This window comes from Marinobacter daqiaonensis, assembly GCF_900115285.1.
Classification (GTDB): domain Bacteria; phylum Pseudomonadota; class Gammaproteobacteria; order Pseudomonadales; family Oleiphilaceae; genus Marinobacter; species Marinobacter daqiaonensis.
Genome location: NZ_FOYW01000002.1, coordinates 229,140 through 284,937, shown reverse-complemented (window position 1 = coordinate 284,937; position 55,798 = coordinate 229,140). Strand labels below are relative to the sequence as shown.

General features: G+C 60.5%; 59 protein-coding genes and 1 pseudogene (2 of these 60 only partly in view). 28 read left to right on the top strand and 32 right to left on the bottom strand.

What is annotated here, in order from left to right:
- Positions 1-398, top strand: the end of a protein-coding gene (locus tag BM346_RS14100; protein WP_092014433.1) for an aminotransferase class V-fold PLP-dependent enzyme. It extends 736 nt beyond the left edge of the window; only the last 398 of its 1,134 coding nucleotides appear in the window; its start codon lies off the left edge, out of view; it ends in the stop codon at positions 396-398.
- A gap of 11 nt (positions 399-409) precedes the next feature.
- Here the strand turns inward: BM346_RS14100 and BM346_RS14095 are convergent, their stop codons facing one another.
- From BM346_RS14095 to BM346_RS14065, 7 genes are read right to left on the bottom strand one after another with little or no spacing between them, the layout of a single operon-like run.
- Entirely contained in the window at positions 410-784 is a 375-nt protein-coding gene (locus tag BM346_RS14095) for a thiol-disulfide oxidoreductase DCC family protein (protein ID WP_092014430.1), read from the bottom strand.
- 56 nt (positions 785-840) lie between these two features.
- Positions 841-1,392, bottom strand: coding sequence for an RNA 2',3'-cyclic phosphodiesterase (gene thpR / locus BM346_RS14090; protein ID WP_092014427.1), 552 nt, complete (start codon positions 1,390-1,392; stop codon positions 841-843).
- A gap of 24 nt (positions 1,393-1,416) precedes the next feature.
- Complete coding sequence (locus BM346_RS14085) at positions 1,417-1,806, bottom strand: DUF2784 domain-containing protein (protein ID WP_092015044.1); 390 nt, start codon at positions 1,804-1,806, stop codon at positions 1,417-1,419.
- Positions 1,806-2,777, bottom strand: coding sequence for a threonine ammonia-lyase (locus tag BM346_RS14080; RefSeq protein ID WP_092014424.1), 972 nt, complete (start codon positions 2,775-2,777; stop codon positions 1,806-1,808). The genes BM346_RS14085 and BM346_RS14080 overlap by 1 nt, the downstream gene beginning before the upstream one ends.
- 42 nt (positions 2,778-2,819) lie before the next feature.
- Complete coding sequence (locus BM346_RS14075; protein WP_092014421.1) at positions 2,820-3,479, bottom strand: hypothetical protein; 660 nt, start codon at positions 3,477-3,479, stop codon at positions 2,820-2,822.
- A 21-nt stretch (positions 3,480-3,500) separates the two neighbouring features.
- Entirely contained in the window at positions 3,501-3,686 is a 186-nt protein-coding gene (locus BM346_RS14070; protein ID WP_092014418.1) for a hypothetical protein, read from the bottom strand.
- Positions 3,686-4,006 carry a putative signal transducing protein gene (locus BM346_RS14065; protein WP_092014416.1) on the bottom strand — a complete coding sequence of 107 codons (321 nt, stop codon included), beginning with the start codon at positions 4,004-4,006 and terminating at the stop codon, positions 3,686-3,688. Before BM346_RS14065 ends, BM346_RS14070 begins: the two co-directional genes overlap by 1 nt.
- 164 nt (positions 4,007-4,170) lie before the next feature.
- On the opposite strand from BM346_RS14065, the gene BM346_RS14060 reads away from it, so the two are divergent.
- From BM346_RS14060 to BM346_RS14045, 4 genes are all read left to right on the top strand, one after another.
- Positions 4,171-4,740: an NnrU family protein gene (locus BM346_RS14060; RefSeq protein WP_092014413.1), complete on the top strand. Its 570-nt coding sequence runs from the start codon at positions 4,171-4,173 to the stop codon at positions 4,738-4,740.
- A gap of 107 nt (positions 4,741-4,847) precedes the next feature.
- Positions 4,848-6,419: a Re/Si-specific NAD(P)(+) transhydrogenase subunit alpha gene (locus BM346_RS14055; RefSeq protein ID WP_092014410.1), complete on the top strand. Its 1,572-nt coding sequence runs from the start codon at positions 4,848-4,850 to the stop codon at positions 6,417-6,419.
- Between the two features lie 13 nt (positions 6,420-6,432).
- On the top strand, positions 6,433-7,827 hold the full coding sequence (gene pntB / locus BM346_RS14050) for a Re/Si-specific NAD(P)(+) transhydrogenase subunit beta (protein WP_092014408.1): 1,395 nt from the start codon (positions 6,433-6,435) through the stop codon (positions 7,825-7,827).
- A gap of 76 nt (positions 7,828-7,903) precedes the next feature.
- Positions 7,904-8,305: a DUF2721 domain-containing protein gene (locus BM346_RS14045; protein WP_092014405.1), complete on the top strand. Its 402-nt coding sequence runs from the start codon at positions 7,904-7,906 to the stop codon at positions 8,303-8,305.
- A 74-nt stretch (positions 8,306-8,379) separates the two neighbouring features.
- Here the strand turns inward: BM346_RS14045 and BM346_RS14040 are convergent, their stop codons facing one another.
- Complete coding sequence (locus BM346_RS14040; protein WP_092014401.1) at positions 8,380-8,802, bottom strand: CBS domain-containing protein; 423 nt, start codon at positions 8,800-8,802, stop codon at positions 8,380-8,382.
- 161 nt (positions 8,803-8,963) lie between these two features.
- Here BM346_RS14040 and BM346_RS14035 point away from each other — a divergent pair, with 161 nt between their 5' ends.
- Positions 8,964-9,614 (top strand): hypothetical protein, encoded by a 651-nt coding sequence (locus BM346_RS14035; protein WP_092014398.1) that lies wholly within the window; start codon positions 8,964-8,966, stop codon positions 9,612-9,614.
- A gap of 4 nt (positions 9,615-9,618) precedes the next feature.
- Positions 9,619-9,791, top strand: a pseudogene (locus BM346_RS14030) (C40 family peptidase); the annotation flags it as partial.
- Here the strand turns inward: BM346_RS14030 and BM346_RS14025 are convergent.
- Positions 9,766-10,365 carry a CPBP family intramembrane glutamic endopeptidase gene (locus BM346_RS14025; RefSeq protein ID WP_092014395.1) on the bottom strand — a complete coding sequence of 200 codons (600 nt, stop codon included), beginning with the start codon at positions 10,363-10,365 and terminating at the stop codon, positions 9,766-9,768. The pseudogene BM346_RS14030 and the gene BM346_RS14025 sit on opposite strands and share 26 nt — an antisense overlap.
- 120 nt (positions 10,366-10,485) lie before the next feature.
- Entirely contained in the window at positions 10,486-11,094 is a 609-nt protein-coding gene (locus BM346_RS14020) for a LysE/ArgO family amino acid transporter (protein ID WP_092014392.1), read from the bottom strand.
- 190 nt (positions 11,095-11,284) lie between these two features.
- Here BM346_RS14020 and arfB point away from each other — a divergent pair, with 190 nt between their 5' ends.
- Entirely contained in the window at positions 11,285-11,695 is a 411-nt protein-coding gene (arfB, locus tag BM346_RS14015; protein ID WP_092015040.1) for an alternative ribosome rescue aminoacyl-tRNA hydrolase ArfB, read from the top strand.
- A 23-nt stretch (positions 11,696-11,718) separates the two neighbouring features.
- Here the strand turns inward: arfB and BM346_RS14010 are convergent, their stop codons facing one another.
- The 4 genes from BM346_RS14010 to BM346_RS13995 form a co-directional block, all read right to left on the bottom strand.
- The gene (locus tag BM346_RS14010; protein WP_092014389.1) at positions 11,719-13,503 is read right to left on the bottom strand and encodes a bifunctional protein-serine/threonine kinase/phosphatase; all 1,785 of its coding nucleotides are present in this window, start codon (positions 13,501-13,503) and stop codon (positions 11,719-11,721) included.
- Positions 13,469-14,281: a formate/nitrite transporter family protein gene (locus tag BM346_RS14005; RefSeq protein ID WP_092014387.1), complete on the bottom strand. Its 813-nt coding sequence runs from the start codon at positions 14,279-14,281 to the stop codon at positions 13,469-13,471. Before BM346_RS14005 ends, BM346_RS14010 begins: the two co-directional genes overlap by 35 nt.
- 344 nt (positions 14,282-14,625) lie before the next feature.
- Positions 14,626-14,946 carry an antibiotic biosynthesis monooxygenase family protein gene (locus tag BM346_RS14000; RefSeq protein ID WP_092014385.1) on the bottom strand — a complete coding sequence of 107 codons (321 nt, stop codon included), beginning with the start codon at positions 14,944-14,946 and terminating at the stop codon, positions 14,626-14,628.
- Between the two features lie 45 nt (positions 14,947-14,991).
- Complete coding sequence (locus tag BM346_RS13995) at positions 14,992-15,756, bottom strand: SDR family oxidoreductase (RefSeq protein WP_092014383.1); 765 nt, start codon at positions 15,754-15,756, stop codon at positions 14,992-14,994.
- Between the two features lie 176 nt (positions 15,757-15,932).
- Here BM346_RS13995 and BM346_RS13990 point away from each other — a divergent pair, with 176 nt between their 5' ends.
- Complete coding sequence (locus BM346_RS13990) at positions 15,933-16,790, top strand: PA4780 family RIO1-like protein kinase (protein WP_092014380.1); 858 nt, start codon at positions 15,933-15,935, stop codon at positions 16,788-16,790.
- 19 nt (positions 16,791-16,809) lie between these two features.
- Here BM346_RS13990 and BM346_RS13985 read toward each other — a convergent pair whose 3' ends face one another.
- The 3 genes from BM346_RS13985 to BM346_RS13975 form a co-directional block, all read right to left on the bottom strand.
- Positions 16,810-17,484, bottom strand: a complete 675-nt coding sequence (locus tag BM346_RS13985; protein WP_092014377.1) for a spermidine synthase — start codon at positions 17,482-17,484, stop codon at positions 16,810-16,812.
- Between the two features lie 136 nt (positions 17,485-17,620).
- Entirely contained in the window at positions 17,621-17,815 is a 195-nt protein-coding gene (locus BM346_RS13980) for a hypothetical protein (protein WP_092014374.1), read from the bottom strand.
- A gap of 101 nt (positions 17,816-17,916) precedes the next feature.
- Positions 17,917-19,497, bottom strand: a complete 1,581-nt coding sequence (locus BM346_RS13975; RefSeq protein ID WP_092014371.1) for a PQQ-dependent sugar dehydrogenase — start codon at positions 19,495-19,497, stop codon at positions 17,917-17,919.
- A 73-nt stretch (positions 19,498-19,570) separates the two neighbouring features.
- Here BM346_RS13975 and BM346_RS13970 point away from each other — a divergent pair, with 73 nt between their 5' ends.
- Positions 19,571-20,539, top strand: a complete 969-nt coding sequence (locus BM346_RS13970) for a ribonuclease Z (protein WP_092014368.1) — start codon at positions 19,571-19,573, stop codon at positions 20,537-20,539.
- A gap of 254 nt (positions 20,540-20,793) precedes the next feature.
- Positions 20,794-21,000, top strand: coding sequence for a cold-shock protein (locus BM346_RS13965; protein ID WP_092014365.1), 207 nt, complete (start codon positions 20,794-20,796; stop codon positions 20,998-21,000).
- A 59-nt stretch (positions 21,001-21,059) separates the two neighbouring features.
- Here BM346_RS13965 and BM346_RS13960 read toward each other — a convergent pair whose 3' ends face one another.
- Positions 21,060-21,239 (bottom strand): hypothetical protein, encoded by a 180-nt coding sequence (locus BM346_RS13960; protein WP_092014362.1) that lies wholly within the window; start codon positions 21,237-21,239, stop codon positions 21,060-21,062.
- A 93-nt stretch (positions 21,240-21,332) separates the two neighbouring features.
- Positions 21,333-22,994, bottom strand: a complete 1,662-nt coding sequence (locus BM346_RS13955) for a multidrug ABC transporter permease/ATP-binding protein (protein ID WP_092014360.1) — start codon at positions 22,992-22,994, stop codon at positions 21,333-21,335.
- A 242-nt stretch (positions 22,995-23,236) separates the two neighbouring features.
- Between BM346_RS13955 and BM346_RS13950 the strand changes: the two genes are divergently transcribed.
- From BM346_RS13950 to BM346_RS13935, 4 genes are all read left to right on the top strand, one after another.
- Positions 23,237-24,121, top strand: coding sequence for an ABC transporter substrate-binding protein (locus BM346_RS13950; protein WP_092014357.1), 885 nt, complete (start codon positions 23,237-23,239; stop codon positions 24,119-24,121).
- Between the two features lie 7 nt (positions 24,122-24,128).
- Complete coding sequence (fhuB, locus tag BM346_RS13945; RefSeq protein WP_092014354.1) at positions 24,129-26,123, top strand: Fe(3+)-hydroxamate ABC transporter permease FhuB; 1,995 nt, start codon at positions 24,129-24,131, stop codon at positions 26,121-26,123.
- Positions 26,124-26,225: 102 nt separating this feature from the next.
- On the top strand, positions 26,226-27,560 hold the full coding sequence (gene gdhA / locus BM346_RS13940) for an NADP-specific glutamate dehydrogenase (RefSeq protein WP_092014351.1): 1,335 nt from the start codon (positions 26,226-26,228) through the stop codon (positions 27,558-27,560).
- A 157-nt stretch (positions 27,561-27,717) separates the two neighbouring features.
- Complete coding sequence (locus tag BM346_RS13935) at positions 27,718-28,530, top strand: hypothetical protein (protein ID WP_139229941.1); 813 nt, start codon at positions 27,718-27,720, stop codon at positions 28,528-28,530.
- Positions 28,531-28,595: 65 nt separating this feature from the next.
- On the opposite strand, the gene BM346_RS13930 is transcribed toward BM346_RS13935, so the two are convergent.
- Positions 28,596-29,171, bottom strand: coding sequence for a histidine phosphatase family protein (locus tag BM346_RS13930; RefSeq protein WP_092014345.1), 576 nt, complete (start codon positions 29,169-29,171; stop codon positions 28,596-28,598).
- A 150-nt stretch (positions 29,172-29,321) separates the two neighbouring features.
- On the opposite strand from BM346_RS13930, the gene BM346_RS13925 reads away from it, so the two are divergent.
- The 3 genes from BM346_RS13925 to BM346_RS13915 all read left to right on the top strand — a co-directional run bounded on the left by BM346_RS13925 (position 29,322) and on the right by BM346_RS13915 (position 32,633).
- Positions 29,322-29,774 (top strand): YaiI/YqxD family protein, encoded by a 453-nt coding sequence (locus BM346_RS13925; RefSeq protein WP_092014342.1) that lies wholly within the window; start codon positions 29,322-29,324, stop codon positions 29,772-29,774.
- A gap of 282 nt (positions 29,775-30,056) precedes the next feature.
- The gene (locus BM346_RS13920) at positions 30,057-30,707 is read left to right on the top strand and encodes a hypothetical protein (RefSeq protein ID WP_092014339.1); all 651 of its coding nucleotides are present in this window, start codon (positions 30,057-30,059) and stop codon (positions 30,705-30,707) included.
- A gap of 120 nt (positions 30,708-30,827) precedes the next feature.
- Complete coding sequence (locus BM346_RS13915) at positions 30,828-32,633, top strand: ABC transporter ATP-binding protein (protein WP_092014337.1); 1,806 nt, start codon at positions 30,828-30,830, stop codon at positions 32,631-32,633.
- Positions 32,634-32,706: 73 nt separating this feature from the next.
- Here the strand turns inward: BM346_RS13915 and BM346_RS13910 are convergent, their stop codons facing one another.
- Complete coding sequence (locus BM346_RS13910) at positions 32,707-32,922, bottom strand: dodecin (RefSeq protein ID WP_092014334.1); 216 nt, start codon at positions 32,920-32,922, stop codon at positions 32,707-32,709.
- A gap of 263 nt (positions 32,923-33,185) precedes the next feature.
- On the opposite strand from BM346_RS13910, the gene BM346_RS13905 reads away from it, so the two are divergent.
- The 3 genes from BM346_RS13905 to BM346_RS13895 all read left to right on the top strand — a co-directional run bounded on the left by BM346_RS13905 (position 33,186) and on the right by BM346_RS13895 (position 36,210).
- Positions 33,186-33,971 (top strand): ABC transporter ATP-binding protein, encoded by a 786-nt coding sequence (locus BM346_RS13905; RefSeq protein ID WP_092014331.1) that lies wholly within the window; start codon positions 33,186-33,188, stop codon positions 33,969-33,971.
- On the top strand, positions 33,961-34,785 hold the full coding sequence (locus tag BM346_RS13900; RefSeq protein ID WP_092014328.1) for a (2Fe-2S)-binding protein: 825 nt from the start codon (positions 33,961-33,963) through the stop codon (positions 34,783-34,785). The genes BM346_RS13905 and BM346_RS13900 overlap by 11 nt, the downstream gene beginning before the upstream one ends.
- A gap of 306 nt (positions 34,786-35,091) precedes the next feature.
- The gene (locus BM346_RS13895) at positions 35,092-36,210 is read left to right on the top strand and encodes a PQQ-dependent sugar dehydrogenase (protein WP_092014325.1); all 1,119 of its coding nucleotides are present in this window, start codon (positions 35,092-35,094) and stop codon (positions 36,208-36,210) included.
- Here BM346_RS13895 and BM346_RS13890 read toward each other — a convergent pair.
- On the bottom strand, positions 36,204-36,617 hold the full coding sequence (locus BM346_RS13890; protein ID WP_092014322.1) for a GFA family protein: 414 nt from the start codon (positions 36,615-36,617) through the stop codon (positions 36,204-36,206). The two genes, BM346_RS13895 and BM346_RS13890, sit on opposite strands and share 7 nt — an antisense overlap.
- A gap of 465 nt (positions 36,618-37,082) precedes the next feature.
- Here BM346_RS13890 and dacB point away from each other — a divergent pair, with 465 nt between their 5' ends.
- The gene (gene dacB, locus BM346_RS13885; RefSeq protein ID WP_092014319.1) at positions 37,083-38,600 is read left to right on the top strand and encodes a D-alanyl-D-alanine carboxypeptidase/D-alanyl-D-alanine endopeptidase; all 1,518 of its coding nucleotides are present in this window, start codon (positions 37,083-37,085) and stop codon (positions 38,598-38,600) included.
- Positions 38,601-38,673: 73 nt separating this feature from the next.
- Here dacB and BM346_RS13880 read toward each other — a convergent pair whose 3' ends face one another.
- Genes BM346_RS13880 through BM346_RS13870 form a run of 3 tightly spaced genes read right to left on the bottom strand, consistent with a single transcriptional unit; the run spans position 38,674 to position 41,011 of the window.
- Positions 38,674-39,447: an SDR family oxidoreductase gene (locus tag BM346_RS13880; protein WP_092014316.1), complete on the bottom strand. Its 774-nt coding sequence runs from the start codon at positions 39,445-39,447 to the stop codon at positions 38,674-38,676.
- A 59-nt stretch (positions 39,448-39,506) separates the two neighbouring features.
- Complete coding sequence (locus BM346_RS13875) at positions 39,507-40,196, bottom strand: histidine phosphatase family protein (protein ID WP_092014313.1); 690 nt, start codon at positions 40,194-40,196, stop codon at positions 39,507-39,509.
- A gap of 2 nt (positions 40,197-40,198) precedes the next feature.
- Complete coding sequence (locus tag BM346_RS13870; protein ID WP_092014310.1) at positions 40,199-41,011, bottom strand: SDR family oxidoreductase; 813 nt, start codon at positions 41,009-41,011, stop codon at positions 40,199-40,201.
- A gap of 206 nt (positions 41,012-41,217) precedes the next feature.
- On the opposite strand from BM346_RS13870, the gene BM346_RS13865 reads away from it, so the two are divergent.
- Positions 41,218-42,168 carry a LysR family transcriptional regulator gene (locus BM346_RS13865; protein WP_092014307.1) on the top strand — a complete coding sequence of 317 codons (951 nt, stop codon included), beginning with the start codon at positions 41,218-41,220 and terminating at the stop codon, positions 42,166-42,168.
- On the opposite strand, the gene BM346_RS13860 is transcribed toward BM346_RS13865, so the two are convergent.
- Together BM346_RS13860 and BM346_RS13855 are read right to left on the bottom strand one after the other, a co-directional pair.
- Positions 42,145-42,501 carry a hypothetical protein gene (locus tag BM346_RS13860; protein ID WP_167812679.1) on the bottom strand — a complete coding sequence of 119 codons (357 nt, stop codon included), beginning with the start codon at positions 42,499-42,501 and terminating at the stop codon, positions 42,145-42,147. The two genes, BM346_RS13865 and BM346_RS13860, sit on opposite strands and share 24 nt — an antisense overlap.
- A 31-nt stretch (positions 42,502-42,532) precedes the next feature.
- Positions 42,533-43,300 carry an EAL domain-containing protein gene (locus BM346_RS13855; protein WP_092014305.1) on the bottom strand — a complete coding sequence of 256 codons (768 nt, stop codon included), beginning with the start codon at positions 43,298-43,300 and terminating at the stop codon, positions 42,533-42,535.
- Between the two features lie 192 nt (positions 43,301-43,492).
- Here BM346_RS13855 and BM346_RS13850 point away from each other — a divergent pair, with 192 nt between their 5' ends.
- Positions 43,493-44,647, top strand: a complete 1,155-nt coding sequence (locus BM346_RS13850) for an isocitrate/isopropylmalate dehydrogenase family protein (RefSeq protein ID WP_092014302.1) — start codon at positions 43,493-43,495, stop codon at positions 44,645-44,647.
- Between the two features lie 563 nt (positions 44,648-45,210).
- On the opposite strand, the gene BM346_RS13840 is transcribed toward BM346_RS13850, so the two are convergent.
- Positions 45,211-46,191: a D-2-hydroxyacid dehydrogenase gene (locus BM346_RS13840; RefSeq protein WP_092014296.1), complete on the bottom strand. Its 981-nt coding sequence runs from the start codon at positions 46,189-46,191 to the stop codon at positions 45,211-45,213.
- A gap of 259 nt (positions 46,192-46,450) precedes the next feature.
- On the opposite strand from BM346_RS13840, the gene BM346_RS13835 reads away from it, so the two are divergent.
- From BM346_RS13835 to BM346_RS13825, 3 genes are all read left to right on the top strand, one after another.
- Positions 46,451-47,674, top strand: coding sequence for a pyridoxal phosphate-dependent aminotransferase (locus BM346_RS13835; protein ID WP_092015034.1), 1,224 nt, complete (start codon positions 46,451-46,453; stop codon positions 47,672-47,674).
- Between the two features lie 13 nt (positions 47,675-47,687).
- A complete protein-coding gene (locus BM346_RS13830; protein WP_092014293.1) occupies positions 47,688-47,879 on the top strand; it encodes a CPXCG motif-containing cysteine-rich protein in 192 nt (63 codons plus the stop codon).
- Positions 47,880-47,961: 82 nt separating this feature from the next.
- A complete protein-coding gene (locus BM346_RS13825) occupies positions 47,962-48,519 on the top strand; it encodes a DUF1439 domain-containing protein (protein ID WP_092014290.1) in 558 nt (185 codons plus the stop codon).
- 216 nt (positions 48,520-48,735) lie between these two features.
- On the opposite strand, the gene BM346_RS13820 is transcribed toward BM346_RS13825, so the two are convergent.
- From BM346_RS13820 to BM346_RS13805, 4 genes are all read right to left on the bottom strand, one after another.
- The gene (locus tag BM346_RS13820; RefSeq protein ID WP_092014286.1) at positions 48,736-49,401 is read right to left on the bottom strand and encodes a response regulator; all 666 of its coding nucleotides are present in this window, start codon (positions 49,399-49,401) and stop codon (positions 48,736-48,738) included.
- Between the two features lie 122 nt (positions 49,402-49,523).
- Positions 49,524-51,470 (bottom strand): acetate--CoA ligase, encoded by a 1,947-nt coding sequence (gene acs / locus BM346_RS13815; protein WP_092014283.1) that lies wholly within the window; start codon positions 51,468-51,470, stop codon positions 49,524-49,526.
- A 280-nt stretch (positions 51,471-51,750) separates the two neighbouring features.
- Positions 51,751-53,295, bottom strand: coding sequence for a fatty acyl-CoA reductase (locus BM346_RS13810; protein ID WP_092014280.1), 1,545 nt, complete (start codon positions 53,293-53,295; stop codon positions 51,751-51,753).
- A 320-nt stretch (positions 53,296-53,615) separates the two neighbouring features.
- Positions 53,616-54,872, bottom strand: a complete 1,257-nt coding sequence (locus BM346_RS13805; protein ID WP_092014278.1) for a MinD/ParA family ATP-binding protein — start codon at positions 54,870-54,872, stop codon at positions 53,616-53,618.
- A gap of 195 nt (positions 54,873-55,067) precedes the next feature.
- On the opposite strand from BM346_RS13805, the gene BM346_RS13800 reads away from it, so the two are divergent.
- On the top strand, positions 55,068-55,798 hold the 5' end (the start) of the coding sequence (locus BM346_RS13800) for an HDOD domain-containing protein (protein WP_092014276.1). The gene runs 814 nt beyond the window's last position; the window shows 731 of its 1,545 coding nt (coding positions 1-731); its start codon is at positions 55,068-55,070; its stop codon lies off the right edge, out of view.

Below are 55,798 nucleotides of genomic sequence, written 5' to 3'. Positions count from 1 at the left end.
CCTATCACGCCACCATGCCCACCGACACCCTTGCAATGCTTCGCGATGCCATGAAAGAAACCGAAGCCGCCGGCCCGGACCAGCTGAAGGCGCGACAGTGGGAGCTTGGCCAGCGGGTGCGGGACCTGTTCGCCGAGGCTGGCTTCAACAGTGTCGCGGCGAAGGGATTCGAGGCTCCCGGTGTGGTGGTTCTATATACCGATGATATCAACCTGCACAATACCAGCCTGTTCCGGGAACAGGGCTTGCAGACCGCCGCCGGGGTGCCTCTCATGTGCGGCGAACCGGAAGATTTCCGCAGCTTCCGCATCGGGTTGTTCGGCCTCGAAAAGCTCAACCACATGGACCGCACCGTGGACAATCTTCGCGAGGCCCTGGCAGCCATCCAGAGCCGTTGAACAGACCATAGTCAGGGCATGCGGCCGGTCCGTTGCAGTCGCCTGGTCACCATGCGGTGATACAGGCGACTCAGCAGCGGACGAATCACCGGCAGGCCGATCAACCAGGCGAGTGGTTTCAGCACCGGCGCCCTGGACATCAGCAGGATGTAAGCGTCCATCTCACTGTGGATACGGCCCCGCTCGTCCTCTACATGAAGCTCCTTCAGCGCAGCCCCCGGGTCAATGCCTTTCTTCTTCAGCTCTTCGTCCCTGCCGGTTATGTCCACCCACTTCACGGTATCCGCGCCACGGCCTGCAAGGTGTTCATACCGGCGCCGGTCCCGCCGGCAACCAGGACAGGAGCCGTCGTAGTATACGCAGATGGTATCCCTTGATTCTGTCATGGCTGTTCCTCCTCCATGATCCGGTTTGTTTCCGCGACACGGCAGTATCCCGGGGTTCAGCTCTCCTGTGACCGGGTCAGGGGAAATCTCGCGAATACCTCGTAGCGGGAGCCCTCCTTGCCCGGCGTGCTCGCAAACAGGCTGACCGAGCTGATGATGAACGAGGGCGTGCTCAGGGCCTGATTCCGATCAAGGAATGCAGCCACGGAGCCTGCCTTGCGTCGGCCAAACCGGGCAAGGGTAACGTGGGGACGAAAATCCCGGGTTTCCGGGGCGAACCCACAGCCCTGCATTCTGCGATCCACTTCCTGGTGGAGCGCCGCCACCGGAGCTTCCGGTGCCACCCCGGCCCAGAGGTTGCGGGGCTTCTCGGGGTCACCAAAACAGCCGGTTCCCCGTAGCCGGAGGGAAAAAGCCTCCAAGGGGAGTCCATCCATTCCCGTGACAACCGATGGCACCCGCTCCGGCTCCACCTGCCCCAGGAAGAGCAGGGTCAGGTGAAGCTGGTCACGGCTCTGCCAGCGGGCGCCTGGAATCCCGCAGGCAAGATCGAGCAGTATTCCTTTGCACTCCTCCGGCAGCTCAAGGCCGAAAAACAGTCTCGGCATAGTCTCTCCTCTGGCACTTCGTAATCAATGGCGCCGGCGGGGTGGAAACCACCACCAGCTTGCAAGCACAAGCAAACCGAATCCGGTGTACAGAACAATGAACACCCAGGGGGGAGCCTCATAGTAAAGCAGCTCCTGCATCCAGTGCTGGATAAAGCCACCCTCATAGCCCGCCTTGCCAGCCCTTCCTCGCAGCCACATCTCCAGGGTCGTCAAGGGGCAGATCACCCCCAGCCAGGCCTGGGCCACCACCACGCCGATGGCAGCCAGATGCAGCAGGCGGAACCAGAGGTGATTCACCCAGCGCCAGTGACGAAGATTTCCGACCAGGATCACCCCCAGCCCAAACACCACGAATATCACGACCCCCAGGTGAACCGTCAGCACCGCATCCGCCAGAAGCTGCCAGGGCATCAGTCCACCTCGCATTGACTGACCTGATCCAGGTCCAGGTTGCCGCCGGTGATGATCAGCGCCGCCGGCCGATTCCGGTCGGCTTCCACCGTTCCTTCCAGCAATGCCGCCAGCCCCACCGCGGCACCAGGTTCCACGAAAAGTCTCGCCTCGCTCAGCAACAGACGGGTGGCCCGGCGTATGGCGGCCTCGGAAACGGTCACCATTCGGTCAACCACCTGACGGGAAGCGGCATAGGTATGCTCTCCCACCACCGCCGGTGCCAGACTGGCGGCCCAGGTGTCCACCGTCTCCAGTGCGGCGGCGGGGTCGTTGTGTTTCCAGGCATTGCCCATGGTGGCGGCGCCCTCCGGTTCCACCCCGATCAGCTCGATATCCGGTGCCACCGCCTTGACGGCCAGACCAAGGCCGGAAATAAGGCCGCCCCCGCCCACCGGGCAGAGTATCCGGGTCACCTCCCGTTGCTGACGAAGCAGTTCCAGCCCCACCGTACCCTGGCCGGCCATGATGCGGACATCGTTGTAGGGATGCACGAGTGTCATTCCCCGGTATTCGACCAGGTGGTGGCAGTGGGCCACCGCGTCCTGGATGCGTCCGCGGATCAATACCTCGGCACCGAGCTCACGGGTGCGCCGGACCTTCAGCCTGCTCGAACCTTCCGGCATGACCACCGTCAGGCTGGCGCCCGCACTCTTCGCGGCCCACGCCAGGGCAATGGCATGATTGCCGGCGGACACTGTCACCAGCCCGGGCGCCAGCTCCCGCTCCGTTGCAGAAAGAATCCAATTGAGGGCGCCCCGGGCCTTGAAGCTGCCGGTGCGCTGGAGGTTTTCACATTTCAGGGTGACCGGAAAGCCCTGAACCGCGTCCAGATCCGGCGATCTCCACAGAGGGGTTTCCGCCAGCCTGGGCCGGATCCGCACTTCCGCCTCCTGAATCACCGCCGGGGTAGGCAGATCGGGTCTGTCCATTAAGAGCCCTCCCTTTCGTGCGCTGTACCATTCATTAATGTGTCAGTCCCTGAAAAACCTGGGGTTGCGCTCGACGAAACCGCTGATCCATCGCTCCAGGACAGATTTCTGCTGGGGATTCCTCAGATACCGCCATCCCAGTACGGCAATGAAAAGGGCCCCGGCTGCATCCACGATCAGGTCCCACATGGTGTCGGTCAGGCCGGAAGGATCCCCCAGCATGGGTTTCTGCATATTCATTCCGAACAGGGAGTCCATGGCAAACTCGAAAATCTCCCACAACGCACCGATGCCCAAGGCAAAGAGGAAGGCGAAGAAGGCCACAAATCCCGGCTTCATGTGAACGTCGATTCGTTCGGTCTCGTTGAGGATGTGCACCAGAAGAAAACCAAGTATGCCCAGCAGGACACCGGAGGAGGTATGCAGGGCAATATCCCACCACCAATAGCGGGTGTAGTAGTCGCGAACCTCGCCAAGAAACAGCGATGCGAAGACAAAGCCAATGGCAAGGAGCTGGAGCTCAGGAGGAATGTGGATTCGGAAGCGGCGTTCAAGCAATACCGGCAAAAACGTCACGACGATAATGGCGGCGGTGAAAAAGGCGGTAAACCAGCGCTGGCCCCACAGCGCAACGAGCACTTCGAGGAACAGAACGAACTGGAGAAAAAAGGTAATACGCTGGTGGGTAATTCTGATACGCATGGCCTGCCTGGAAAAGATCCGCTAGTTGCGCTGCCGGAGATCGATGGTTTCATGAAGCGGCGGCAGTCGTTCGATGCACTCCCGGCGTTCGTAGCGTGGCAGGGATTCACAGGCCTGGGCCTGCTCCTCCAGCGACACCCCGGAGGGTCCCCGGGCGGTGCACCCCAGCCCGGACACTACCGCACTCACGAGCAGTGTGGAAAACACTAGACTACCAGGACAAAGCCGAGACATACCGCAAGCAAAAGCATCAGGAAGCAACGGGCGTAAAACTCTCCCGCATCCTCAGTGGGAGGAATCCGATCCCCGTTTTCCAGGGAGGCCCCTTCATACTCCGCAATCAGGCTTCGGGCCTCAAGGTAATCCTCGTTTTCCACCTGCACGTTGGTAAACCCCGAAGCGCCGATTTCCCCCAGGGCGCCCTGCAGGTAATGACCGCTCACATGGGACTCGATACCGTGGGCAGCAAGCAGTCCGGCAATGATATGTGCCTCCGGCAGGTCTCGTGCGTTGTACGCAATCCGCATACCACCACCCCCTGGAACTCACTGAATTTTAGACCTGCCTCCAGTATAGTCCCTATGAGGCAGTTTGCCGCGGGTTACGCAGATGCGGGCAGGCCAGACTATATTGGCAGCAGGCAAAAGGGTGCCGAATGATCCGGCCCCTTCACGTTCAAGGAGACATGTCTATGTGGTTACTGATTCTCGGACTGGTGATCTTTCTGGGCATCCATTCCCTTTCCATCGTGAACGATCCGCTACGCAACAGGATGGCGGCCTCCATGGGGGAGGGCCCGTTCAAGGGTGTTTATTCGGTGATTGCGATCATCGGCCTGGTACTGATTATCTACGGCTACGGCCAGGCGCGAATGGACCCGACACCGCTCTACGTGCCACCCACCTGGCTGAGGCACCTTTCCATGCTGCTGCTGGTGCCGGTCTTTCCGCTGTTACTAGCCGCCTATTTCCCCGGTCGCATCAGCCGGACCCTCAAACATCCGATGCTGGTGGCCGTCAAACTCTGGGCTGTCGCGCACCTGCTGGCCAACGGCATGCTCCATGACGTATTGTTGTTCGGCGCCTTTCTTGCCTGGGCCGTGGCGGACCGGATTTCTCTGAAACGCCGGACCGAGCGTACACCTCCAACGCTGCCGGCCACCCGGTTGAATGATGCCATCGCGGTGATTGGAGGACTGGTACTCTATGTGCTGTTTGTGATCTGGCTCCATCAGTGGCTGATCGGCGTACCCCCTGTTTGATCCGTCGAACCACGCAATAAGATGAAGGTCGGCGGAATCATGATCTGACTGTGCAACGGACAATCAACCATTCCAGGAACCCTGCGTGCGGGGAGGAACGAAAAACCATGAACATTGGTATTCCAAAAGAGATTTTTCAGGACGAGCGACGGGTGGCTGCGACCCCCGCCTCTGTTCAGAAGCTCGTAAAGCTTGGCTACGACGTGGTGGTGGAGACGGGCGCTGGCGAGTTCGCCAACTACCCTGATGAGGCATACAAGGAAGCCGGTGCCGCCATTGCCGTGGACACAGTATCCCTGTGGGGGGAAGCGGACATCATCCTGAAAGTGCGCGCGCCCATGGAACACCCGGGGACCGGGCGGCACGAACTGGACATGATGAAGGAGGGCGCATTTCTGGCGGGCTATATCTGGCCGGCCCAGAACCCCGAATTGCTGGAAAAGCTCGCAAAACGCAAGATAACAGCCTTTGCCATCGATGCCCTGCCCCGAATCAGTCGGGCCCAGAAAATGGACGCCCTCAGCGCCATGGCCAATATCGCCGGCTACCGGGCGGTCATCGAGGCTGCCAACCAGTTCGGCCGCTTCTTTACGGGCCAGGTCACTGCCGCGGGCAAGGTGCCACCGGCCAAGGTGCTGGTAATCGGTGCCGGGGTGGCTGGCCTGGCCGCCATAGGCACCGCCAACAGCATGGGGGCCGTGGTGCGGGCATTCGATACCCGCCTGGAGGTCAAGGAACAGGTCAGCAGCATGGGCGCCGAATTCCTGGAACTGGACTTCGGCGATGAGGAAGGCAGTGGCGGCGGCGGATACGCCAAGCAGATGAGCGACGAGTTCATCAAGGCGGAGATGGCCCTGTTCGCCGAACAAGCGAAGGAGGTGGACATCATCATCACCACCGCCCTGATTCCCGGCAAGCCCGCTCCCAAGCTGATCACCGCCGACATGGTGAAATCCATGAAACCGGGCAGCGTGATTGTGGATCTGGCCTCCGAGCGCGGCGGTAACTGCGAGCTGACGGAGCCTGGCAAAGTGGCGGAACACCACGGCGTCAAACTCATCGGCTACACCGACCTGCCGAGCCGCATGGCCAAGGTCGCCAGTGACCTGTATGCCACCAATCTTGTCCACCTGATGACGGAACTGACTCCGGAGAAAGATGGCCAGCCGTCGGTCAATATGGACGATGCGGTTATCCGGGGACTGACAGTGAGCCATCAGGAGAACGTCACCTGGCCGCCGCCCAAACCCGAGGAACCGGCCATTAAAACGCCCGCCCCGGGCACCGAGGAACCCTCGAAGGCAAAAGCCAAGCCTGAGCCCTCGCCCCGCCGCAAGCTTGCGGGCAAACTGGCTCTCCTGGCCGTGACGGTACTGGCACTGTATGGGGTTGGTGCCTACGCTCCTGAGAGCTTCCTCAGTCACTTCACGGTGTTTGTGCTGGCATGCTTTATAGGCTGGCAGGTCATCTGGAACGTGACTGCCTCCCTGCATACACCCCTGATGAGTGTGACCAACGCCATCAGCGGCATCATCGTCATTGGCGCCCTGCTCCACCTGGCACAGGCGGAGAATGCAGCGGTGGGGGTTCTCTCCTTCATCGCGGTGCTGATTGCCATGATCAACGTGTCCGGGGGGTTCCGGGTGACCCATCGCATGCTCAAGATGTTCCACAGGTAAGGAGGCGACCAACATGAGTCCAGGATTGATCAGTGTCGCCTATGTTGCGGCAAGCATATTGTTCATTCTCAGCCTTGGTGGCCTCAGCCACCAGGAATCCGCCCGTAGGGGTAACTGGTACGGCGTGGCCGGTATTGTCATCGCCATTGGCGCCACCATCGCCGGGTTCGGCCTGGGTGATCTGACCGCAGTCATCGTGGCCATGGTGCTGGGTATTGCCATTGGTCTGCCCATGGCCAACAAGGTGGAAATGACCCAGATGCCCCAGCTTGTTGCCCTGCTGCACAGCTTTGTGGGCCTGGCCGCCGTCCTGGTGGGCTTCTCGAGCTTTATCGAACCGCTGGTGATAAAGGTGGGCGCCGAGCACACCATTAAACTGGTGGAAGTCTATCTCGGTATCTTCATTGGCGCCGTGACCTTTACCGGCTCTCTCGTGGCGTGCGGAAAGCTGGATGGCCGTATCGACAGCAAGGCCCTGACCCTGCCGGGCCGCCACTGGATGAATCTGGCCGCGGTGGTGGTTGCGATCATCCTCGGTGGCTGGTTCCTCGGAACCGACAGCATGGCCCTGGGCATCGTTCTGCTGGTGGTTATGGCCCTGATTGCCGCGGCCCTTGGAGTTCACCTGATCATGGCCATCGGCGGTGCCGATATGCCGGTGGTGGTTTCCATGCTCAACAGTTACTCGGGCTGGGCTGCTGCGGCCATCGGTTTCATGCTGGGCAATGACCTGCTGATCGTCACCGGCGCCCTGGTGGGCAGCAGCGGTGCCATCCTCAGCTACATCATGTGCAAGGCCATGAACCGCTCCTTCATCAGCGTGATCCTCGGCGGATTCGGCCAGACTTCGTCCAGCTCTGCCGTTGGCGACAGCGATCAGACCGTGCATGAAACCAGTGTCGAGGAGCTCGCCGAGGAGCTGCGCAATGCCGATTCGGTCATCATCGTGCCCGGATACGGCATGGCGGTCGCCCAGGCCCAGAACGGCGTGAGCGAGATCACCAAGACCCTGCGGGACCGGGGAGTCAATGTGCGCTTTGGTATCCATCCCGTGGCTGGCCGGCTGCCGGGCCACATGAACGTGCTCCTGGCCGAGGCTCATGTGCCCTATGACATCGTTCTGGAAATGGACGAAATCAACGATGATTTCCCGAAAACGGACGTGGTGCTGGTGATCGGCGCCAACGATACCGTCAATCCGGCGGCTGCGGAGGATCCTGCCAGTCCTATTGCCGGCATGCCGGTACTGGAGGTCTGGAAGGCCCGGCAGGTGGTTATCCTGAAACGGGGCATGGCCACGGGCTATTCCGGCGTGGAGAATCCCCTGTTCTTCAAGGACAACAGCCTGATGCTGTTTGGCGACGCCAAGGAGTCCGTTGACAAGTTGATGGGAGCGCTACGGGGCTGATTCATCGTCAATAGCGGACCGGCGCGAGCCGGTTCGCTATAATCGTTCCGAACCTTCGCACCGCGAGGATGTCCGCTTGACCATCACCACACCCGCCCTGTTATTTCCGGCCATTTCCCTGCTGCTGCTTGCCTACACCAACCGTTTTCTCGTACTGGCCCAGTTGATCCGCCAGCTCAAGCAGATGGACACCGAGGAAGATCATGCGCTGATTGCCCGTCAGATCGGCATGTTGCGGAAACGCATTACCCTTACCAAGCGTATGCAGGCCTCAGGCGTACTGAGCTTTTTTGTCTGTACTGTATCCATGTTCCTGATTTTTCTTGGACACGGTACCGCTGGTGCGGTGGCCTTTGGCGGCAGTCTGATCCTGTTGTCGATCTCTCTGCTGTTCTCACTGTATGAAATCGTGATCTCGACCAACGCGATCAACGTGGAGCTGGAAAGCTTCGAGGCAAGAAAACAGGTGGGAAAATAAGCCGGCAGGCCCCCGAACTGCCGGAGCAGGGCCTGCCAGCAGCCAGGCCAGGTATTGGCCTGTACTGCCAGGCGTCAGTGATAGTGACGGGCGCAGTTGACCAGTTTTTTGGCCATGGCGTCGTCCTGACAATGGTCGGCAATATCACCAACGGTGACAATACCGCTCAGATCCTTGTTGTCAGGATTGTTCAGAACCAGCAGCCGCTGGACATTCTGGTCCGCCATGTTCTGAATGACATTTTCGACATCCTCGTCCTCATAGGTATACAGCACCTTTTCGGTCGCGATGGTCGAGGCCTTGTCATCCAGGTTCTTGCGTTCCGCGAAAGCCCGTAGCGCAATATCCCGGTCCGTCACCACGCCGGTCACCTTGTTATCTTTCACCAGTGGCTCAAAACCGGTATTGCGTTCACTCATCGCCCTGGCCACTTCCCGGATGGAGACATCCGAATCCAGATACTGCGGCTGTTTTGTCATCACATCTTTAACTTGCATGATAGGTCCTCCATGAAGCTTGCAGTTGATATCCAGGCCACCTCTTTTTGGTGTGCCTGTTAGGTCTGTTGGTCTATGGGGAGTCTTTTCAACCCCCCGCCCGTTATCGTAATCTCACATCACCTCCCTGACATTTTGGGGGCCGACCCCAGGTAGAACCCATGTACAGCCATCGATTCCGATACCGGTCAAGAATCCGCCAGACGGTGCTTTGCCTTGCCACTGCCGGTCTGCTCACAACCACGGCCAGGGCAGAGGTGGAACTGGCGCCGCACGCGGGCTTCCGCATGGGGGGCGATGTCGAGATCCGGGAAAGCGGCAGTGACCTCACCACCGAGCTGTCATTCAAGGACTCCGAGAGTTTCGGCATTGTACTGAACGTGGACCTTGATGAGGCCGGCAAGCAGATGGAGCTGTATTTCGCCCGACAGGAAACCACCGCCAGGGCCGATGTGCTGCTGACGCCGGGCACTTTTGCGGTGGACCTCACTATTTACCAGCTACAGTTCGGCGGGCTTTACTTCCCCGGGGGCAGGACAACGGGCGGTTTTGTATCCGGGGTGGTCGGCGTGACGCGGCTTGACCCGAAGTCGTCCGGTCTTGACGAGCACCATCGCGCGTCTATTTCCCTCGGCGGGGGCTATAAACTGGCCCTGACGGAGTCGCTTCTGGCCAGGTTCGACCTGCGGGGTATCTATACCGCGCTGGACAGTGGCGGCTCGGTATTCTGCGACGGCGGCTGCACCGTGCGATTCGACAGCAGTGGCTTTTTCCAGGCGGAGATCAGCGCTGGCCTGGCCTTGAGGTTCTGACCGACGGAAAGGGGATGTGGTGTTCTTCAACATTCGTGGCAAGGAGCAGCACGCAGGCATCTTCATGGGCGATAACCGCTTTATCCATGCCTCCACCTCTGTCGGTGTCACCCAGTCGTCCCTTGACGGGTTTTACTGGCGGGACCGCGGTTCACCCAGGCCCGGCGCTTCGATTGAGACCGAACAGTCCGGGAAATCGCCGCAGAACGACAATAACCACCAGGTCATAGACGGCGTGCCAGACCATGACCAGCTGGAGGCTGTCTGAGAGCTGGTAAGCGATACCAAAGACCAGTCCCAGGCAGGTCGCCACCAAAAAATAGGCTTTCGACATGGCATGGGCCAGGCCGAAGGCCACTGCCCCCGCAATAATCCCCACTGCACTGCCCAGGTGCGCTGAAAGCCAGCCCTGAATCACACCCCGGAACAACAGCTCCTCACCGATACCCGCCAGCACCGCCAGGGCTATCAGCACCGGCCAGGACTGGCCCCGGACAAAACCATGCAGATCGCGGATATGCTGCTTGAGGGATTCCGGCGACAGGACATCAACCATCGACAACAGCAATAACACACCGTAGGTGGCGACGCCCGCCAGGGTGCCCCAGAGCAGGTACTCGCCCACCCGGAGACCCTCGGTGGCCACAGGGATGGCGAACAGCCACAGGGGAATCAGCCCCAACAGCACGATACCCGCCTGGAACAGCACACCCAGTAATGGCGAGAACCTGCGCCTGTGTCTTGCAGCCATGGAGTTTTCCTTCAATACGCAATGAGAATCCCGGGGACATGGGAACGGGAGGGCCCACTTTACCGGTTACCGGTGCAATGACAAGAAGGTCGACGCTACCGGAACCTGGCAGCCCGACCGTCAGGCCAGGCCATTCACCATCAGGTGAACCGCAATGGCGGCCATCATCAGCCCGATCACCCCGTCAATGCAGCGCCAGGCAAGCGGCCGGTCCAGATAGGGTGCCATCCTCGAACCACCCCAGGCCAGAAAGCCGAACCAGAGTACGGAGGCGCTACTGGCCCCGGCCACGAACGTGGTGGTGTTTTCCTGCTGTGCTCCCACCGCAGGGATCAGCAGCAGCGTATCAAGATAAACCTGCGGGTTCAGCAGGGTGACTCCCAGTGTGGCCAGCACCACCCCGGCCAGAGTCGGCGTGGAACCCTCGCCGGCTTTCAGTACCTGCCGGCCCCGCAGGGAACGGCCCAGGGCCTGAAGCGCCAGCCAGCCCAGAAAGACCACGCCGAGCCAGCGAAGCACTTCCAGCGCCTCCGGCAGTGCCATCAGGGCGGCACTGATTCCAAACATGCCGGCGGTAAACAGCACGATATCCGAGGCCATGCAAAGACCGGCGGACCACCAGTGGTGCTGCCGCCTGATGGCCTGACCCAGCACGTAGGCGTTCTGGGCGCCAATGGCCACAATGATCCCGCCACACACCAACAGCCCTGTGAGATAACTTTCCAGCATTTCAGCCTCTGGTTCAGATGACTCCACTTGCGGCGCAATCATAGCGGGTCAGTCCGATACTTGAAATTTCCTGGCGGGAAAGACAACGTCACGCTTCAGAAGCGGGAAAAGCCCTGGCCCCCGACCGATATTCGCCGGATTTGCTACACTGCCAGCCTATTTTGACATTGAGGCTTCGCGAATGCCCGTACTGCTCAAGATTTCCAATGCAGTGGAACTAGCCGACTGGGAGGTGGAAATCACCCAGATCCGGGCCCAGGGCGCGGGAGGTCAGAATGTGAACAAGGTGGCCAGCGCGGTTCACCTGCGCTTCGATATTCTCAGCTCCAGTCTTCCGCCGTTTTACAAGGAGCGGCTGATGGCACTGTCGGACCAGCGTATCAGCAAGGATGGCATCGTGGTGATCAAGGCCCAGTCCCACCGCACCCTGGAGCTGAACCGACAGGACGCACTGGACCGGCTGCAGGAACTGATTCAGGGCGCCGTCCAGGTTCAGAAGAAGCGCCGCCCCACCCGACCCACCAGGGGCTCCCAACGGCGCCGGGTGGACAAGAAGACCCAAAGGGGTAAGACCAAGGCCCTGCGGGGGAAGGTCATGTGATTCGCCCCGCTTTCAGGCAGACCTTACCACCCCAGGAAAGAAGCCAGCAGCGCCAGCAGCAGCAACGCACAACCCCCCTGCCAGAACGCCACCGGGTCACGCTCCATAAACGGCTTCCGGGTCCGGTTCAGAAAGTTCCGACTGGGCCGGCTCAGATCCTGCAGAAACTCGGAAAGTGCCTCATAACGGCGCGCGGGGTCCGGGTGCAGTGCCTTGCGAATCGCCTCGTCCATCCACACCGGCACATCCGGACGATCCATCCTCAGGCTGTGGTATGTCAGGGCATTGAGGTCCCGGGGATGGCGGATCCGGGGCACCCTGACGCCATAGGGCAGCTTGCCCGAGAGCATCTGGTACGTCAGCAAAGCCAGGGAAAACTGATCCGAGCGGGCCGTTGGCTCATGTCCCAGAAGGTATTCGGGCGCCGTATGGAGGGCTGCCCCCGGCACTCCCTGACCCTCCTCCGGCAATGACAGATCCATCAGCCCAGCCACCCGGGCCGCCCCGAAGTCGACAATTCGAACCGTGCCCATGGTATCGATCATCACATTGCCCGGCTTCAGGTCCTGGTGAAGCATCTCCAGGCGATGGAAGCCGCGCACCCCTCTGGCGAGCTGCCCGATAATATCCCGCACAACCGTCAGCTCCGGCTTCGGGTGATCGCGCATCCACTGCTCCAGGGTCTGACCCTCGATGTATTCAAGGGCAATGTACAGGTAGTTCCGGCGACGCTCAGGGGGGCAAGGTCTGACCACATGTGGATTGTCGATACGACGGGCAATCCACTCCTCCATCAGGAATCGCTCCAGCAGGACCGGATCCTCCCTGAGCTCAACAGCCGGCGTCTTGAGCACCACGGGGCCCTCCGTAACCCTGTCCACCGCCAGAAACACATGACTGCGATTGCTGGCATGGAGTTTCCTGATGATCCGGTAGCCATCGAAGTCCATTCGGGCATCGAGCTCCGGCGGGAACGGCAGCCCGTTCATCTGCCGGTAAAGTTCACTGGCGCCGGTTTTGTCCGATACCCGGTTCACCCTCACAACCTGAACCGTGAGGTTGTCGTCACTGCCCTGGTCCAGGGCCTGACTGACGATGGCCTGGGCTGCTTTATCCAGATCATCCCCGTGTGCGCTGATCGCGGCAGTTATCTGCTGCTGTGACAGGAACCCATGGACACCGTCCGTTGCCATCACGAAGACGTCGCCGGCTTCAAGGGGCAGGGTCTGGTAGTCAATCTCGAGCCGCTGTCCAACACCGAGCGCACGCCCCAGATAACTTTCATGCCGGGACACCCAGACCCGGTGATCGGTGGTGAGCTGCTCAAGGGAGTGCCCCTGAACCCGGTAGATCCGCGCATCGCCCACATGGAACAGATGAGCCGTGGCGGACTTGAGCACCATCACGCTGAGGGTACAGACGTATCCCCGGTCGTGATCGAAACGGAACTGGCTCTGGCGGGTCTGGGCGTAGAGCCAGGAATTGGTGGCCAGGATGACCCGCTGGGCGGATTTCCGGACGGACCAGGCGTCGGAGGTGCAGTAGTAGTCCTGCAGGAAACCGGTGACTGCGGCCTGGCTGGCCACCTGGCTGACATTACTGCTGCTGATACCGTCGGCCAGGGCCACCGCCACGCCCCGGGAGGCCAGCTGGTGCCCCGAAGGCACCAGGGCACCGTGAAAGTCCTGGTTGATGTCCTTCGGTCCCCTGTGGGTATACTGACCGACGGTGACATCCAGATCGGCACTTGCGGACTTCCCCACGTCGACAGATTCAGGCAAGGTTGCGCTTGGGCGCCGTCCGGACATGGGTGGTGTAGAGGGTCAGCCCGGTAAAGGTAAGGCCACCCACCAGATTGCCGATAACCACCGGCAGTTCGTTCCAGATCAGGTAGTCCAGCAGCGAGAAATTACCGCCCATGATCAGGCCGGAGGGGAACAGGAACATGTTCACCACGGAGTGCTCGAAGGTCATATAGAAAAACAGCATGATGGGCATCCACATGGCGATGACCTTGCCACTGACCGTGGTGGAGATCATGGCACCCACCACACCCATGGACACCATCCAGTTACACAGCACGCCTCGCAGGAAGATGGTGAGCATGCCGGCCGCGCCAAACTCCTTGTAGCCAACCGTCCGGCTCTCTCCCACTTCGCCGATTTTCTGGCCCACTTCACCCGGCTCGATCGAGAAACCGTAGGTGAAGACGATCGCCATGATTACCGCCACGGTCAGAGCGCCGGCGAAGTTGCCGACAAATACCAGCCCCCAGTTCCTGAGGATGCGGGGAATGGTCACCCCTGGCCGTTTGTCGAGCCAGGCCAGGGGCGTCAGCATGAAAACCCCCGTCAGCAGGTCAAAGCCCATCAGGTAGAGCATGCAGAACCCCACCGGGAACAGCACCGCGCCCAGCAGGGGTGAGCCGGTCTGGACCGTGATGGTGATGGCGAACGCCGCTGCCAGGGCAAGAATGGCACCGGCCATGAAGGCGCGGATCAGCGTATCGCGGGTGGACATCCAGATTTTGGACTCACCGGCGTCCACCATTTTGGTGACGAATTCCGAAGGCATCAGATAGGACATAGGGTTTTCCTCGCACGCATAAAAAAAACGGTGTCGTCCGCACGCGGCCAGTTTCTGGCAGCGGGCAGGACAGACACCGTTGTCTGTAAGTCTTTCAGGATAAGGCTGAGCCAACGTTGGCCCATGACACATCACGGCTGCTTGCAGAGAGCGTGCCAACCTGTGGAAACCCTGCTCTCAGGGCACCGGCGGAATTCGCGTGGCGAGGTTTTATCCTTTTTCCCGAAAGAATTGCACTTCAAAAGTGCGTTTTCGGAAGGAATACGCCCCCCTTAGGGGCGCACGATGCCACGGTCGCCATCTTATGAGCGAAAAAACGCGACTCCGTGGCGCCAGTGGCTCCGCTACTTCTCTTTCTGAGGAGGCATGACCACCCATTCCGGGTCCTCAAATTCGCCAATGGGCCTGATGTCCACGAATGGTGCTGCGCTGCGGATAATGGCCGCCACCTCCGGGTTGTGCTGGCCCTCCATGGCATCACGCTGTTCCTTGCTTTCCCAGGAAGCAATCGCGATAAGGGTTCGGGGATCGCCTATTTTCCGGTGCAGCTCGGTCCCCCGGGCGCCGGGGGCCCGCTGGATAATCTCGCTGGCACGCACCCAGGCGTCGGCATACTCCTCGGCGGTATGACCTTCCTTGATGTGAACTTCAAAGATGAATTTCATGAATCCTCCGGTTTCTGGCTGAGTCATAATTCCGGCAAAGCACCGTCATTCCTCGTAGATCATTTTCCGGGTCATGCCACCGTCCACCACCATGTTCTGGCCAGTGATGAAGCCGGCTTCCCCTGAAATGAGAAACCACACCATGGCCGCTATATCGTCGGCGCGGCCCACCCTGCCCGCCGGGTGCTGTCGATGATCGGTCTCGGACAGGGGCGCAACGTCGGTTGCCTCCGCCTGCAGGGCCCGCACGTCAATCCAGCCGGGGCTGATGCTGTTGACCCGCACATCCGGGCCCAGGCTGATAGCGAGGGCATGGGTCAGCGCCAGCAAACCTCCCTTGGTGGCGGCATAAGCCTCGGAATCCGGCTCTGACTGTAGGGCCCGGGTCGAGGACATATTGACGATGCTGCCGGCGGATTCACGAAGGTGCGGTGCGGCATGCTTGGCCATCAGGAAAGGCCCGGTGAGATTGACGTCCAGCCGCCTTTGCCAGACCGACAGTTCCAGCTCTTCAACCGGTCCTGTAAACGGGTCCGCCAGACCGGCGTTATTGATCAGGGCATCGAGGCGCCCGCCCCACTCCACCGCCCGGGCCACGGCCTGTCTGACCTGCGCCTCGTCAGAGACATCCGTTTCGATGAATTGTAGCCGGTCCGCCAGATCCTCACTGGCCAGCAGTTGCTCACCCGCGGCCTTATCCACATCGCAGACCACGACCCGCCAGTGCCGGCGCAGCAGGTAGCCGGCGATACCGCGGCCGATTCCCCGGGCACCGCCGGTAACCAGCGCCACTTTTTGTGCCTGTTCCATGGATTCTTCCTCCCCGTATCGGATAATTTTCAGAAAATCGATGTTTTACTGTGCCAAACATGACAACAAAACAGAAATTCCCACCCTCATCGGTTAGGATATCGCCAATCTGTCGATAAACGTTGGCACGTTGTATCCATGGTAAGTGTCCGTTTACTCAAAACCCGAAAGGTTCTATGAAAACACCGAAAAGATTACAGCCACTGGTTGATGACGGCCTGGTGGATGAAGTGCTTTACCAGTTAATGAGTGGCAAGGAAGCTCAGGTATACGTGGTGCGTTGCGGCGACGAGAAGCGCTGCGCCAAGGTCTTCAAGGAAGCCCAGAAGCGCAGCTTCAAACAGGCGGTCGAGTATCAGGAAGGTCGCAAGGTTCGCAACACCCGCCGTGCCCGGGCCATGGGAAAGAAAACCCGCTATGGCCAGAAGGAGCAGGAGGACGCCTGGCTGAACGCCGAGGTGGACGCTCTCTACCGGCTTGCTGCCGCCGGCGTGCGGGTTCCTGAGCCATTCGGCTTTGTCGACGGCGTCCTGCTGATGGAGCTGGTGGCCGATGAGGACGGCAAGGCGGCACCGCGGCTGGATGACGTCATCCTCACCCCCGAGCAGGCACGGGACTACCATGGACAGGTGATCGCCGAAGTGGTCCGCATGCTCGCTGCGGGCCTCATTCATGGCGACCTGTCGGAATTCAACGTACTGCTCGATGCCGAAGGGCCTGTCATCATCGACCTGCCCCAGGCGGTGAACGCGGCCGGCAATAACAGCGCCCAGCGAATGCTGGAACGGGACGTGGACAATATGCGCCGCTATTTCGGACGCTTCGCGCCCGAACTGCTCACTACGGACTATGGCAAGGAGATCTGGTCCCTTTACGAGTCCGGCAGACTCTACCCGGACAGCAAGCTGACAGGGTGTTTCGAACACGACACCACACTGGCCAATGTCGACGAACTGCTGGAAGTGATCGACGCCGCCAAGGAGGAGGAGTGGGAGCGCCAGGAGCGGATGCGCGACGACGACAGCGACGACTGAAACGGGAGCTGCCCGGCCCCTACCAGGCCAGCCAGATCACATGCCGCGCACCTTTACCCGGACGGTGCGCCCGCACCGTCACCGGCTCCACGGATAGCCCGGCTCTCTTGAGCCTCTCGGTGAACGCCGGGTCCTGTCCCGCTGACCAGTAGGCCAGAACGCCATCCGGTGTCAGCGCCGCCTGGGCCGCGTGGATGCCGGCGGAGGTGTACAGCCAGTCGTTTTCCTTGCGGGTCAGGCCTTCGGGGCCATTGTCCACATCCAGCAGGATGGCGTCGAACGCTGCGGGGCTCTGCCGGATCAGTTCAACCACATCCCCGATATGAACCCGTGCTCTCGGATCTTCTAATGGGTAGCCGGCAGCTCCCCCCAGCGGTCCCCGGTTCCAGCTTTCCACCTCGGGCACCAGTTCCGCGACTGTCACCTGCGCGTCGCTTCCAAGGGATTTCAGAGCCGCGGCCAGGGTGAAGCCCATGCCCAGCCCGCCGATCAGCACCCGCGGGGAAGGAAGCTCCGAAATCCGCTCACAGGCCAGGGTCGCCAGGGCATCTTCCGAGCCATGGAGACGACTGTTCATCAGCTCTCCGGTACTGCCGGCGATCTTGATGGAGAACTCGTCATTACGCTGCAGCAGGCGCAACTCCGTCCCCTTGCCGGGGATGGTGGCGGTACCAAGAAGGGTAAAGCGGGCCATGGAATGCCTCAGAGGAACAAACGGTGAGGCATCTTAGCGCGATGAGGCGGGAGGGTTCCAATAAACGGTTAAACCGGCCGCCCGTCTCCGGTAAGAGTCCGGGCGGCCAGAAGGGGACATTTGCCGCTTCGGGATCTCAGTAGGTGACGCCGTGGCGATCGAAGATTTCCTTGATCTCGGGGGCCTCTTCCTCGGGCATCATGACCCGGATCACCTGCTCGTCCTCGTCGATGAAGATCTGATCCTGGGGAATGTCACTGCCGATCAGATCATCCTTGGTATTGCGTGCCTGATCCATGTCCTTGAACTTGCCATTGATTGCCTTGTTCATGGGATTGCCTCCTCTTTAAAGGGTTACACTCTGAGAATAGAACCCAGACCGATACCTGTAAAATAGCGACAGGATCAGTCTCTGAAGTTTCAGCAGAAGGCTCAAGGCGGCGTCAGCCTCAGCACCCGTCCCTCTGCGCTGTCCGTCAGCAGGTAGACCGCACCGTCCGGACCAGTCCTTACATCTCGAATCCGCTCGTTCAGCTCCCCCAACATTACCTCAGCCTCCCGGGCCTCACCTCCGTCCAGGGTCACGCGGTGGACCTGTCGGGCCGCCAGGGCACCGACCAGCAGGTCACCCTGCCAGTGGGGGAAAAGTTCACCCCGGTAGAGTGTCATTCCGGAGGGCGCGATGGAAGGAGTCCATTGCAGCAGGGGCGGCAGGGTTCCCGGATAACGGGTGTAGGGGGAAACATGGGCCCAGGTATAATTGAGGCCGTGGGTGGCAATCGGCCAGCCGTAGTTCTGGCCCGGCCTTACGATGTTGATCTCGTCGCCACCCCTGGGGCCGTGTTCATGAACGATGAGTCGGTGGGTGTCTTCGTCGTACACCATACCCTGGACATTTCGGTGACCATAGCTGTAGATCTCCGGCAACGCATCCGGCTGATTCACGAACGGATTATCCGCGGGTACCGCGCCATCCTGACGCAGACGTACGAGGGTGCCGATATGGCTGGTAAGTTTCTGGGCCTCTTCCCGATAATCAAACCCATCACCCAGTGAAAGTACCAGAGTCCCGTCCTCAAGCCAGGCAATGCGACCGCCATAGTGGGCGGCGCCCCGCTTGGCCGGTCGGGCGCGAAAGATTTCTTGCACCTCCGTTAGCTCCATGCCCTGCAGGCGGGCACGGGCGAGGCAGGTGTGATTGGCGTCCAGGGTCCCGCAGGCATAGCTCAGGTAAACGCGGCCACTACTAGCGAACTCAGGCGCCAGGGACACTTCGAACAGGCCGGCCTGACCGGAAACGAAGATCTCCGGCATGCCGGCTACCGGCTCCGGCAACAGCTCACCGTCTGCCGAGATCATTCTCAGGCGACCCGCTCTCTCGGTCACCAGCATACCTCCACCGGGCAGAAACGCGATGGACCAGGGGTGCTCAAGCCCTTCAGCCACGGTATCTGTCCGCAGGGTATCTGCTGTCTCCGCCCGGGGAGCCTGAGCTGGTGTCAGAGCCAGCCCCGTTAACAGGACAACGGCCAGTGGGGCCGTTCCCGCCCCGGGCCCGCTCTTGCGGCTGCCTGGCCAGGAGGCAAAGAGCCAACCCGCCACCGCGGCGGTCACCAGGATGGCGAGCATGCCCATCGGTGTTCGGGTTGCGGCAAACAGCGTGGGCGCAGGGGCGACCGCATCCACCAGCTTGAAGGTGGCCCAGAGACCCACCGCCGCGGCAATGGCACAGACCGTCACACGCCAGCGTTGCAGGACATAGCGGGTGCCTGCCATGGCGACCAGTTGGGACACCAGGAAGCCGCACCCGAATATCAGCAGGTATACAGGCCCGAACAGGAACAGATCCTCCAACGTGGTTTGCAGTCTGACTCCCGCAGGAATCCTCACGCCCAGCTCCTGCAGGGCGTAAAGGTTGATCTGGGTCTGCACCAGGGAACCCAGTGCCGCCCCGACCACCAGAGCGACAACAAAAGCCAGCACGATTCTTGACCAGGGTCGGCGTTTTTCCATGAGGACCTCTCGCTGATGTATTCTGATACTCTCACTGCGACAGCATAGGCTATGGATACGTTAAGGAGGCCAGGTGGAATTCACTTTTCTGGGTACGTCGGCCGGAACCCCGACCAGGGCCCGTAATGTGACCGGTCTCGCACTGCGCCACGGCTCCGGCCGGCACTGGTACCTGGTGGACTGCGGCGAGGGCACTCAGCACAGGCTTTTGCACACCCGCTATTCCCTTGCCCGGTTGCAGGCCATCTTTATCACCCACGTCCACGGCGACCACACCTTCGGCCTTCCGGGGCTGCTCACTAGCGCCTCCATGAACGGCCGGACCGACCCGTTGCCCATTATCGGCCCGCCCCAGCTGAAAACCTTTATCGATACCAGCCTGGCCAACAGCGACTCGACCCTGAGCTTCGAACTGCGTTTTATTGACTCTGAAACGGAGGACTTTCACTGGCAGGACCGGGCCATGGACGTGACCGGTACAGCTCTGTCCCACCGTGTTCCCTGCCAGGCATACACGTTCACCGAAAGAGACCTCGAGCGCCGCTTGCTGACCGACCGGCTGGAGGCGGACGGTGTCGGAGCGGGACCGGACTGGGGCCGCCTGCAGAAAGGCGAGGATGTGGTGCGGGAAAATGGCACCGTGCTGCGAAGCGAGGACTACACCACCATCGACCGGCGCCCCCGCCGCCTGGTGGTGGCCGGTGATAACGACACCCCTGAGTTGCTGGCGGAGACCTGCCATCAGGCGGACGCCCTGATTCACGAAGCCACCTACACCCAGGATGTGGCGGATCGGGTCGGCCCCTGGCCCCAGCATAGTTCCGCGAAACAGGTGGCCCGGTTTGCCCAGGCGGCGGGACTGCCAAACCTGGTTCTGACCCATTTCAGCGCCCGTTACCCCGCCCGGGCCCCCTCAGGTCCGGTGATCAGCGACATTGCCGACGAGGCCCGGGAGGTCTATCACGGCACCCTGTTCCTGGCCCGGGATCTTGACCACTATCGCCTAAACAAGGACCACAACCTCGAGTGCGATCGAAGCTGAGGTCCCAGCGGGTCATGCGTAAATGTACCCATCGCCATAAAAACAGTAGCTTTTCCATTTCAACCGAGGTACCGTGGTCTTCGTAGGAAAGATTTAGCAAAGCAGTTCATCAATAAGACGTATCCCTGTCGTATTCAGTAGTGCACGTCCTGTTTTTGATCACGCACGTTTCTTGTTTCCGCACAACGCCGACCCCGCATCGCGACGATGTCTGGCGGCACATTACAGATGATTGATTTCAGGATATTCAAAGCATGTCTACTGTTACCGGTACCGTTAAGTTCTTCAACGAATCCAAAGGCTTCGGCTTCATTACTCGCGAAAGCGGCCCCGACGTATTCGTTCACTACAGCGCCATTCAAGGCGGTGGGTTCAAGACCCTGGCTGAAGGCCAGCAGGTAGAATTCTCCGTGACCCAGGGCCAGAAAGGTCCCCAGGCGGAAAACGTTGTTGCTCTGTAAATAACAGACCAACAGCTCGAAAAAAGGCAGCCTCGGCTGCCTTTTTTATTGTCTTGCGATCAGGCCACGTAATGGCGAATGAGGGCCAGCACCAGCATCAGCGCGATCAGGGGCAGGATCCAGCGCGACAGGCGCCGGTCATCAATGGCATCACCCTTGTCGGCGTGCTTCTCCAACAATGGCACAATCACCAGCAGGGCCAGAAATAACAGGGCCAGAATAATAAAAAGGGTGGTCATAGGTTCGTCTTCCCCGGGCGATCATCATGGGCCAGTCCCGATTTATGGTACTCTCGCAGGCTAGCAAGCTTCCCTCATGGGCACAAATGCCGCTCAGGTATGACTCACCTGCGCAACCGCATCACGTGATGCCAGCTCCCGTTGCTCACCCTGCAGCTCCCTCAGCTTTCCGCCTTTCATTTCCAGGAGACGGTCCGCCCGTTCGAAATAGTGATCATCGTGACTGATGGCGAACACGGTCATACCCCGGTCATGGAGCCGGGTCAGGAGTTCACGGTAGAACGTGCGCCGGAACTGGGGATCCTGATCCGCGGCCCACTCGTCCAGAAGCAGGAAGTCTCGCTGCTCCGCCACCGCCAGCAACAGTGCCAGACGCTTGCGCTGGCCCTGGGAGAGCTGGGGGTTGGTGACGCGGTTTCCCGCGAACTCCAGTTTTCCACGCATCTGCAACAGATCCAGCCAGGCACTGGTTACCGCCGCTTCCGGCAGATCGCCCTGAGGCCCCAGTAGCTGATCGAAAAGATGGAAGTCGGTAAATACGGCAGCAAACCGCTGCCGGTACTGCTCCCAGTCCAGATCGGTAACCAGAGGTTCACCATCCACCAGTATCTGTCCTGCCCGAGGCCGGTACAGGCCGGTCAGCAGTCGGGCCAGGGTCGATTTACCGCTGCCATTGCCACCAATGAGAAACACCAGCTCGCCACGGTGCAGAGTCAGATCTATCGGACCCACTGCAAATCCTTCCTCCTCGCCATCCTGGTACTGGTAGGTGACTCCCCGGAACTCGATGGTCTGCCAGGCGCCGGACGGACGTTCACCGGTGAACCCGGGCCGGTATCCGGCAAGCCTGAGGGACGCCAGCTTGCGGAACGCCACCTGGGCGTTCAACAGTGTTGGCAGCGCCCCGACCGCCTGGATCAGAGGCGTTCGCAGGAACAGCAGGGTCAGCGAATAGGTGGCCGCAACATTGGTATTGGCCCAGCCCAGGCCGTTGGCGAGAAAAAACGCGACGCCAATGGCACCCAGCATCATGATATTGGACCAGTTTACCGCGGACAGGTGGAAGGTGTCCGAGCGGACGATATGGTGCCGGTAAGCCCCGGCGTGGCGCTCATAATCCTCCTTGAACAGGTGGCGGGCACGATCCCGGTTCAGCGCGAGTTCCTTACGGCCATCAATGAAGGCCTCGTAGTTGCGGTACAGGGCATCTTCGGTGTCACGCACCCGCGCCAGATGACGGTAGACGTTCTGCACCAGATACCACCCCACCAGCATGGTGATGGTGACCCACAGAGCCGTGACCGCCAGCATCCCCGGGGACAGCCAGCCCAGATAGAGAACCGCGCCGATGGTGATGATCACACCCTGCACCAGTTCCGGCAGGCGCACAAACGCAATGGTCACGTTCCGTATGTCAGCGGAGAGGCTGGCCAGCAACCCGGCGCTGCCGATACGCTCCAGGGTTTCGGTGTCGGTATCCAGAATCTGCTTTATCAGGCGTCCACGGAGCTGGTAAACGAAATGATGCCCCAGAATGGTGAGGGACAGCTGAGATGCAAGGGTCACCACCAGCAACAGCACAACCAGCCCAAGGAAGCGTGGCAGCACCTGCCAGGGGTCCGCGAAGGACTCGATCAGCTGCTCGTTGATATAGGCGATCACGCCGATTCCCAGAGCGGCGCTGGCCAGGCTCAGCAGCAGGACAATCAGGAAAGGTGTGCGGTATTGGCGAAAGACGATGGCCAGTAATTCCATCGGGGCTCCAGAGAGGGTGACTGGGGGCGGATAAAAACCCTATAATGAGAATGAATCTTATTGATTTTCTCGTACTTTTGCGTAGGATGCAATCGGAGCCGGCCGGTAACGGACCCTTCCGACCCTGCCAGCGCAGTTCCTGATACCCGGTCTTCTCTGTTATGCCTTCAGCCCCGACAAGATCAGCGATACGCCTGCCTGCCCCGTCGATTGTTCCGTTCTGCATGACGGGCCTTCCGCGGATGGCAAGGGCCGCCTTTGCCTGCCTTTTCCTGCTGGGACTGCTGGCCGGTTGGCCCGCACTGGCCGCCACCCCGGAGGATGCCCCTGCCCCCCGTATTGCCACGGTGGACTGGACTCTGGCGGAAACCATGCTGTCCCTGGGCGTGGTGCCCGTCGGCGTGGCCCAGATCGCCGATTACCAGGCCTGGGTTGAAGAACCCCGGCTCCCGGAGGAGGTAGTCGACCTTGGACTTCGGGCCCAGCCCAATCGTGAGCTGATGGCTTCGCTGGATCTCGACCATACCCTTCTGTCCCCGCTCTACCGGGCCATTGAACCCACCCTCTCCCATATTGCCCCGGTCACCACCCTGGCCACCTACACCTCCGGAGGCGACCTTTGGCAGAACCTGGTGACCACAACCCGCCAGGTGGCGGAAATCACCGGCCGCCAGTCGGGGGCGGACGATGTCATCGAGCAGCACCGCCGGCGGATCGACCGGGTCGGCGACGCCCTCGACGCTGATTTGCCGCCACTTCTTGTCATCCAGTTCATCGATAACCGGCATGTGCGGGTGTTCGGAGAGGGCAGCCTCTACAACATGGTTATGGAGCGCCTCGGCATTGAAAATGCCTGGCAGGGCAGCACCAACCTGTGGGGGTTCGCCACGGTTGGCATCGAAAAGCTGGCCACCCCAGGCCACCTGGTGGTCGTGGAACCAATGCCCATGGGAGTGCGCGAAGAACTCGAGCAAAACCGTCTCTGGCAGCTGTTGCCGCCAGTGCGCCAGCAACGACTGTTTCATCTGCCAGCGGTATGGAGCTTCGGGGGCCTTCCTTCGGCGGCCCGCTTTGCCGAGGAGCTCGGCCAAGCCCTCACCACCCGTCCCCCGTCGAAAGGGATCTGAACGCGTCATGACTCCTGCCCGCCCTCGCCTATCCCCCGGCCAGCTCTGCCTGTTGCTGGCACTTGCCTGTGCCGGACTTGGGTACAGCCTGATCCAGCAGGCCCTGTCGCACCTCGATCCACTGGCATGGATTCCACGGCTGACGTTTCCTGACACGGACCCCATGGCGATGGCCGTGGTCCAGTACAGCCTGCTCCCCAGAATGACCATGGCCGTTATGGTGGGGGCCGCCCTGGGACTGGCGGGGGTTCTGATGCAGCAGGTATTGCGAAATCCCATTGCCTCGCCCACCACACTGGGGGTGGCCAGTGGCGCTCAGCTGGGTCTGCTGGCCGCCACTCTCTACGCCCCTGGCCTGCTGGTCTTCGGGAGCGAGTGGGTTGCCGTGGCCGGCGGCGCCGCCGCTCTTCTCCTCGTCATGTCGCTGTCCTGGCGCCGCGGGCTGGCTCCGGTGGCGGTGGTGCTGGCCGGGCTGGTGGTCAACCTGTACTTCGGCGCCCTCAGCACCGTCCTGATCCTGTTCAACCAGGAGGAATTCCGGGGCCTGCTGGTATGGGCGGCCGGCTCACTGGCCCAGAATAACTGGGACAATGTGCTTCACCTCCTGCCGCGGCTCGCCGGTGCCATCCTGCTGACGGCCCTGCTGGCACGACCGCTTCGGCTGCTGGAGCTGGACGAGGCGAATGCCCGTAGCCTGGGTGCGTCGGTCCGTCAGCTGCGGCTACTGGGGCTGGGGCTGGCTGTATTCATCACCGCTACCGCAGTCAGCCTGGTGGGCATCGTCGCCTTCGTGGGGCTGGCAGCGCCTGCCATCGTCCGACTCATGGGGGCCCGGACCCTGATCCGGAAACTGGTGTGGGCGCCGCTCTTCGGTGGCCTGTTGCTGCTCACCACCGACCTGCTTCTGCTGCAGTATTCCGACCGGCTGCCCTCACTGATCCCGACCGGGGCCATGACCGGTTTGCTGGGCGCACCCCTGCTGCTCTGGATGATCCCCCGCCTTGCCATGGCCGGCACAGGCAGAGGCATGCCCGCAGGTCTACCCGGTGCATCGCGGGTATCGGCGGCCCGGCTGGTCCCCCGCATGCTGATGCTTCTGCTGGTGGCCTTTGGCGTTGCCCTGCTGGTGAGCCAGTCGCCCCAGAGCTGGACCATCGACGTGACCGGGCACTGGGACGCGATCCTGCAGTGGCGACTCCCCCGGATTCTCGCCGCAGGGGGAGCTGGCATCCTTCTGGCCCTCGCCGGTGCCACGATCCAGCGCATTACCGGTAACCCCATGGCCAGTCCCGAGGTGCTGGGTATCAGTGCCGGTACCGCCATTGGCCTGATCATCACCATCGTCCTGGTGCCGGCCGTCACCATGCCGATTCTGGTGGCAGCCGGCGCTGGCAGCGCCTTTACCACACTGGGTGTGCTGGTCCTGCTGAACAGGCGCAGCGGCTTCCAGGCTGAACGCCTGCTGCTGACCGGGATCGCCATCGCCGCCCTGTTCGACCCCCTTCGAAGCATTTTTCTGGCAAACGGGGACCCGAGAATCCAGCAGCTGGTTGCCTGGATGTCAGGCTCCACCTACTACGTGGATATGACCAACGGACTGGCCACCATGGCCTTCGCCCTGGCCTGCCTGGCCATGACTCCCCTGGTTGTCCGCTGGCTGGACCTGCTGCCCCTGGGCACCGACACCGCCGCCGGCCTGGGCGTAAGGGTGAACCGTGTCCGGTTGCTGCTACTGGCACTGGTGGCGGTGCTCACAGCCTTCGCCACGCTCATTGTGGGGCCACTGAGTTTCGCCGGTCTGCTGGCGCCCCATCTCGCCCGTATGCTGGGCCTGGCACGGGCGCTGCCACACCTGCTCGGTGCCGCGCTGATCGGCGCCATCCTGATGGTGACCGCGGACTGGCTGGGCCGTCAGATCCTTTTCCCCCAGGAGATTCCGGCCGGGCTGGTATCCGCGCTGCTGGGGGGCGCCTACTTCATGTGGGGACTGCGAAAGCACTGACCTAAGCCTCGCCTGATCGTTGAGTTTGCTAGTCTCGTATATAGTTGGGGTAACCGATAGGCGGAGAAGGTCATTCATTCCAGAACAGACGTAGGATTGCCCATGACAGCATTTCAGGAGCAGACCCGGGACTATCTCAAGCGACACCACCCCAATTCCGATGAATTCCACCAGGCGGTCAGGGAAGTCTACGACGACATCGCCAGCCTGTACCGTAAACACCGCCACTACCGCGACTGGAATATCGCCGAGCGGATGATGGAGCCGGACCGGATCATTCGCTTCCGGGTCTGCTGGGAGGACGACAAGGGCCGGGTGCAGGTCAACCGGGGCTGGCGGGTACAGTTCAACAATGTCCTGGGCGCCTACAAGGGCGGCATCCGCTTCCACCCCTCCGTGAACGAAAGCGTGCTCAAGTTTCTGGGTTTCGAGCAGTGCTTCAAGAACGCACTGACCGGCCTGCCCATGGGCGGCGGCAAGGGCGGGGCCGACTTCGACCCCAAGGGCAGGAGCGAGCGGGAAATCATGCGGTTCTGCCAGGCCTACATGCAGGAGCTTTTTCATCACATCGAACCCCAGGTGGATGTGCCCGCCGGCGACATTCATGTGGGAAGCCGGGAGATTGGCTACCTGTACGGCCACTACCTCAAGCTCACCCATCGCTGGGAGGGCGTACTGACCGGCAAGTCGCCCAATTTCGGGGGAAGCTGCGGCCGCACCGAGGCAACCGGGTTCGGGGTGGTCTATTTCCTCAAGGACATGCTGGAAGCCCACGACCATGAACTTGAGGGCAAGCGCGTCATGATTTCCGGCGCGGGGACGGTGGCCCTGTACGCGGCTAAAAAATGCATCGCTGAAGGAGCGAGTGTCATTACCCTCTCGGACTCGGGAGGCACGCTGGTATTCAGGGATGGCCTGACCGAAGAGGAGTGGGATTCTCTTTATCGCCTCAAACTGGAGGACCATGGCGAACTCAGGGACGCCGAACACGGTACCTTCCATCAGAGCCGCCAGCCGTGGACCCTGGTCAAGGGCACGATTGCCCTGCCCTGCGCCACGGAGAACGAAATCGACGACAAGGCCATGAAGCACATGCTTGAGAACGGCCTGGTGGCCCTGTGCGAGGGAGCCAACATGCCCCTGACCCGTGACGCCAGGGAGCGCCTCCTGCGGGACAACATCCCCTATGGTCCCGGCAAGGCCGCCAATGCTGGCGGGGTCGCTGTCTCGGGGCTCGAGCGGTCCCAGAATGCCGCCCTGCAGTCCTGGAGCCTGAATACGGTGGATAGTCTCCTGGGCGAGATCATGGTGGATATCCACAAGCGCTGCATCGAGAACGTCGACCGGCAGAATGGCGTCTACCCCTACAGCAAGGGAGCCAACATCTATGGCTTCCGGAGGCTGGCGGATGCCATGGTGTCCTACGGCATCAAGTAAGTCGCGGAGGCGAATGGTCACAGATTATTCAACAAAAACGAGAAGCCGTTCTCGCATTCGAGTAGAAATTGAGACGTTTTTAAGTATCGTCTTGTGTATGCCAAGGAATGGCCTGAAAATCCGACCCTATTTCAACAGGACACAAGGACTTACATCCATGAGCCGGATAGTTTCTTCTCTCGTTTTTTCGATGACCCTTGCGCTTTTGTCTCTGTCAGCTCAAGCCATTGATCTTGCAGACTCTCCCCTCCTCCTGAAGGGCGAGAAAGATGTCGAGGCCATCATTGCGCCCACCGGCGACGGCACCCAGGCCCTGGTCAGGATCACCGGGTTGAACCATCCGACGGACGGCGTTGTTTTTCTGACAGACATCGAAAAACGCGAAAACGACGGTCGCGCCTACCGGGCTGAAGTGGATGGCAAGGTGCGTTCGCTGATCCTGTATGCCCCTTCCTACTGGGCCAATGCCGAGTACAGCACTCACGTGCCTGGCCTGACCGGTGCCATTGGCCTGATGCCGGTCGAGAAGACCGGTGAAAAGGTCGACCTCAGGCAGCTGGTCGCCGAGTACGAACAACAGAAAGGCAAAGGTGTGCAGGCTGAACTGGCCCGATTCGATCGAAAGAAAGCCGCTCATCGGCAAGAGGAGGTATTACAGGAAATCGACAAATCGGCAAGCCAGGTCTGCAACAGCCCGATAACCACCAGGGTGGAGTGGGCCACCCTCAGTGACGAGCAGCTCAATGCTCTCAGCATCTCCGGTTACTGCGGACAGGTGGCGTCGGAAATGGAATACCTGTGCGCCGAGGATAAAGGCGTCAGGGAGGATCTGGGGGCGATCAGTGCTGTCGAATGCCACTTTAGCGACAAGCTTGAACTTCGCCGGAAGGATAACACCCTGGTATTCGCCACCAGCGAGGACGAAACCAACCAGCGGGACAGAATCCGCGACTTCCTGAAAAACCTCTGAAAGCAATCGCAGGCCGTTCGCCCGGCCTTACCCTGGAAGTCCTCGGAGGACATGGTCCGTCGCTGTCAGGGTCCGGGCGTCACCCTCGCGAGCACGACGGGATCATCCGACAGAGGCAACCGTACGATGACGCCCTCGTTTGATGAGGGGTAAACCCCGGTGAGCCGGGTGATATTGACCTGATGGGAGACCAGGATGACAGGAAGTCCGCTTTGCAGTTCATTGACCGCGGACCGGGTTTCCCGCGTCTGTTTGTCAGCGGCACCCCGGTTGCCAAAAAAGGAATTCAGCGACGGCCATTCGGTCACTTTCCCCATGCCCATTCCCCTGGCGGTATCCCGGCTGCGACACCACTGGCTGGTGAATACCCTTGCTCGGGTAATGCCGTGCTTCGCCAGCAGGGGCTTCCATGCCCTCGCCTGCTCCCGTCCGCGCTGACTGAGATTGCGCTGGGTCGAACAGTCCCCCAGCTGGAAGTGCGCCGGGTCGCCGGTGCCCGGTGCCAGGGCATGCCGGAGTATCAGTACCGCCTGGCCCTGTCTCAAAGCCTGCCAGGCATCGGCATTCCGCTCCCCTCCCGCCGAAGCCACCGATACGGCCAGCAGAAACATGACCACAGGAATGACTGCAATGCCCCGCATCACTCTGCCTCCCAATAACCTTTTGAAATCGCGCGGAACACTGTCATTGTTCCGCTGCTTCTGAATCTACGTCGTGAGACACGAAGACGGACTACCGGTTATCATTAACCAACACCCCAAACCCACACTTTGACCGAAGGAAGGTCCTCAATGCCAATCTGGGTTGATGCCGACGCCTGCCCGGTTCCCATCCGGGACATCCTCTGCCGGGCCGCCACCCGCTGGCAGATCGACACCACTTTTATAGCCAATCATTTCATCCGGTTGCCGCCAAGCCCATGGATTCATGCCCGCCAGGTTCCCCAGGGATTCGATGTGGCGGACAATGAGATTGTTGACCAGCTCACCACCGGTGATCTGGTGATTACCCAGGACATCCCACTGGCGGCGGAAGCCATCGAAAAGGGAGCCGATGTGTTCAACCCCCGTGGCCAGGCCTTCACCCGGGAGAACATTCGCCAACGCCTGGCGATGCGAAACTTCATGGAGGAAATGCGCAATGCCGGCGAAGTGACCGGGGGGCCGTCGGCCTTCAGCCAGGGCGACCGCAAGGCTTTTGCCGATCAGCTCGACCGTTGGGTCCAGAAACACCGGGCCCGCTGAAGCCACATCAGGGCCTGGCAGGGCTCAGAGAAACATTAACAGTCCTACCCCCAGACATGTTCCCAGAACCTTTCTAAATCTCTCATATTGTCCGGATTCTGGACTGAACTGTCTCTGGCCGAACTGATGGCGAAATCATTAAATCTTTGCAATCCACTCTTTAGCTGGAGGGAACCGGAGTCATGGTCCTGAATAAGGCACTGATTCACGTCTGGAGGTCAGTGGCGAATAACAGAGACGCAATGAATGAAACCGACTCGACAGCAGCAAAAGGAGGGCAGCATGAAGAAGCAAACCTTGCCCATGGCCATTCTCTCAGCCAGCCTGTTGGCACTTCCGGCTACAGCGACCACCGATGAATCCCCCTATCTTCAGCCGGACGGCTCCTGGATAAGCCTTAGCGGTACCGTTACCAGCACGACGGAGGACAGCTTCCTGCTGGATTACGGGCCAGGTCTTATTGAAGTGGAGATGGATGACTGGGACTGGTTCGATGAGAGCGGTGAGTTCCTTGCCGGTGACAAGGTTACTGTCTACGGGGAAATAGACGACAGCTTCTATGAGCTGACGTCACTGGATGCGACCAGCATCTACGTGGAAAATCTGGGCACTTACTTCTTCGCCAACACGGTCGAAAAAGACACCACGGTAATTCTGGATATGTCCCCGAGCGTGCCCATCGTAACTGGCGATGTGACCCTCACCGGCACTGTCACCAGCGTTGACGGCCGCGAATTCACCATCAACACCGGCATCCGGGAGACGGTGGTAGACACCTCCACCATGCCCTATAACCCCCTGGACGACCAGGGCTTCCAACAGATCAGCGAGGGTGATGTGGTTACCGTACACGGTGATCTCGACGAGGATCTTTTCGATACCCGGGAAATCATGGCCGATGCCATTGTCACCTTGAGCGAGGAAACCGGTTAATCCGCCGGCGCTGAGGGATAAACGCAGCCCCTCCGGCAACGTGAGGGGCTTTTTCCTGTTCTTTTCAGTTCTAAGCTCGCCAGGAATCCGCTAACCTTCCGGCTTTTCGCCGGAGACACCATGTCCGACCCGACTCAAAGAAGTACCAGCCACATCAGCAGCTTCGCCGCGCTCGGTCGCCTGATCCGCTATGCCAGGGGCTATCGCCGCCAGATCATCGCGGCCACCACCTGCTCCATCATCAACAAGCTGTTCGACATCGCGCCAGAAATCCTGATCGGGGTGGCCATTGATGTGGTGGTCAACCAGGAAGACAGTTTTATGGCCTCCCTGGGTTTCGAGACCGCCCGTGAGCAGATCACGGCTCTGGCTATCCTCACTTTCTTTATCTGGGCCGGAGAATCCCTGTTCGAATACCTCTACCAGATACTGTGGCGCAACCTCGCCCAGCGGCTGCAGTCAGACCTGCGCCAGGATGCCTACGAGCACGCCCAGAAACTGGACATGAGCTTCTTCGAGACTCACAGCTCCGGACAGCTGGTCGCCACCATGAACGACGACGTCAACCAGCTCGAGCGCTTTCTCGACGGCGGGGCAAACGCCATGATTCAGGTCCTGGTGACGGTCGTGGCGGTGGGCGCTGTGTTTTTCGTACTCTCCCCGTTGATTGCCCTGCTCGCCTTCACGCCCATTCCCCTGATCATCTGGGGCGCATTCTATTTCCAGCGCAAGGCGGGGCCGCTGTATGCCGATGTCCGGGAAAAAGTGGGCGACCTGTCCAGCCGGCTGTCGAATAATCTGGGTGGCATAGCCACCATCAAGAGCTTTACGGCGGAACAACGGGAAGCCGAGCGTCTGAAGGCCAGCAGTGAGGCCTACGTGGAGGCCAATCGAAAGGCAATCCGGATCAGTTCCGCGTTTATTCCGGTGATCCGCATGGCCATTCTGGCGGGCTTCCTGGCCACGTTTACCGTGGGCGGCATGATGGCCCTCGGTGGTTCACTGAATGTAGGCGCGTATGGCGTGCTGGTCTTCCTCACCCAGCGGTTGTTATGGCCGCTGACGGGCCTGGCGGAAGTGATCGACCTATTTGAGCGGGCCATGGCCAGTACCCAGCGAATCCTCAACCTGCTGGCTGAACCTGTCCGGGTCAGGGACAACGGCCGCGAGGTGTTGCCGGAGCCGGTTCGGGGGGACATCGAGTTCGAAAAGGTCGGTTTCCGGTATGCCGCCAGTGGCGCTGGTATCAGCGATATTTCACTGCGGGTTCCGGCCGGAAGTACGCTGGCTCTGGTGGGAGCGACCGGCTCTGGAAAGTCCACCCTGGTTAAACTGCTGCTGCGTTTCTATGACCCTGACCGCGGCGAGATCCGAATCGACGGCAAGCCCATTGGCTCGCTCAGCCTGCGCTCCCTGCGGGAAGCCATCGGGCTGGTGAGCCAGGACGTCTATCTGTTCGAGGGCACCATCCGCGAGAACCTGGCCTACGGCAACCCACAGGCCAGCGATCAGGAGATCGTGGAAGCGGCAAAAACCGCAGAAGCATGGTCATTCATCCGCGAGCTGCCGGATGGCTTGGCCACCCCGGTGGGTGAACGGGGAGTACGCCTCTCTGGGGGTCAGCGTCAGCGCCTGTCACTGGCTCGGGCCCTCCTGAAGAATTCACCGATCCTGGTTCTGGACGAGGCCACCAGCGCGGTGGATAACGAAACCGAAGCGGCCATTCAACGCTCACTGGCCCGTATCGGCCACAATCGTACCGTGGTAATGATCGCCCACCGCCTGTCCACCATTGTGGATGCGGACCAGATCGCGGTCATCAGGGAAGGAAGAGTGGCGGAGGCCGGCACCCATGCCGAACTCCTTCAAAAAGACGGTCTTTACGCGGCCCAGTGGGCCGTTCAGACCGGACATGCCCTGCCATGAGGCTGGTGGCACCACATATCGACGCCACAACACGACCCAGCCTTCATGGCAAAGGGCTGCATGGGGGAGCGAATCAGCTGTTTTCGATACGGAAGCCGACGTTAAGGCTCACCTGGTAGTGCCCGACCTTGCCGTCGACAATGTGGCCGCGGGTTTCGGTGACTTCGAACCATTCCATGTTACGAATGCTCTTGGCGCATTCGGCCAGGGCATTTTCAATGGCGGCTTCCACGCTTTCCTTTGAAGAGCCAACCACTTCTGTCTTCTTGTAGACGTGATGATCTGACATAAAGAGCCTCCGATCGGCGTTCGTTATCGTTGCGACGTGCCACTGAAGTGACAAGAACAGTATGGCACACCACCAATCTGATGACGGTTTCAGGATTATCAACCATCAGCAGGCGTTACGGCCGGATCCCATGCCCGGATCATTAACAGCGTTATTGAGTTATATTCGCATTACGGTTAACCTTGCCATGTACACTTCGATGGCCCGGTCGTCACGGATACGACCGGTCGTCCACTGACGCCTCCAACACTCAGGATCCCTCCATGTCGACGTTTCTGGACGTTCGGGAACTTCATCTTACTATTGGGGACAACCGGATTCTCCGGGGTATCAACGTCGGCTTCGCCGAGGGCGAAGTCACCGCCCTGCTTGGTCACAACGGCTCCGGGAAGTCCACCCTGCTCAAGGTACTGGCCCGGCAGATGCGTCCCAGCCACGGCCGGGTAACCCTGCATGGCGAGGATATTGGCAGGGCCGGCAGCCGCGAGTTCGCCCGCCAGATCGGCTATCTTGCCCAGCACCCGCCGGCAACCGACGGACTGACCGTGCGGGAGCTGGTCGCGCTGGGTCGCTATCCCTGGCGCGGCCCGCTGGGCCGGTACACACGGGAAGACCATGAGCTGATCGACCAGGCCATATCAGACACCGACCTCGACGGCTTCCGCGACCGTTCCGTGGACATCCTCTCCGGGGGCGAGCGCCAGCGGGCCTGGATCGCCATGCTGCTGGCCCAGCAGACCCGTTGCCTGCTGCTGGATGAACCCATTTCTGCACTGGACGTGCGACATCAGGTGGAAACCCTGCGACTCATTCGCCGGCTCGCCAGCGAAAGGGACCTTACCGTCATTGCCGTGCTTCACGACGTGGACCTCGCCGCCCGCTTCTGTGACCGGCTGGTGGCCCTCCGGGGCGGAGATGAGGGTGGACAGCTGATTGCCGACGGGTCGCCGGAAAAGATCATGAACAGCGATACTCTGGAAAACATTTACAGTGTGCCGATGGGGGTGCTGGAACGGGCTCCCGGCCAATGGGTATCCTATGTCCACTGAGGCGACGGCCCTGTGGGCGCCCGCTGAGGACTGGCCTCAACGTTATGACAGGCTCCTGGCCAGTACCGGCATGGATAGCCGCCAGATTCGCCATAACTTTTCCCTCACCGGGGTAAAGGCCGGTGAAACCGTCAGCGGCGCACTTCTGCGCCAGTGGATGGAGGAAAACGGCCGGGCGGAACGGGAACTGATGGCGGACAGCGGCGCAACCGGGCCCCGGGCTTTGGTTATCCAGGCATCCGTGGCGCAGCGGGATCTCTGCCTGCAGGTACTGGGACCGCTGACCACACGGCTGCTGCTGGACGGCCACAGCCCGGCACCCACCGAAGATTGGGTCATTTTCCGGGAAAGTGGAACCGAAAGCCGATGGACATGGCAGGAATCGGGCACGGAAGCACCCGGGGAGGCGGGCATCCCGGAGTGGATAACCCTGGTATCTGCCACCCTCAGGCGCTGGTACCCCTGGTTCCGCAAGGAGTTGGGATTGAGTCCGGGCGCCTTCTGGAGCAGCGCGGCCCTGGGATTGTCAGCACCTTTCTCCGCACTCTATAACACCGCGGACAGTCAGACGCTGACAACGCTGGCTTCGGAATGGTTGAACCAGTTCGACTGTGATGTGACCCGCTATCTGGAATGGTTACCCGCAACCTTCCAGGGGCAGCAATGCGCCATCCCCCAACGCCGGGGCTGTTGTCTGGATTACCTGTTGCCGGAAGGACGGTACTGCGGCACCTGTGGGGTATTCCGCAAGGAGCGCCTGGCCACCCTGCACCCCAATCAGAGCAACACTGCGACAACAACGCGCCCTACCTGAGCGACCCGGTATCAGATGGCGGGGAAGACCACCATCGCGGTGGCCAGCAGAAGAACCACCAATCCGGCTACTCCGGCCAGTTTCAGCCCCTGCTTCATTTCCTGTTCCGGCATGATCGTCCTCCTGATTCCGGTCTTGTTCAGCCAGCCCGGGGGCCTCCCGGTCCGAAGAGCACACCCCCTGATACACACCGACATTAATGCATTAGATTCTCATTTTCAATTGACCGGCGCCGTTCCGGGACTGAACTATGCTATGGATAGCCCCGTAGTCAATTCGCAAGCTTTTCAGAAAAGGAGTCCGAAGATGCTGGGATCCCGGCTTTCAGTCATGGCGGCGGTTGCCCTGACCCTGTTGCCTCTGGCCTGCGCTGCCCAGAACAGAGCGCCCTCGGCTGACTTCGAGCTGGAAACCGTGGCCCGGGGTCTTGAGCATCCCTGGGCCATCGCGTTCCTGCCCGACGGCCATCAGCTGGTGACGGAGCGGGCGGGCCGTTTGCGGGTGATCGAGGATGGAGAACTGGTGGAGCAGCCAGTGTCCGGCGTTCCGGAACTGGTGGTTTCCGGTCAGGGCGGCCTGCTGGATCTCCAGCTGCACCCTGACTTCAAACAGAACCGGGTCCTGTTCCTCAGCTACGCCCACCGGAACGGAGCGGGCATGACCACCCGGGTGGCACGGGGCGAGTACAGGGACCGTCGCCTTCACAACGTCACGGTCATCTTCGAGGCAGAGCCCCGCTCCAGCACCAGCCGTCATTTTGCCGGCCGCATGGCGATCCCCGACGACGGCTACCTGTATATCGCGGTGGGTGACCGCGGACGGAAGGACCGGGCCCAGGATTTCAGTGACGATGCAGGGGGAGTCCACCGCATTACGCTGCAGGGCGAGGTCCCCGATGACAATCCCTTCCTGGACCGGGAAGACGCCAGCCCCACCCTTTATACCAAGGGCAACAGAAACATCCAGGGAATGACGCTGCATCCGGAAACCGGTGCCATCTGGAGCCACGAACACGGGCCCCGCGGCGGTGATGAGATCAATATCATCGAAGCGGGAACCAACTACGGCTGGCCCGAAATCACCTATGGCATCGACTACAGCGGTGTGCCTATTACCGACAGGACCAGAAAGGAAGGCATGGCCCAGCCTCTCCATTACTGGGACCCATCCATCGCCCCTTCTGGTATGGCGTTCTACACCGGTGACGACTTTCCCCAGTGGCGGGGTGACCTGTTTGTGGGGGCGCTGAAAATGCGAAAATTGGTTCGCCTGGAGTTCGATGGCACCGAAGTCACCAATGAAGAAGACCTGCTGACCGGCTTCGACGAGCGTATCCGGGACGTCGCGATGGGGCCGGATGGTCACCTCTGGTTACTAACAGACGCCCCCGACGGACGGGTCATCCGGATTGTTCCGGCTCAGTGAGGGTCGTTGGTCCGTTGGGTCTTCTCATACTGGGGCAGGTCGTCGGTGATGGTGAACCAGTCGGATTTGGATCCGGTGTAGACATGGGCCGAGGGGCCCTTCCCCAGGGGCTCGTTGATAACGCCCACCCTGAGCCTCAGAATGCCCGGGATGGCGTCCAGCCGGCTGTACAGCTGACTGCCGCAGCGCCCACAGAAGCCCCGGTACTTGCCGGGCCGGGATTCGTATTCAGTGACCAGTGCCTCGCCACTGGTGAAGCTGAGGTGCATCTTCTGTACCGGTGCACTGGCGGAAAAGGCACTGCCGTGAGCACGGCGGCACTGACTGCAGTGGCAGAGGTCGATGGGCCCCAGAGGCCCCGTGTACTGGAATGTAATACCGCCGCAAAGACACTGACCGGTCAGCATAAAAGATAACCCCTTGATTTGAATCCTGTTGGCAAACTCCTGTCGCGCCATTCTAGCAAGGCCGGCTTACCTCCACATCCACTAGTGTCCCGTTTGGTTAATTCGCTGATCTGCTGAGCCACTGAGAGCGTTGGCTCCCGAAGGGCGCGACGCTGGGGCCCCTGGCCGGTGTTGCCAGCCCTTGATGCGGAACCACCACACCGGCGGACTGCCGCCTTGGCCCGAGGCCCCGGCGACACGCAGTAGGTCAGCGAATTAACCAAACGGGACACTAGGGGAAACACTCCGTTACCTCCAGTGACAAAATCGCTTTATTTCCGGCAGGCTGCTGTCATTTTTTAACGTTATGTATAGCCTGGGAGCATGGTCGCGGAGCGTAAAATGGGCTATCGTAACTATGACTATTCCTTAATCAGCAGCCTGCCCCCCGGCACGCACAAAACCAACAGAACGGATACTTGCGGAATGCGGCAGCATCGTTTCCTCGGAAGCACTTTCAGAGCCCTGACGCGCACTGTCGGGATGGCACTCATTTCCGCTGGCCTTGTTACAACCCTGGCTTCGGCAGCTTCGGCTGCGTCGACCGAGCCCAGACTCTGGGGCGGACAGGTAAGGGTTTTCGCCGAACAGTCCCTGGAAGACCAGAAAGGCCTGAGTGTGGCAGCCATCCCCCTGAATGGTCCGGGGATCGAACAGTTCATCAACGCCGATACGCAGATGAGCCCGGGCTCCATCATGAAGGTGCTGACCACCTATGCCGGCCTGGAACTCTTGGGACCGAACCACCGCTGGACCACCCGCTTCGTGACCGATGGACTGCTTGCCGGAGACACGCTCAAGGGTGATCTATACATCGAGTTCGGCGGCGACCCGAAGCTGACCATGGAGCGCATCTGGTCGGCTCTGCGGGACATCCGGGGCATGGGCGTGCGCACAATAGACGGTGACCTCGTCCTCGACGGTCATGTGTTCCTGCTGCCGGAAGGCCTGCCCACCTTCCATGACAATGGCAACAATCCTTATCGGCCGTTTCTGGTGGAACCCTCTGCGGTTCTGACCAACTTCAACCTGCTGCATTTCCAGGCCCGCTCGGACGAGCGGGGGGTCCGGTCCTGGGTCAGTCCCGCACTGCCTTCAGTGACCGTGGACAACCGGATAACCGCCACCCGCGAGGGCCCCTGCCCCAGCCGCAACGCTCTCAGCTGGACACCGGCCTTCGATAACCAGGGCCGGGTTACCGTCCGGGTTGAGGGAAAGCTGCCCCGGGGCTGTCAGGCCAGCACCTATCTCTCCATGCTGCCCCATGACCGGTACAGCGCCGAGCTGATCCTTTCCCTGTGGCAGGAAATGGGAGGTACAGTGACCGGGGGCTGGCGCCATGGCATCACACCCCCCGAGGGACGGCTGATTGCCACCACCATCTCACCGGACCTGGTCGACATGGTGCGGGACATCAACAAGTGGAGCAGTAATGTCATGGCCCGCCAGCTACTGCTGTCCCTTGGCGCCAGCAGCCGCCATCCTGGGGACAACGACGACCGGGTGTCCGGCATTCGCGCCATTTACGACTGGCTCGAGGACAAGGGTGTCGATACCCAAGGCATGGTTATCGACAACGGCAGCGGGCTTTCGCGTCATGCCCGCCTGACCGCTCGTCAGGTGTCCCAGATTCTGACCCACGCCTGGCAGAGTCCTTTTGGCTCCGACCTGATGACCTCCATGCCCCTCACCGCAATGGATGGCACCATGGCCCGGCGGCTTCGTAACCTCGGCATGGAAGGCATGGGCCGGATCAAGACCGGTTTACTGCAGGACGTGCGTTCGGTTGCCGGCTTCACGCGGGACGCCAACAACACGACCTGGGCCGTGGTGGGGATCGTCAACCATTCTCCTGCCTGGCAGGGTCAGAGTCTGCTGGACAAGGTCCTGCATTCCCTGCACCGCAATCCGCCCACCGGTACGGCTCTCTCCAAGGCGAACTGAACCACCGGCACGGACACAAAAAAGCCCCGGTCGCCTGTGACAGCCGGGGCTTTTTATTTCCGGGACGGCAGGATCAGACGGTCAGATAGCCGCCATCCACATTGACACAGGTGCCCGTGGTGTAGCTAGAAGCATCGGACACCAGATACAACACGGTACCGGCCATCTCGTCCGGATCCGCCATGCGGTGCATGGGAATATGCTCCATCGCACGCTCACGAACGCTGTCATTGGTGGTCAGGGCACTGGCAAACTTGGTGTCGGTCAGACCCGGCAGCAGTGCATTCACCCGGATATTGTCAGGACCAAGCTCCCTTGCGTAGGCACGGGTCATGGAAATGACGGCGGCCTTGGTAATGGAGTAGATGCCCTGCATCAGGCCCGGAGTGACACCATTGACAGAAGCCACGTTGACGATTGTGCCAGCGGTGCCCTCCGCTTTCATGAGTTTGGCGGCTTCGGCGCACATGAAGAAATAACCCCGGATGTTCACGTCCACCGTTTTCTGGAATGCCCCCAGGTCAGTGTCTTCGATCTTGCCGAAGTAGGGATTGGTGGCGGCGTTGTTCACCAGGATGTCCAGCCTGCCGTGCTTTTCACGGATGTGCCTCCAGATCGAGTCAAGCTGTTCCATTTCGCCGATGTGGCAGGCAACGGCCTCCGCACTGCCACCGCTCTCCCTGATACTGCTGGCCACAGCCTCGCAACCGTCGATCTTGCGGCTACTGACGATGACATGGGCACCGTTTTCCGCCAGCAGGCGGGCCACGCTCTCACCAATGCCCCGGCTTGCACCGGTGACCAGTGCGACCTTGCCGTCCAGATCAAAAAGGTTCTTCTTGCTCATCATGCTCTCCTTTCTATCGGTTTAACGGATTTCCTTACCATGGAAGGTCCGGACACAGGTCAGCGGAACGTCACCAAACCGGGATCCTCGGCTTCCAGGTGGCCGTAGTTATTGAACACCGCCAGGCTTCGGCGCTTGCCGGAATACAGCACACGGGTGACGCTGGTGTTCGCAATCATCTCGTTGAGACCCAGAGCCTTGCTGTCACTGATGCCGAGCAGACTCTGGACAATAATGGCGATGGGACCGCCAGAGGTGGACACGAAAACGTCGCCACCGTCCGCCCACTGGATCAGGTCGTCCAGGGCCAGCTGGACGCGGGTCTTGAACTGGGACCAGCTCTCCGGATAATCATCGTCGTGCTCGGCGCTGACCCAGCGCTGGACTGCCTTGACGAAGGTCTGCTGGAAGGTTTTCGCAGGGTGGCCACTGGCCTCGAGCTCCGCCAGCATCCGCTCGCGGTCGGCCCATTCAGGCCGGAAACGGTGGACCACCGAGGCGTGGTCAAACTCGTTGAAGCCGGTCGCCACCTGCATGTCGGGAAAGCTCTGCCGGTAGCCACTGGCAATGGCTTCAACCGTTTCCCTGTGGCGCCTCATGTTGCCGCCGATCACCACGTTAGGGGTAACGCGACCCGCCAGCCAGCGCCCCAGTACCCGGGCCTGTTCCCAGCCCGTTTCGGAAAGCCGGTCATAGTTGTCGTCGCCAAAGCTGGCCTGGCCATGACGTATCAGATAGATGGTTGCCACGGTCAGCCCCCCGCCATTCTCTTCGACCAGCGCCGGCTCTGGCGACGCATGATGTACTCGAACGCCCAGGGCGCATGGCGCTTGAGGATCCAGAGACGCTTTTCCCTCTGGTGCGGCAACACCCAGAACTCGTGGTTCTCCACCGCCCGGATAATATCGTCGGCGACGTCCTCCGCGGTGACGGTGGAGTGCTTCATTAGCTTGTTGATGTTCTGCTGGATACCGGGGAGGTCCGAGCGCATGCCGCTGGCCAGGTTCGTCTGGAAGAAAGACGGGCAGACACAGCAAACGTGTATACCGGCATCCCCCAGCTCCAGATTCAGGGTTTCCGACAGGGCGATAACCCCTGCCTTGGAAACGTTGTAGCTGTCCATCAGCGGAGCCAGCATCAGCCCGGCCATGGAGGCCACGTTGACGATGGTACCGCTGCCCTGCCTCTTCAGCAGCGGCGTGAAGACCTTACAGCCACGGACCACGCCAAGAACATTGATGTCCAGGATCCACTCCCAGTCCGCAATGGTGGAATCCTCAATGGAGCCCGCGGTAGCCACGCCGGCATTGTTGACCACGATGTCGACGCCGCCCCAACGACTCTCCAGTTCCGCCCGGACCTTTTCCAGATCGCTCAGGCGCCGCACATCGCAGGGCATGAACAGCGCCTCACCACCGGCGGCATTGAGTTCGTCTTCCGCGACCAGACCGGATTCCGGATTCACATCACCGATACAGACCCGGGCACCCTGCCGGGCATACCGCAGCGCAAGGGCACGGCCAAGGCCGCTGGCTCCCCCGGTAATAAAGACTCTTTGGGACATAGCTCAGATTCCACCCTTTTTGAAAACAGGACATACTGCCCCGCCCGGTTGATTCGTTAACCCCGGCGGACACTGGTGTCCCGTCCGGGACACTAGCGTCCTGTTAACTATTATGCGACTGAATTATTCTAATCCTTTATCATAACGTTCGCTTATTATCCGGTCTTTCTGCACCGGACGCTGTTTTACCAGCTAAGGACGCCATCATGGCCTCAAACCGGCTAGATCTTAACCTGCTTCACGTGTTCGATACCATTTATCGAGAGGGTAGCCTGACCCGTGCCGCCCGGGCCCTGCATCTGACACAGCCCGCCGTCAGTCACTCCCTGGCCCGGCTGCGGGATCATTTCGATGACCCGCTGTTTTCCCGGCAGGGCAATCGCATGGTCCCCACTCCCCTGGCCCGCCGCTTCGTGGAATCCATGCGTCCCGGACTGAATCAGATCCACAGCGCCGTAAACCAGTTTCATGCCTTTGATCCAACCAGTCATCGCAAGACCTTTGCCCTGGCATTGCGGGACGTTCTCGAGTCCACGTTCCTGCCGCGGCTGGTGATGCAACTGAACCACTTCCCGGACATCGAGATCAACAGCCAACGGATCGCCCGCCGGGACATGGAAAGTCTGCTGGCCGCCGGCAAGCTGGATTTCGCAGTGGACGTGCTGCTGCCAATCAGCGACCAGACTGCCCACGAACGGCTTCGCAAGGACCGGCTCGTGGTCATGGCGCGAAAGGATCACCCCCTGGCGGGCCGGGACCTGACCATGGACGATTACCTTGCCGCCCGCCACATTCTGGTGTCATCACGAACCGAGGGGCCGGGAATCGAGGATTTCGAGCTATCCAGGCTGGGCCTGCAGCGCCGCATCCGACTGCGCTGCCAGCATTTCTATGCTGCCTGCCAGGTGGTGGAAATGTCCGACCTGCTGCTCACCATGCCGGAGGGCTATGCACGGCAGATCGTCGAGCATTCCGATACCTGCATCCTGAATCCGCCGGAGGGATTGCCGGAAGTGGACGTGCACCTTTACTGGCATCGTGCCTACGCAAAAGAGCCGGCGCTGTTGTGGCTGAAGGAACAGTTCCACAGGGTGGCCGCCGAAGGCAAGGCAAAGGACCAGAGGGCCTCCTCCTCAGAGCACGCCGATAATCCATAGGAAAAGCGCGAAGCCGCTGGCGGTTAGGCCCAGGGCAACCAGTACGATGCCAAGCCCCCACCAGACAGCCGCACCGTCGGAGACGGGCACGTGGTGGGCACGGAGGGTGCGATAGAACGCCCAGGGGCCCAGTACGAAGGCGCCGAAGACGGCAAATGCCAGCCCGATACAGACACCGGAGAACGTCCAGGTAGCCAGGTTGGTGGCGCGGTCATTGAGCGACTCCACTACGCCATGATTTCTGAGAAACCAGCGCGCGAGCAGCCAGATCAGTCCATAGAGCACGGCGACAAAAACGATGCCGCCCACCAGAGTTACCAGCCGATAGGCCAAAATACCCTCCGTCGATCGCAGAATTCGTGAATCACAGCTTCGGGAAGTGTGGTTGCGGCAACGACTCGAAGCCCGGCCGGGCGAACAGATAACCCTGGAAAAGACTGATACCCCGACCTCGCAGCCAGGCATACTCTTCCTCGGTTTCTACCCCCTCCGCCACAATTCGGCCACCCAGCTCCCGCATCATCGTGATAATGCCATTGACGACTGCCTGCTTGTTGGGCTCCCGATCAATATTACGGACCAGCCCCATATCCAGTTTCAGAAAATCCGGCGGACTGACCGTCATGATGTTGTAACGGGAAAAGCCGGCCCCGAAATCGTCAATGGCTGTACTGAACCCCATCTTCTGGTACGTCTTGATGATGGAGACCAGATGATCGATTGATGAAAGATCTTCGCCTTCGGTCAGCTCAAAAATGATCTTGTTGATATCAAAATTATAGTTCCTGGCCGCCGCAAGTGTGGTCCGGATGCAGTATTCCGCCTGGTACACGGCGTTGGGCATGAAGTTGATACTCAGCATGGCATCCATATCCAGCCGGGAAGCGAGCTTGACCGCTTTTACCCGGCAGATCTGGTCAAAGGCATAGCGGTTTTGGCTATTCACCTGTGACAACACACTCCAGGCGCTCTCGCCACCGGTGCCCCTCACCAGGGCCTCGTAGGCGAATACACTCTCATCAGAAGAGTCCACGATAGGCTGGAACGCAAAGGAAAACTGGAAATCGAGGCCTTCGCCGCAGGCGCACTGGCCACAATGGGATTCGTCAAACAGCACTTCTGGACGCTCCACAGCAACTCCTTACCCGGAAAATGATTGGCTTTCCGCTATTTACTATAGACACCCGCCGGAAACCCGCAAAACAAATGACGACACTGACGAATGCGGCACGGATGACTACACTGACCAAGGGTCAGGTTACCCGTTTATCGACCGCCCTGTTGCAAACTTCTGTCAATTTCATATCGCAAGGAGTTCCTTCCGATGCCCGAGACCCTGCGGATTGCCGTCACCCCTGGTGACGGTATTGGCCCGGAAGTCGTCACCGAAGCCGTTCACTGTCTGGAAGCGCTTCGGGAGAAACACCAGCTACCGCTGGAATGGACCCGGTTCCCCTGGCCATCCCACGCCTGGCACGAAATGCATGGCGAGGTAATGCCCCATGACGCCATGGCACAACTTGCGGATTACGACGCCATACTGCTGGGCGCCCTTGGCGATCCTGGCCCGCTCGACGACCCCGATCGCTACCTGCTGCCGGACAGTGTATCCCTGGCGCCGTTGCTGGACATGCGCAAGGGATTCGACCAGTGGGTCTGCGAACGCCCCGCGCGTTTGCTGCCGGGAGCCCGCCAGTATCTCGCCGATGAGCGCGCCAGGGATGTCGACATGCTGGTGATACGGGAGAACAGCGAGGGTGAGTATGTGGGCCAGGGGGGCCGGTTACGCCAGGGCACCGAGCACGAAGTGGCGACCCAGATGGAGGTGTTCACCCGACGGGCCACCGACCGCATTGTCCGCTATGGATTTGAACGGGCACGCCTGAGGGCCGAGGCCCGCAGGGCGGAGGGCAAGACTCGGGAATTTCGTACTCTTGACGGCACGCGGCGTGAAAGCCAGGTCTGTGTCATCACCAAGCGCAATGCCCTGCGCTACTGGGGGGACATGTATACCGAGGTTTTCGAGGAAGTGGCAAAAGACTATCCGGACGTTGCCACCCACCACGAACTCATTGACGCAGCCTGCATGAAGTTCGTCCAGGCTCCGTGGGCCTTTGATGTGGTGGTGGCGAGTAACCTGCAGGGGGACATCCTCACGGACCTTGCCGCCGTCCTCTCCGGCGGCATGGGCGTTGCTCCTTCATGCAACCTCAATCCCGACAATCCCGCCATGCCATCCATGTTCGAGCCCACACACGGCAGCGCTCCGGACATCGCTGGCCAGGGCCTGGCGGACCCGACCGCTATGCTGTTCACCACCGCCCGCATGCTGGAATGGCTGGGCCGCCGCGATCCCTCGCTCACCATGGCGGGCCGGGAACTTTACGCCGCCGTAGCGGCCGACCTGGCCGAGAACGGCGGTACCCGGCGGGACACGCGGGAAATCGCCGACTCCGTGCTGGCCCGTCTGAAGGAATGAGATTTGCCACGGAATCCACGAAAGGGCACGGAAAGAAACGATCAAAAATAGCCACGGACGACAAGGACATTCACGGACAAAAAAATTCTTTTATTAAGAAGTTTTTTGGGCCGGTCGCGCAGGGCCCGGAGCCAGCCGATGCCATCATCGGACGTAAGGCAGACGCTGAAACTGTAGGAGCCAGCCTGCTGGCGAGGACCCGGGGACCGGGCTTCAGGGCTACCCTCTTCGCCAGCAGGCTGGCTCCTACAGGAGCGGGCATGGCCGCCGAATACGCGGAATTCAGGAAACTGTAGGAGCCAGCCTGCTGGCGAGGACCAGGGCACCGGGCTTCAGTGATACCCTCTTGGCCAGCAGGCTGGCTCCTACAAAAGCGGGCATGGCCGCCGAATACGCGGAATTCAGGAAACTGTAGGAGCCAGCCTGCTGGCGAGGACCCGGGGACCGGGCTTCAGGTCTACCCTCTTCGCCAGCAGGCTGGCTCCTACAGGAGCGGGGGTGGCCGCCGGACACGCGGAATACAGGACCATGCGTGGCGCCGCGTACGCGGAATACCGGCTCAGTCAGCTACCCGCGTACCCCAGCTTTTTGTTGACGTTGTTGAACAGCTCCTCCCCCTTGTGCCAGCGGTCGAAGTTGTCCAGGAACTGGTCGGTCAGGGCCCGGCGCCAGCCGATGAAATCACCGGACATATGGGGGGTAAGGATGACGTTGCCCATATCCCAGAGGGGATGATCCTCCGGCAGGGGTTCTTCCTCGAATACATCCAGGGCAGCGCCCGCGATTTCACCCTTGTTAAGAGCCTTGATCAGGTCATCGGTGTTCACGATGGGGCCACGACCGATGTTGATGAGGCGGGCGCTGTCCTTCATGGCGGCGAACGCTTTGCTGTCAAAGAGGCCCTCGGTCTGGGGGGTCAGGGGTGCTGCTATCACTACGAAGTCCGCCACCTCCAGCTTTTCGAAAAGCTGTTCATTGGCATGCACGGCGATAAAGTCCTCATCGTCGGTACGGGCATGACGGGCGATCCCGTGGGGGTTCATGCCGATGCTTCGGGCCAGACGGGCTATCTGGTGGCCGATGGAACCGGCCCCAACCACCAGTACTTCCCGTCCTTCCGCCCGTTCAGTGTCCCGGTGTTTCCATTTGTGTCCCGCCTGCAGCCGCATGGACCGGGGGAAATCCTTGATGAACATCAGCATGGTGCAGAGCACATACTCGGCGATACTGCGATCGAAGATACCCCGGGCGTTGGTAACCTTCACGTCGCTCTCGATCAGTGCCGGAAACATCAGGGCATCCACCCCGGCACTGGTGGCGTGAATCCACTCCAACCTGTCGGCGGTGGACCATGCCGCCTCCAGCGCGTCGGTACGGAAGTCCGTGACCATCATGACCCGGGTGCCGGGGAGGCTTTCCCGCAGTGTCTCCTCGTCCCAGGCGAGTCGCACCTCGCCCCGGGCCCGGATCGCATCAATGCCTGGCGGTTCCGGCTCGCCCGGTGCAGTGAGTACCGTGATTATGGGCTTGTCGTGGTGGCTCATGGCTGTCGGGTCCTCCTGAGATTGGGACTGAGTGTGTCCTGAGTTTGGCCTCTGGCGCAGGCCCGGTCAAACCCCTGCCGGCGGTGCACCCGGGGTTGTGAAGCAGGCTTCGTAAAAACATCTCATAGTCCTTGTACCGCAATTGCCTACTGGACTACTCTGCCAGAGGAGTCACGCATACATGTGGCGTGGGCCGGTGTTCGCCATACCCGGCCTGGAACGATTTATTGGTTGCTATCTATCGGGATTAGAGGTGGTTATGGCAGAGGCTGAAAAAGATACCGGGCAAACAGAGCCGCGCAAGGTGAAATACCGTAAGGCAAAGGCCAGCTGGAATCCGGCCATGCAGGCCATCCCGGTTCCGGGTATCCGGCGCATGGTGAACATGGCCTCCACCATGAAGGACGTGATTCACCTGTCCATCGGTCAGCCGGACCTGCCAACGCCCAAGCACATCATTGACGCCTACGTGGATGCACTGAATGCCGGCCAGACCGGCTACACCATGGATGCCGGGCTGCCCGAGCTTCTGGTAGCGCTGCGGGACTATTACAGCAATCGGTACAACCGCAAGCTGACCCGGGAAAACATCCTCGTCACCAACGGCGCCACCGAGGCCATGTACCTGGCGATTACCTCCACCGCCCAACCGGGCCGCCAGTTCATTATTACCGACCCCACCTTTCTGCTCTATGCGCCCCTGATCCGGATGAACGGTGGCGAGGTGAAATACATACCCACGCGGCCGGAAAACGACCATCAGCTGGACCCCGACGAGGTGATCCGGGCCATGGGTTCGCGGACCTACGCGATCATCCTGAACTCCCCGAACAACCCGACCGGAGCGGTGTACCCCCGGTCCACCATCGAGACGATCGTGGAGGAGTGCGCCTATAGGGGCATCCAGATATACAGCGACGAGGTCTACGACCACCTGATCTTCGATGACGACGACTATGCCAGTGTCCTGAACTGCTCGGTGGATCTGGATAACATCATGTGCATCAGCAGTTTTTCCAAGACCTTCAGCATGGCGGGCCTGCGGGTCGGCTGGGTTATCTCCAGCCAGGCCACCATTAAGAGGCTACGCCGGTATCACATGTTCACGACATCGGTGGCCAATACCCCGTCCCAGTATGCCGGAGTGGCTGCCCTCACCGGCGATATGCAGTGCGTGACAGACATGGTGGGTATTTACCGGGAGCGGCGTGACAAGATCGTCGAACTGATCGACCGGACACCCCACCTGAGCGGGTACAAGCCCGGAGGGGCGTTCTTTGCCTTCCCTGCCCTGCCTCTTCACGTGGATGGTTCCGACCTGGCCCTGCGAATGCTGAAGGAAACCGGCGTTTGCACTGTGCCTGGCGATGCCTTCGGGGAACATACCCAGAATGCCTTGCGCCTGAGTTTTTCCACTACCTGTGAAAAGCTGGAAGAGGCATTCGACCGGATAATTCCCTGGATGGCCAAGCAGAAGTTCTGAGGGGCCGGCTCCAATGTCAGTCCTTGAACCGGCCAGCATTCAGTGTCCGTACTGCTGGGAACCCCTGGAGATCAGCGTGGACCCCAGCGTGCGCGAGCAGCAGTACGTGGAAGACTGCCAGGTCTGCTGCCAGCCCATCGTAATCCACGCCTGGTTTGACGAATCCGGCGAACTGACTGTGGAAGCAGAGGCCGAGAATGAATAACCGGTAACCTCCGCGCTTCGACCTTGCCTGTCGCAACGGGCTCAGTCACCATGGCAGCCTGACATTCCTGAGGGGGAAGACCATGATACTTCGGTCCGTGTTCGTCTTGTTTGCTACTGCACTGGTGTTGTCCGGCTGTGCCGGTTTCTCCACCTATTCCATCAGTGAAGCCACCCTGGAACGTCATCTCCAGGATACCGTGTCAGACTTCGACCGACGGCAGCTTCAGGCCGGCTCGCCATTGAGCCTCTCTTTGGGCAATGCGGATATCACCCTGGGACCGGATGGCCGCGACGTAGCCGTCATTGACCTGTCCGGCCAGGTTGCCCTGAACGCCCTGATGGCCAAGGTACCCGTGAATATCGACCTGAAAGTGGAAGGTGCCCCGGTCTACGACAGCCAGGAAAAGGCCATCTACCTCCGCCGGTTGAAGCTGCTGGAAAGCAACGTCGACGTGCCCTTCATGGGGGGGACGGACCTGAAGCCGGTAACGGATCAGGTAATGCGGGTAGTCGCCCAGATGCTGGAAACCATGCCCATCTACCGCCTGGACGAAACCAGCCTCGGCCAGCGAATCCTGGGCATGTCCGACATGGACATCCGGGTGGCGCCGGGACGCTTGGAATTCGTGAAGCGGTAAAGATTGTTTAGCCGCGGAAACCGCGGAAGAAAAGAAAAACGAATATTAGCCACGGAATCCACGGAAGAACACGGAAAAATAACAAAGACTTTTTTGGCCATGGACAAACACGGACGAAAAAGAGATGTTCCTTTTTTTTTTATCTTTTCTTTCCGTGTTCTTCCGGGGCTAATCCCTGTCTTTTCCGCGTCCTTCCGCGGGTTCCGTGGCTAAAAATCAGTTCCCGGAAAGAGAGGTGTCCGAGGGATCGAGTTCCATCTGCTGGATGGCGATCACTGCCTGGGTGCGGTTGCGGACGCCGAGCTTTCGGAACACCGCGGTGATATGTGCCTTGATGGTGGCTTCGGAGACGTCCAGATCGTAGGCGATCTGCTTGTTCAGCATCCCTTCCGCAAGCATACCCAGCACCCGGAACTGTTGTGGGGTCAGGGACGCCAGCCTGTCGGAGAAATCGGTATTCTCCGCCTGCATCCGTTCCAGCTTTTCCGCCACGCCTTCCGGTAGCCACATATCGCCTTCCAGGACAGCCTGGATAGCATCGGTGATTTCCGGCAGGGGCGCCGATTTGGGTATGAAACCGGAGGCACCATAGTCGATGGAGCGGCGCATCACCTGGAGGTCCTCCGATCCGGACACCATCACAACCGGCAGCCCCGGGTACTGTCCCCGCAGGAACACCAGCCCGGAAAAGCCATGGGCTCCGGGCATGTTCAGATCCAGCAGTATCAGGTCCGCGTCCGGCTTGCGCTCCACCGCCGCCTGCAGGGCCTTGATGCTCTCAACCTCCGCCACCTCTGCCTCTGGAACTGCCTGGCTGACAGCCTGACGCAGGGCGGCGCGGAACAGCGGGTGGTCATCCGCGATGATAATGTGTTGAGCCATCAACAAACGTCCTCTCGTAAACCTGTGATCAGGCATCCCCACGGACCCCGACCCAAAAACAACAATGCCCGCGGGAACGGGCATCCCTGCGGGCATTGTCTTCCGTCGTTAAGTACGGAAGTCTACTTGAAAGCGCGTTGGCTGATAAGCTCATCCACCACGCCCGGATCTGCCAGAGTGGAGGTGTCGCCGAGCTGATCGTGCTCATTGGCGGCAATCTTGCGCAGAATGCGCCGCATGATCTTGCCGGAACGGGTCTTGGGCAGGCCCGGCGCCCACTGAATAACGTCTGGGGACGCTATGGGGCCGATCTCCTTGCGGACCCACTGCACCAGTTCCTTACGCAGCTCCTCGGTCGGCTCGACACCCTGAACCAGGGTAACGTAGACGTAGATGCCCTGGCCCTTGATGTCATGGGGATAACCCACGACGGCGGCTTCCGCCACCTTGTCGTGGGCCACGAGGGCACTTTCGACCTCGGCCGTACCGAGGCGATGCCCGGAAACGTTCAGGACATCGTCCACGCGACCGGTGATCCAGTAGTAGCCGTCTTCGTCACGGCGGGCGCCGTCGCCAGTGAAGTACATACCCGGATAGGTGCTGAAATAGGTTTGCTTGAACCGTTCATGGTCGCCGTAAATGGTACGCATCTGGCCAGGCCAGCTGTCGAGGATGACCAGGTTGCCCTCGGTCTTGCCCTCCAGTACCTTGCCCTCGTTGTCCACCAGCGCGGGCCGGACGCCGAAGAAAGGCAGCGTTGCCGAGCCCGGCTTCAGATCCACGGCACCGGGAAGGGGCGAAATCAGAATACCCCCGGTCTCGGTCTGCCACCATGTATCAACGATCGGGCATTGGCCGTTACCGATCACCTCGTGGTACCACTCCCAGGCCTCGGGGTTGATGGGCTCACCCACCGATCCCAGCAGATGCAGGCTTTCCCGGCTGGTGCCGTCCATGCAGGACTTACCCTCGGCCATCAGTGCGCGGATCGCGGTTGGCGCAGTGTAAAGTACATTTACCTTGTGCTTGTCCACCACCTGCCCCATGCGTGAGCTGTCCGGATAGTTGGGGACACCTTCGAACAGTACGGTGATGGCGCCATTGGCGAGCGGACCGTAGAGGATATAGCTGTGCCCGGTCACCCAGCCGAAGTCGGCAGTACACCAGTAGACGTCGCCCTCCTGATAGTCGAAAACGTATTCGTGGGTCATCGATACGTAAGTCAGGTACCCACCGGTGGTATGCAGCACGCCCTTGGGTGCCCCGGTCGAGCCGGAGGTGTAGAGCATGAACAGCGGGTCTTCGGCGTTCATGGATTCCGCCGGGCACTCGGCGGAGGCATCTTTCATCAAATCCTCGTAGCGGACATCGCGGCTTGGATCCCATGGCACGTCGGCACCCGTCCGGGATACCACCACCACGCTCTCCACCTCGGGCACGGACTGGCCCTTGAGGGCGGCATCCACATTTTTCTTGAGGGGGATCTTGCGGCCACCGCGAACACCTTCATCAGCGGTGATCACGAAACGGGACTTACCGTTCTCGATCCGTGCGCCGAGAGCTTCCGGCGAAAAGCCCCCGAATACCACCGAATGAATGGCCCCGATGCGGGCGCAGGCCAGCATGGCCACGGCGGTTTCCACGATCATGGGCATGTAGATGGTCACCACATCCCCTTTCTTCACGCCCAGTGTCTTGAGGGAATTGGCGAACTTGGATGTTTCCGCGTGGAGCTCACGGTAGGTGACGTTGCGGGAGTTGGCCGGGTCGTCCCCTTCGAAAATGATGGCGGTCTGGTCGCCGCGCTTCTCCAGGTGGCGATCAAGGCAGTTGGCGGCAGCATTGAGTTCACCGTCTTCAAACCATTTGATCGACAGGTTGTCGTAGTCGTAGGTGCTATTCTTGACCCTTGAGTAGGGCTTGATCCAGTCGAGTCGCTTACCGTGCTCGCCCCAGAAGGTATCCGGGTCATCAATCGACTGCTGGTACATCTTCTGGTATTGCTCCCGCGACACCAGCGCGCGCTTCGCAAAGTGCTCAGGCACCGGGTACAGATTCTTGTCAGTCATTTTTCCCCCTATTTTCCGAGTCTGTTACTGAGTTGTGAAAATTGTTGGAACAGAACTTTTATGCCCGCCGCAACGAACCAAGGGTTGCGGTGGCTGGCGGAGAGGCTCGGGTCGCGAATGCCTGTCGGGAAAACGTTACGGCCCCTCCGGTGAGCGGATTGCCCTATCTCACCATGTAAGACCTGGCCATTGAATTAGACCAACGTACTACCAACAGGATAGACCTGCCCGGGGGTCCTGCAAAGGACAACACCCGGACGCGGGTCCTGGGGGGATGGACTCAGGCTGCCACGGCAGACTTGCGCTGACGACGGTTACGCAGGCTGTATACCCGGCGCTCGGCCATGGCGTAACGGTTCAGACCGCCCAAGTGGGTCTTACGGAGATAGGTTTCCCACCCGATACGGCGCGGGTCAACGGAGAAGTTCTCCCGGTCCTCGTCACCCATGCGCTCGGCCAGGGCCATGAGCCGCTCATTATGGAACACATAATCAGGCGCAGTGTAGAAACCGAATATGGTGGCCAGAGCCCGAGTGGTGTCCAGATTCCTGAGCAACTTCAGTTCCCGGTTATGGCCGGTCATCTTCATTGCCCTGCTGGCGAGGGACAGGGGTGCCCGGAAGCCCGTCACCGCCGCATCGAACAGCGTACGGTTGACCGCGATGAAAGGCTTGCTGGGCTGTCGGGCGAACAGTTTGTCATAAGCCTCATGGTTTTCCCTGGCCTCGGCCATCACGTGGTCAATGAACTCACCCAGTGACACCGGATTCATGGAACCACTGCAGCACTGGTAGATGCGGTGATCCGGCTCCGCCATCACCGCCTCTGCCCCGGCCAGAATGATACTGTTGGCCACCAGATCGACGGGGATTACATCAACGATCCCCTCCCGTCTGCCCGGGAAGAGGGTCACTTTCTCCCGTGCATAGGCCAGGATGATGGCATCGGCCACCTTGACCCCCTCGATCCAGCCGGGCATCGGCTCCTTAAGTGCACTCTCGATGATGGAAGGGCGAACGATGGTCAGGCTCTGCCCTGACAGGGCTTCCATCAGTCGTTGCTCGCCCAGCCACTTGGTGAAGGTGTAGGTGTCGCTCCAGCCATAATGGTTGGCTTCGCGGATGCCGAGCTCCACCAGTTTTTTTTCCAGCTGCTTGCCGGAGTAACGTGACCGGACATCAGTGATCTTGTCGTGCAGCAGCCTGACCAGGGACCCGGTTTCGTAATAGCCCTTATCGCTGCGGGGTATGTCGGCCCCGGCGGGCTTGATCACGGTTTCGGCAATGTCGCCGCTGTTGATGCCATTGACGTAACAGGTGGAGACCTGAACCACGGGAATACCATCACCGTCGCGGGCAAAATCAGCGACGTTGTCGAGGCACAGGGTGTTTATGGTCAGAGCCTTGTCCAGCTCCTCCCGGAAATTGACGCTTGCGGCGGAGTTGATCACCAGATCAATGCGTGACGTCAGCCTTTCGTACTCTGCCTGGGACAGGCCGAAACGGGGACGCGTCAATTCGCCCTTGATGCAGTGCACCCGGTCTTCGAGGAAGGCTTCGAAAGCTTCCTGGTCCTCACTGCGAAGCCGCTCGAAGACACTCGAACTGGCAATCTCGCTGTAGAACCGCTCGCGGGCGTCGGGATGGCGGGCATTCCCACGTACCAGCAGGTAGAGACCGCCCACCTCTGGCAGGCCACGGATAATTTTCTCAAGGACGGCCTTACCCAGAAAGCCGGTGGTACCGGTAATCAGGATGTGCTTGCCCTTGAGCGAACGAAAGACGGTGGACCCGGTATCGTCGGTTGCGGTAAACAGCTCGCTCATATTGTCTGAACTCCTTCTCGTTAGTATGAAGACCCGGAACGGGGGGTAGCGCCCGGGCCCCTGTCAGGCTTCCCTGTGATGATGGTTAACCCGGCATTCCTTGAACCTGTGCCGGCTCGCCGGGAAAGCATCGGCTTTGCCATGCCCTGACCACTGATGTTGATGGTCTGGATCGCGCCACGGCGCTGTCCGGAACCTCGGCAGAATGCGTTTGCAGATTCCGGGCCAGGCCCAACTGTCCAGGGCAGCAGGTTGCGGTCAGTCTTGCATGGCTACCATGACAATATAAAGACAAATCGCCAGAAAAAAATGCCTATTTTTTATTCGTAATTTCGTTGATAAGCGGTAAGAAAACCGTCTACGCGGATGGTGTCCGGCTGGGATTTGAGTCGTGTCAGCAGGTCCTGTTGCGGGCCGAAGTCTGCCTCGTCATAGCCGCTTTTGCTATCCGTTTCAGGTGGCCCCATTACCATGGCCATGCTCGACAGAAGTGCAGAGGCGCCATTCAGTGCCTCCTTATGAAGCAGGTGATCGTCCGGATGCCGGTCAAGCAGCCTGCCCAGTTCCAGAAACAGTGCCCGGCAGGAAGCCAGGGGCCGATCGTCACTTTCGGCCGGAGCCGATAATGCCACCTCCGGCTTACCTGCCTCCCCTTGCCCGGACACACCCGGACTCAAGGCATGCTCCGCCCCGGACCGATGATCATCGGCACCGGACACCTGGCCACGCCTTTTGCGATGCTGCCAGTAGGCAGCGAGGCCGGCCTTGCGCCGGGGCAGTCTGGATAACTGAAGGGAGAGCTGCTCGGCAAGAGTCATGAACTGCCGGCAGGAGGGATCGGATTCCGCGAGCATGGCCACTGGCCGCTGTAGCTCAACAGACTGGCGAATGGATTCGTCACGCCAGATTGCGCCAACATAGCTGGTCTCCATATCCAGATGGCGGCGCACCGCACCGGAAAAACGGCGGTACACCGCCTGCGCCTGGCTGGAGCCGGCAGCCATATTCACCACCACACCGGGGCTGCGGCGATAACCGCGGCGCTGCAGCACCCGCAGGAGTGAAAAGGCGTCTGTGAGGGAAGCGGGGTCGGGAGTGATGACCACGCAGGCCAGGGCAGCCAGAGCGATCATATGCAGTGCGGTCGATTGCAGGCCTGAGGCCGTATCAATGATGATAAGGTCGTAGGATCTTTCTATGGCGGCAAGTTCCAGGAGAATCGCCCTGGCATCGTCGGGGTCCAAATCCATGCACCGCTCGACACCGGAAGCCCCGGGAATAACATGGAGGCCGTATGGCGCCTCCATGATGACATCCCGGAACTGGCACTCTCCCGTCACCGCCTGCTCAAGGGTCCGGGAGGGATACTGCCCGAGAACAATGCTGACGTTGGCGAGATCCGTGTCCGCATCCAGCAGCAAAACCCTGCGCCCCCGCCGGGCCATGGTCAGGGCCACGTTGACACAGACGGAAGTCTTGCCCACGCCCCCCTTGCCGCCGGTAAAAGCGACAATATCCGGCAGCTCGTCCTGAAGCCGGGAACCTGCGGCGTGATCCTGAAACTCCTTGACCTGCATGACCGGACAACAATCCTTTTACCGACGGCAAACTGCACGAAATTCAGGGATGATGATAGCGCTATTGCCCGCCGCTGGGAAACGTTCGGCACATTGTTTAATTTATCGACAGAAAGTGCTTGATATGTCACTTTTATTGTCTATCCTAACTCTCTGACATGTAACATTACTTTACATAGACTTTCAAAAAACTACATGACAACGTCCGCCGCCAGTGACCAGCTACCCACACTTCCCGAGGTTCACCTCCGGGCTCTGGACGCCTGCCGTCGTCACGACAGTTACCGCCAGGTGGCCCGGATCATTCACCAGGACACCTCTCTCACCGGCTGTGTACTGGCCCTGGCAAATGCCGCTGGCTTCCATCACCAGGGAGCCGCTACCCACCTGGAGCAGGCTCTGCTGCGTCTGGGGACAGAGCGCCTGGAAAAGGTGATTCTCACGGGTGCCCTGCAGCAGCTCTTGCTCCAGCTCGGGGAGGGTCACTGGAGACAGCTCAACGGTTTCTGGCGAGACGCCCTCAGCGTTGCCCTTATGGCCCGCGCGCTCGCACGGCTGACCAGATACCCTGAACCTGATACCGCCTTTCTGGCGGGCATGCTCCACAACGCGGGCAAACTGCTTTTATTGCGACGGGAACTGGAGCGCCCCCAGCAGGAGGCGAAGCCACCCTACCCCCAGCTCAGCGCCACCCTTGCCGAGCACTGGGGCCTGGGCAGCGACCTTTCGGAGGCGCTGGCGCGGCAGCTCGACGACAGCGCCCGGCTTGCCGGAGCGGATCACCTGATTCGCATCTCGGCGGTTTCGGTGCACCTTGTTACCCGCGAGGGTCATGGCCTGACCATGGCCCGTGAGCTGTTCGGACTGGAAGAGGAACTGAGCGCTGAGATACTGCGCCGGATAAGGCTGGAAACGACCGATCTGGC

Coding starts and splice junctions, on each gene's coding strand:
- BM346_RS14095 (WP_092014430.1), bottom strand. CDS start 784: ATGACAGAATCAAGGGATACCATCTGCGTATACTACGACGGCTCCTGT.
- thpR (WP_092014427.1), bottom strand. CDS start 1,392: ATGCCGAGACTGTTTTTCGGCCTTGAGCTGCCGGAGGAGTGCAAAGGA.
- BM346_RS14085 (WP_092015044.1), bottom strand. CDS start 1,806: ATGCCCTGGCAGCTTCTGGCGGATGCGGTGCTGACGGTTCACCTGGGG.
- BM346_RS14080 (WP_092014424.1), bottom strand. CDS start 2,777: ATGGACAGACCCGATCTGCCTACCCCGGCGGTGATTCAGGAGGCGGAA.
- BM346_RS14075 (WP_092014421.1), bottom strand. CDS start 3,479: ATGCGTATCAGAATTACCCACCAGCGTATTACCTTTTTTCTCCAGTTC.
- BM346_RS14065 (WP_092014416.1), bottom strand. CDS start 4,006: ATGCGGATTGCGTACAACGCACGAGACCTGCCGGAGGCACATATCATT.
- BM346_RS14060 (WP_092014413.1), top strand. CDS start 4,171: ATGTGGTTACTGATTCTCGGACTGGTGATCTTTCTGGGCATCCATTCC.
- BM346_RS14055 (WP_092014410.1), top strand. CDS start 4,848: ATGAACATTGGTATTCCAAAAGAGATTTTTCAGGACGAGCGACGGGTG.
- pntB (WP_092014408.1), top strand. CDS start 6,433: ATGAGTCCAGGATTGATCAGTGTCGCCTATGTTGCGGCAAGCATATTG.
- BM346_RS14040 (WP_092014401.1), bottom strand. CDS start 8,802: ATGCAAGTTAAAGATGTGATGACAAAACAGCCGCAGTATCTGGATTCG.
- BM346_RS14035 (WP_092014398.1), top strand. CDS start 8,964: ATGTACAGCCATCGATTCCGATACCGGTCAAGAATCCGCCAGACGGTG.
- BM346_RS14025 (WP_092014395.1), bottom strand. CDS start 10,365: ATGGCTGCAAGACACAGGCGCAGGTTCTCGCCATTACTGGGTGTGCTG.
- BM346_RS14020 (WP_092014392.1), bottom strand. CDS start 11,094: ATGCTGGAAAGTTATCTCACAGGGCTGTTGGTGTGTGGCGGGATCATT.
- BM346_RS14010 (WP_092014389.1), bottom strand. CDS start 13,503: ATGTCCGGACGGCGCCCAAGCGCAACCTTGCCTGAATCTGTCGACGTG.
- BM346_RS14005 (WP_092014387.1), bottom strand. CDS start 14,281: ATGTCCTATCTGATGCCTTCGGAATTCGTCACCAAAATGGTGGACGCC.
- BM346_RS14000 (WP_092014385.1), bottom strand. CDS start 14,946: ATGAAATTCATCTTTGAAGTTCACATCAAGGAAGGTCATACCGCCGAG.
- BM346_RS13995 (WP_092014383.1), bottom strand. CDS start 15,756: ATGGAACAGGCACAAAAAGTGGCGCTGGTTACCGGCGGTGCCCGGGGA.
- BM346_RS13990 (WP_092014380.1), top strand. CDS start 15,933: ATGAAAACACCGAAAAGATTACAGCCACTGGTTGATGACGGCCTGGTG.
- BM346_RS13985 (WP_092014377.1), bottom strand. CDS start 17,484: ATGGCCCGCTTTACCCTTCTTGGTACCGCCACCATCCCCGGCAAGGGG.
- BM346_RS13980 (WP_092014374.1), bottom strand. CDS start 17,815: ATGAACAAGGCAATCAATGGCAAGTTCAAGGACATGGATCAGGCACGC.
- BM346_RS13975 (WP_092014371.1), bottom strand. CDS start 19,497: ATGGAAAAACGCCGACCCTGGTCAAGAATCGTGCTGGCTTTTGTTGTC.
- BM346_RS13965 (WP_092014365.1), top strand. CDS start 20,794: ATGTCTACTGTTACCGGTACCGTTAAGTTCTTCAACGAATCCAAAGGC.
- BM346_RS13960 (WP_092014362.1), bottom strand. CDS start 21,239: ATGACCACCCTTTTTATTATTCTGGCCCTGTTATTTCTGGCCCTGCTG.
- BM346_RS13955 (WP_092014360.1), bottom strand. CDS start 22,994: ATGGAATTACTGGCCATCGTCTTTCGCCAATACCGCACACCTTTCCTG.
- BM346_RS13950 (WP_092014357.1), top strand. CDS start 23,237: ATGGCAAGGGCCGCCTTTGCCTGCCTTTTCCTGCTGGGACTGCTGGCC.
- fhuB (WP_092014354.1), top strand. CDS start 24,129: ATGACTCCTGCCCGCCCTCGCCTATCCCCCGGCCAGCTCTGCCTGTTG.
- gdhA (WP_092014351.1), top strand. CDS start 26,226: ATGACAGCATTTCAGGAGCAGACCCGGGACTATCTCAAGCGACACCAC.
- BM346_RS13935 (WP_139229941.1), top strand. CDS start 27,718: ATGAGCCGGATAGTTTCTTCTCTCGTTTTTTCGATGACCCTTGCGCTT.
- BM346_RS13930 (WP_092014345.1), bottom strand. CDS start 29,171: ATGCGGGGCATTGCAGTCATTCCTGTGGTCATGTTTCTGCTGGCCGTA.
- BM346_RS13925 (WP_092014342.1), top strand. CDS start 29,322: ATGCCAATCTGGGTTGATGCCGACGCCTGCCCGGTTCCCATCCGGGAC.
- BM346_RS13920 (WP_092014339.1), top strand. CDS start 30,057: ATGAAGAAGCAAACCTTGCCCATGGCCATTCTCTCAGCCAGCCTGTTG.
- BM346_RS13915 (WP_092014337.1), top strand. CDS start 30,828: ATGTCCGACCCGACTCAAAGAAGTACCAGCCACATCAGCAGCTTCGCC.
- BM346_RS13910 (WP_092014334.1), bottom strand. CDS start 32,922: ATGTCAGATCATCACGTCTACAAGAAGACAGAAGTGGTTGGCTCTTCA.
- BM346_RS13905 (WP_092014331.1), top strand. CDS start 33,186: ATGTCGACGTTTCTGGACGTTCGGGAACTTCATCTTACTATTGGGGAC.
- BM346_RS13900 (WP_092014328.1), top strand. CDS start 33,961: ATGTCCACTGAGGCGACGGCCCTGTGGGCGCCCGCTGAGGACTGGCCT.
- BM346_RS13895 (WP_092014325.1), top strand. CDS start 35,092: ATGCTGGGATCCCGGCTTTCAGTCATGGCGGCGGTTGCCCTGACCCTG.
- BM346_RS13890 (WP_092014322.1), bottom strand. CDS start 36,617: ATGCTGACCGGTCAGTGTCTTTGCGGCGGTATTACATTCCAGTACACG.
- dacB (WP_092014319.1), top strand. CDS start 37,083: ATGCGGCAGCATCGTTTCCTCGGAAGCACTTTCAGAGCCCTGACGCGC.
- BM346_RS13880 (WP_092014316.1), bottom strand. CDS start 39,447: ATGAGCAAGAAGAACCTTTTTGATCTGGACGGCAAGGTCGCACTGGTC.
- BM346_RS13870 (WP_092014310.1), bottom strand. CDS start 41,011: ATGTCCCAAAGAGTCTTTATTACCGGGGGAGCCAGCGGCCTTGGCCGT.
- BM346_RS13865 (WP_092014307.1), top strand. CDS start 41,218: ATGGCCTCAAACCGGCTAGATCTTAACCTGCTTCACGTGTTCGATACC.
- BM346_RS13850 (WP_092014302.1), top strand. CDS start 43,493: ATGCCCGAGACCCTGCGGATTGCCGTCACCCCTGGTGACGGTATTGGC.
- BM346_RS13840 (WP_092014296.1), bottom strand. CDS start 46,191: ATGAGCCACCACGACAAGCCCATAATCACGGTACTCACTGCACCGGGC.
- BM346_RS13835 (WP_092015034.1), top strand. CDS start 46,451: ATGGCAGAGGCTGAAAAAGATACCGGGCAAACAGAGCCGCGCAAGGTG.
- BM346_RS13830 (WP_092014293.1), top strand. CDS start 47,688: ATGTCAGTCCTTGAACCGGCCAGCATTCAGTGTCCGTACTGCTGGGAA.
- BM346_RS13825 (WP_092014290.1), top strand. CDS start 47,962: ATGATACTTCGGTCCGTGTTCGTCTTGTTTGCTACTGCACTGGTGTTG.
- BM346_RS13820 (WP_092014286.1), bottom strand. CDS start 49,401: ATGGCTCAACACATTATCATCGCGGATGACCACCCGCTGTTCCGCGCC.
- acs (WP_092014283.1), bottom strand. CDS start 51,470: ATGACTGACAAGAATCTGTACCCGGTGCCTGAGCACTTTGCGAAGCGC.
- BM346_RS13810 (WP_092014280.1), bottom strand. CDS start 53,295: ATGAGCGAGCTGTTTACCGCAACCGACGATACCGGGTCCACCGTCTTT.
- BM346_RS13805 (WP_092014278.1), bottom strand. CDS start 54,872: ATGCAGGTCAAGGAGTTTCAGGATCACGCCGCAGGTTCCCGGCTTCAG.